Source organism: Dyella marensis (genome assembly GCF_049532885.1).
GTDB lineage: Bacteria > Pseudomonadota > Gammaproteobacteria > Xanthomonadales > Rhodanobacteraceae > Dyella_D > Dyella_D marensis.
The window spans coordinates 4,767,689-4,821,219 of record NZ_CP064029.1 but is presented as its reverse complement, the minus strand read 5'-3'; the positions used below and the strand labels follow the sequence as shown (position 1 = coordinate 4,821,219).

Genomic DNA, 53,531 nt, shown 5'->3' with positions numbered 1-53,531 from the left:
CCGGCCAGCGGCGCCTGAGCCACATTAAGCCCCGCGATCTGGCCGAACGGCACCTGCTTCTCGATACCCGGCCCCATACGCGCCGCATCCAGTTCCGACACCGGGATGACGTTCGACACGCGGTTGTAGTTCACCAGCATCAGGTATTCGCGGGTCTGGCCCTGCTCGGTCTGCGAATAGGCGACCATATCGGCCGGCGTATTGCCGTAGCCGAGTTCGCCGACGGTCTTGCCGCGGATATGCGCGCCGTCCTTCAGCTCGTCGAGGGGGATGATCACCAACGGCGTGCACGTATAGGCCGCCACGAGATACGGCTTGCCGCCAAGCTTGGCGAAACTCATGGCGCGGATGGGCGCGCGCGTTTCGATCAGATTGTGTCCGCCGTGGAAGATTTCGATAGAGGTGATCGACTGCCTGGCGTCGAACGGATAATGAATCCGCCGCAGCGTCGAGGCGAAATCCTGGTTGGAAAGCCCCGCCACGAACAGCTCGCCGTCGCGCCACTTCATGTCGGTGACGGTGAAGCTGCGCTCCGGCATGTCCTTCCAGAACTTCTCGTCGCCGGTGGGCGCATCGCGCAGCGCCACCGAGGTGCCTTGCGCGGCCTTAAGGTCGACGCGGCGCGCCTTCTTGTCGCTGGTGACGGCGAACAGCGCCGGGGTCTTGTCGGCGCCATAGCTGACGGCGACATAGACCTCCCCGGTGCCGGGGCGCGCGACCATATCCTCGACGGCAACCCTGGCACCGCCCACCTGGTCGGACAGCAGCTGCTCCAGATCGAGCACGTTGAACACTGCACCCACCGGTTGGCGCGCAGGCGGCGCAAGCTTGATCGCGTGCACTTCGGCAGCTTTCCAGTCGGTGACGAAAAGCACACCGTCCGGCCCGAAGGCGAGTCGCGAGATGGATTTGACGTCCGCAGCCGACGCGTTGATGGACAGGCCCAGCAGGCAGGCCGTGGCGAGAGTGGAAAGGCGCATGAGTTACCCCTTGATACGACAGTGAAATGAAGCTCCGGCAAGCCGGAGTCATTGCCCGTATTGGCTTGCACGTTCGGCAAGGCGGGGCCGGGTATTGCCCTGATTCGCGCCGATGCTAGGCGGGGCGGCAGGGCGCCGGGTAGGCGCGCGAACCGAATCACGGTGGTGATCGGTGGGCATCAATGACGCTTCGCGCGGGTAATGTTTTTCGATTGACGCGTAGCGGGAGCGCAACACAGAATCCCGAATTCGCCCTGACACGGGCGTCCATGAGCAGTCACGCCTTATGAAGCATGCGCCACCCGGATACGCGTGCCCGTTCTGCGGTATCGCCGCAACGCTTCCATCGCCTGCGCCGGAATCAGCCGTTGTGCTGGTGGATACCAACGTGTTCGCCCTGGTGCCCACGCATCACTACGCCGGCATCAAAGGCAACTGCCTGGTGGTGCCGCGGGGCCACTACGAGAACGTGCTGGATATACCGGACGAGCTGGGCAGCGACTTCTTCCGCGCCACACGCCGCCTGGCGCTCGCCATGCAGAACGCCTTTGGATGCGAAGGTATCTCCACGCGCCAGCACAACGGCCCGGCCGGCAATCAGGATGTGTGGCACTACCATCTGCATGTGTTTCCGCGCTACTCGAATGATGGGTTGTATGGGGGGCGGAAGGTGCCCTACGCCATTGAGGAGCGGATGGAACTGGCGGCGAGTCTTCGGGCTGTTTTGCGGTAGCACCTACTGGAGCTCACAGAACCGCCGTCATCCCAGCGAAGAGCTTCATAACAGCGCATCTGGTCAAGCTGGGATCCGGCGTCTTAAGGCACTGGACCTCAGCGTTCGATTTAACTGCACCCGTCCCGGTTTAGCCCATTTCCTTGAAGTCGAGCCCGGTACTTTTATATGCAGAAACTTTCAGGCAGTGGCCGCTTTTTTGGTCAACGTGTGTCCCAGGGGCCTGCGGTCATCGGTGGGACTTGCAGGCTTCAAGGGGCCATATCCCCCAATACCGGATTGCCCCTGACCCAGCATGCGGCAGTGAAGTTGGGGGCGTCCGGATTCGCCATTCCCAACTGGGACGTGCCTGAGGTTCATTTCCTGTACTCGTGGAAATGTTGCATCAGTCAAGGAGATCTCAGCTACCGATATGCGTCTGGTCGGCTGGAAATCATTGAGTACACAGCGGGAACCGAGGACTTCGCCGGCTTTCCCTATGATGGCTATCCGGTGGTCTTTCCCGCTGCCCAGTTCCTCCTCCGGCCGATCCCGGAGGAGGACCAGGAAATCATTGCTCGGTTGAATAACACTGAGCTCGACCAGGGTTTCAAGTTTGAGAACGCGAGGGCTGGTCAGCTTTCAATTCCGACTCACCAGTTCGGAGGCGTCCCGTTCCTTCTCAACCCCCTGATGGAAGAGAAGCGCTGCGTCGCGTGTGGAGATGAGATGGTTTTGATTGCCTCCATCGGGAACAACTCTTTTTCACATGATGGCGGGTTCTTCGGGAACGACTTTGTCCAGTTGGTGTTCTTTGGTTGCGACCGTTGCAAGGTGCTGTCGGCTGTCAATGTGGCCAGCTGATGCAGAGCGGAGAACTAACGGGGACAAGTGCAGTTAGGCCGATCTAACTACACCCGTCCCCGTTTAGCTGGGACGTAATCGCCACGCCCCACCATGCGTTATGTCGCCAATGCGGAGGGTGGCCTCCACGGGAAGCGAGCATGAATCGCGACATTCTGCGAATGATAGGCGCGCTGCTGTTCTTCGCGTATCTCGGAAGCGACCTCGCCCAGGCATGCGACGTGCCAGCGCCGCTCAAGTCGATCGACCCACCCGGTTTCTACGACGACCCGACGGGCTACGCCCAAGCCGTCAAGCCCATGCGGGACTACATCGCCAAGCTCAATCACGCCGCCGACAGCGGCCAATGGGCCTGCACCATGGATCTGCTCGACGCCTGGGCCCGCGCCGATGCATTGATGGGCCCGATCACCGGTTACCAGGGTTATTACGAGCGCTCATGGGCGGGCACCGACTTCGCCCTGGTGGAGTTGCGCCTGCCGGCGGAAGTCAGGCATGCCAACCCTGGCCGCCTCAACGCCATCAACCAATGGCTGGAGCACATCGCCGTTGCCACGCGCGACGCGGACGCCATCAATCATCTGCACAACAACCTGGTGTACTGGGCGGGCTTGAACCTGGTGGCCACGGGTACGGTGGCGCATCGGCCGGAGCTGATCGACGCCGGCCTGGCGCGCGCCAGGGAAGGCATCCGCGATATTCGCGCGGATGGTTCGCTGGAGCGCGAAGTGAAACGTGGCGATCGCGCGCTGCATTACCACACGTTCGCACTGATCCCGCTGGTGTTCACCGCCGAGCTGGCGCGGCAGCAGCATATCGATCTGTATCAGGAGAACGGCCACGCCATCGGCCGCCTGGCTGATCTCGTTACCGATGCGGTCATCGATCCGGCGAGCTTTGCGAAGATCACGCCGGTCAAGCAGAAACTGTTTCCGTGGACATTCCAGGACGAGCTGGCGTGGATGGAACCCTACTACGCGCACACCAGGAATCCGCGACTGCCGGCGTTGATCGCGCCGCGGCGGCCGATCAGCGAGTGGCGATTGGGCGGCGACGTGTCGGCTGCGTGGGGTGTGGCGTTGTAGCTAACGGGGACGGGTGCAGTTATGCCGATTTAACTGCACCCGTCCCCATTAAAAAATCACCGATCGTCACCACTCAACAGCGACCCCACGATACCGCCCACCAACCCGCCGCCCAGCGTCGCCCGCCCACCACCGCCTTCGCCACTCGGCAGGTACTCCGCGATCTGATGCGCCAACCGCGAAATGGGCAACGTCTGCAGCCACACGGACCCCGGCCCGGTCAGCACCGCCAGAAACAATCCATCGCCGCCGAACAACGCATTCTTGATGCCTGGCACCGTGGTGATCTGAAAGCTCACCGACGACTGGAATGCGCCGACATGCCCCGGGTGCACGCGCAGCGTCTCGCCGGGCGCCAGGTCTTTGCGGATCAATTCGCCGGACAGTTCCAGCCACGCCGTGCCATTACCGGCCACCTTCTGCAGCACAAAACCGCTGCCGCCGAAAATGCCCGCGCCCAGCGACTGCTGAAAACCCACGCCGATGGTCACCTGCGGCGTGGCGCAGATAAAGCCATGCCGGTGCACCATGTATTCATTACCGGGGCCCACCGTCACCGGCACGATATGGCCCGGCACCTTGGTGGCAAACGCCACTTCGCCGGTGGTGCGCACGGCGCGGTATTCGGTCATGAACAGGCTGCCGCCGCCGACCACGCGCTTGAGCGCGCCGAACAGGCCGCCGCCGCCGCCCATCTGGGTGTGGGTGCTCATCTGGATCGATGAGGTCATCCAGGAAAGCTCGCCGCTCTCGGCAAAGATGCTTTCTTCCGGCGCGAGCTGTACTTCCAGTACGGGCATGACGGTGCCCTGGATGCGTGTCTGCATGTGGTGTTCTCCCTGGCGATGGAATGGCTGGCGGTTGGCAAAAAGACCGTAGCGGCGATGGTCCGCGCTTTTTGTGTCGGTTGGAATGTGTCTTTTGGAGCGCAAGAAAATGCGCGTAGAGCCAGGTTTCCTTATATGCGGGTGGCCCAAGTTTCGGGCCGTCCCTGAGGCTCGTTCTGATCAAGAGGAAGCCTTGGGCGTACAAAGATCGATGAGGATCAGTCGCTTACGCTCTTAGGATTAGTCTTAACGACTTGGCGCATAATTCGGTCTGGCTATGGACAGGGGAAGCCAGAATGACGCCATCGGAGAATGAGCAGTTCACGAAGATGCTTCGTGATGCGGCGGAGGAATGTAGTCGTATTGGTTATCGGCCGACGAAATTCCTCCAGATGTTGAACGCAGACGGCGGTGACGCAACCGCTGCGAGATTGCTAGCAGCATCCAACATATCGGATGGCTTCGCCGAGCTTCAGATGCGCGGCAGGCTCGATCTGACAGTTGAGGCGTTGGTTCTTGAAAAGGGATGGGCGGATCACTTTGATCCAGCCTTGATCAACCAAGCAAGGCGGCGGCTTCTTGCTGCGCGCTACACGCCCAAGCTCGCGTCGATCCATGAAAATGGCGGAGAAGCTTCGTCACCAAGAAGCGATCGCTCAGATACGGCGGAGAGTGTTGCCCTTTCCGACGGCCTGGCAAGAGTCCTGCGGGGCTATATGGCGGCCGCAAAGGAGCCATTCTCCAAGCACCCGATGGCAAACTTTATACGGGGCATGCTCGCTGATCAGGTGGCAAATCTATTGCGGGGATATGCGCCGAATCTCGATGTGAAGGGGAGTGCCGGCCAAGGTGTCTGGGCCAGAGGGCCATGGATTGGCATATTCGATCCCCTAGTCACAACAAGTGCGCAGCGCGGCTACTACGTCTGCTACTTATTTAAAGAGGACATGAGTGGCGTTTATTTAAGCCTCAATCAGGGCATGACTGAGGCCAAGAAGCACTACAGGTCAGATGCTAAAACCGCGCTTCTGGCTAGAGCTCAGAATTTCCGTGCAATGTTGGGATCGCGCATATCTAGCGAGTTGATCTCTGAGATCGACCTAGCTCCGAGTGCGCCAAGCAATGACACGGCGTTCTATGAGAAAGGCAACATCTGCGCCGTGTACTACTCGGCCCGATCGATACCAAACGAAGAAGTTGCAAGGAAGCACCTTGCGGACATGATCTCGTTGTATCTGGCTTTGGTCGAAGCCGATCTAGCCGCCGATGGCTCTTTGGATGATGAGGACGATTTGCCGCCCGCATCCATGTTGGAAGATGGAACTAAGTTTCGTCTCCACAAGAGGATCGAGCGCAATGCGGCGCTGGTAAAGCTGGTGAAGCAATCCAAGCCTAGTCATTGTGAGGTTTGTGCCGTTGACCTTGGTGAGCGCTACGGCGCAATCGGAAGTGGGTACATCGAAGCCCATCATTTGCGCCCCATCTCATCACTGAAGGGAACTAAAGCCGAACTAGACCCAGTGCGAGACTTTGCTGTGTTGTGCCCCAACTGCCACCGCATGGTGCACAAGTCTGGCCTGATCGACGATCTTGAGCGATTTAAGAAGGAGCACTTCCGTGGCTAGCAATGCCCCTGGTGAGCTTCAAGAGCTGCGAGATCTAATCAGAGCGTTCGTCGTCGAGCGTGATTGGGACAAGTTTCATACGCCAAAGAATCTGGCGGTATCGCTCAACGTAGAGGCCGGGGAACTTCTGGAACCCTTTCAGTGGAGCACCACAGGCGGCCTGGACGAATTGGCTGATCCGCAGCTGCTTCATGTTCGACATGAGGCAGCCGACGTCTTGATCTATCTGATACGTCTGGCGGACAAGCTCGGCATCGATCTCGGGGAAGCGGTCCGGGAAAAGCTAGAGCTCAACAAACTGAAATATCCGGCTGACATTGTCAGAGGTAGTGCTCGTAAGTACACCGAGTATTAGCTAGCTCTCGATACCTTAACCTGCTGCGCGGGCTGCAAGGGCCCGACAGAAGACCCATTCTGAAAGGAGATCTTTATGTCGACGACGACCGGGGTCAATCCTCAAGTCACCGATGCGGTAACGCAGGCCAATACCCGCGGCACCGCCACTACCGGCAATGCGCCCGCCATGGCGCTGGGTTATCTCTACCAGGCCACGGCAAACGCGCTGTCCGTTGCCGCGCATACCGCCGTTGTCAGCCAGCAGCAACAGGACATCCTGGCGCAGGCGGCGACGACGCAGGGCATCATGCAGATCTACTCGCTCGATACGGCGACCACCGGCGTTGCGACGGAGCATCCGCTGGAGCCGCCGTCTGCCGCGGCCGCGGTTGCCCTGCACGAGATCTCCGCGCCCGTCACGCAGTTGAGCGTGTCGTCGAACGCGCATGGCATCGATAACGCCGAGCCGTGGTGCCATGCCGCGCTGGAATTGATGGGTACGGTGGCCAGCACCTTGCACGCGTTCCAGAAGGTGACGGAGGAGAGCGGCATGGCGGCGATCCGGCAGGCGGCGACGGCGTCCGTGCTGATCCATATGATCAAGTCGCCGGATCAGCTGGAGCAGTATCAGAAGATTCTGAAGGTGATCGAGGAGCTTTGACGCGGCGTTGCGCAGTGTCTACGCATTTGCCATCGGATGTGTCCGAAAAGCGCCGCGCATGCTTGCATCGCGCGGTGTTCCTACAGACACGCCGAAGTCGTTTTGATAGTTTGCTTGTGTTGCCCGCGGAGTGACTCGAAGCGCGTCGCGGGCAACCATGGCAGCAATGCTGTGAGAGCGCGGGCCAAGGGTGCAGCGAACACCCCTGACCCGCTAACCATCACCAACTAATGAGGAGTTGATCATGGCTAAGCCAGATCATACGGCACTTCTTCGCCCGCCGATTCCCACGGCGGCAGCTTCACCGCCCATCCGGGTTGTCCGAGCAACGCGCGGACACGGTTGACGAGACGGGATTTAAGAGTTTTCGCAGGAAAGATTCCTAGCCGTGAAACCCGGCGCGTTGCCTTGCGCAACGGCGGAAGCTGCTGAACCCGTCATCTACTTCCTCAATCAAGCCGCCCGGGGCTCAAGTTTTGAGTCGCCGGTGAAACCCGAGTCCGTATGGTCGCGGCACGCCGTGCTGTCCGGCGGCGTGCCGTTCTCGGAGCGGGGTGCGGTGCTTAGCAAGGAGTTGCTTATGAACAGTGTTCTCGGTGAAGCGTGGATCGTGCGGCACGCTGCTTATTACACGGATCCGGAGGCGGGACCGGATGCGTTGTTGAACGATGTGACGGAGTGGTTGCAGTACGCGTATTGCTCCATCCAGGTGCTGGCGGAGTTGGTGCGTGAGAGGGGGAGTGTGGATGCCCAGCGGGTGCCGGTGATGTTGGAGGGGATTTCTTTGGATGGCTTCGTCAGCCAGACGCCTTTCAGTTCGGGCGTATGAAGGAAGTCTTTGGAGACGGAATCCCCGATGCTCGGATCGTTCACATGGATGGAAATCTGGTTGCCGCATTGACTGCACTCCCAGGCTTTGATGGATCCGAGCTTCTCCGTGACACGCCAACTTTGCGCATCACACTTATCGCACTTCATACATCCCCCTGGCCTTCATATATGCTTCGGCGAGCCGACTTCCCGCCCGCTTGAGGTTACCGCCGATACCCCGGCATAGCTAAGCACGAGCGTCGCATGCTCCGGTGGCATCCATTGAAAGCGTTCGGAAGACCGAATACGCACCCCACGCATTAACGCCTCTGCCACTAAGGCTCCGGTGGCACACCCTGCCTCAACCCCGGCAACCCCACAAACAACGATCCCCCCGCGGCAGACCGTAACTCCCGCGGCACCAACATGTAACCCAGCTTCAAGGGCGGAAACATCGACCGCGCAAAGCTGCCCACATGAATCACCCGCCCATGGCGATCCAGCGACCACAGTGCCGGTGCGTACAACGGAGCGGAGATAGTTAAAGCAGCTCAAGGGGTATCGGCATGGGCCGTTTGAACGCCAGACCGGACTGGTCGCCTCGCAGCGGTCAGATAACCATATTCGCCAGCTCTAACCATCTCCTGACCACGGAGCAGTTAGCCATCCACAGATTCACGAGCCAGGCGGCAGCCAGACATCCCCCTTCGCCATACCCAGCAACGCCATGTAAGCCCCAATGTGCTGATAGCCAACCTGCCGGTCAAAGTCATTGCCATCGTGTTGAATCAGCCCCTTGTCGGTAGTCCCGGTGTGCTGGTCTTGCCCTTCGCTCGGCTGCTGATAGTTCAAGAACTGCAGAAACCCGTAGTTCTTGTTGATGCCATCCTGGATGCTCTGCGGCGTGTCGATATCGGGCTCGTAGATATTCAGGATGTTCTTGATGGTGCTCGCGCTCCAGGCGTCCGGCACCATGTCCTTGGTGTTGAAGACTCTGGTTGAAAGCCCCTTCATGCTCTTGTTGAAGTAATCGGCAAACTGCTCGTTTCCCGCCGTCGGCGCGGCGAAGGTAAAGCAGCCCAGGGTCGCCGATGGCAGCTCCGCCTTCAGATAAAGCGACAGAACCGAGGCCAGAGCTCCGCCGAGGCTGTGCCCCACTACGGTGACTGTGCCGCCGTTGGCTACATGATTCGTCAGGTAGCCAAGCAAGCGGCCGCCCAGGGGAATGATGCCTTTGAGGATGTTCTGCACACCATCCATCGCACCATTGGATATGGACGTACCCCACGGCGCCGAAGAGATCAGGCCGCTCAATGCCGTCTGACCGATATCTTTATCCTCGACATTGACGTCGTACGCCGACTTCGGGTTGGTGCCGCTGGTCACTACGCGATAGTCGCCCGACAGACCTTTGAAAATGGCGGTGATATTGGCGGCATATCCCTTCGACGTCGGGGATGTTCCCGGATCGAGGAAGGTGAAAGGTCCCCATGCTAGCGTAAAGGCACTCGCATACGTCGACTGCTTGACCCGTTTGACGATGTTTTGCTGGACCACCGAAGGGTCTGGATACTGCATGGGTTTGCCTTGATCGTCGACGGCAGCATTGTTGAGTACAAAGGCCAGCGTCAGATTGATTTTCGCGTCATTCGAAGACATAGCCGCACTCCTTGCCTGGGCACAACACAACGATCCCCGCTCCGAGCATGGAGGGGGCGCTCAATAGCCTGAGTCTTTGTCGCCGCACCAGCGAATAGAGAAAGCCGATACGCTCCTTATTCGACTTTGTCAGCTTTGATGTCTGCCAGTGTGCTCATCGACGCAGGTGTGATCGCTGCGTGCGGTGAGCGCCAGGATTCCCGGCTGCCGAAGCTAAATTGCATGCCGTAGATGGCCTGTGAAAAACAGGCCTGTCTTCGTCGGCGTGATCCACGCCATCTTGCGAAGGAGCGAAGGGGACGTTCTTACGCTATGCCATTGAAAGCGAGCTCCGAGAACTCCCGCGTCTCCGGGTCATATAGCGCTCCCCAGAAGGCGCTGCCGCCATCGCAGACGATGGCCGGCTTTCGCCTCCATGCTCCTCGATCCTTACTGTGGATCGATATCTCGAGAGGGATTGCATTGATGTAGACATATTTCTTGCCGCGTATCGTTACCCCAACGTACTGCCTGAGGAACGCATTAGGATCGCTCACCGATCCTCCTGTAGAGCAGCATTGATGCGATTTGAGCTCGGCAAGCTTATGCAGATCCTGCTCCAGCTGCGCCGCCACACTCGGCGGAATCTCCCATGAGCCATCCACCTGCTCTGGTGTCGATCGAGAACACTGGTGGAGTGCGTCCTTGGCCTGGTCGGGCGGCAGAATCGCCCAATGCTCTGTTGGCATGGCGCAGGCTGTGCCGCTGAGGGCAATGAGTAGAAGGATGGATGTTCTTGCTCGCATGGCTATTCGCTCCTTGATTCTGTGCTTGTCGTCAGATCTGGATCATCTGCATAAGGTCAGGGCCTGGATCACCCGTTCGCGGAATGAATCCGCTCCTTCTTTATGGTTGCCAGATACGCCTCTGCGAGCCGCACCCCAGCGCGCTTAAGGCTTACCTCGGACACCCCGGCATAGCTAAGCACTAATGTCACATGCTCAGGCAGCGTTTGATGGAAGCGCTCTCCAGAACGAATACGCACTCCACGCGTCAGCGCCTCTGTTACCAACGCCTCTGTCGCACCACGCGCCAATCGCGGCAATCGCAAAAACAACGATCCCCCCGCCACCGAGCCCACCACTTCCATATCCTCCCCAAGCTTCCCTTCCAACACCCCGGCTAACGCCCTATGCCTCGGCGCCAACCGATGCGCAATCCTCCGCAAATCCCTCAAGTACTGCCCACTCCCGATACACATCGCCAGCACATGCTGCTGCAGCGAAATACTCCCCCGGTCCGCCAGCCACTTGACCGCCAGAAACCGCTCCCGCAACCCCCGCGGCACCAGCATGTAGCCCAGCTGCAAGGCTGGAAACATCGAGCGCGCAAAGCTGCTCACATGAATCACCCGCCCATGGCGATCCAGCGACCACAGCGTGGGGCAGGTGCGCACCCCAAACCGATGCTCGCAATCGAAATCGTCCTCCACCAGGCACGCATCGTGCGCATACGCCCATTGCAGCAAGGCCCTGCGCCGCTCCTCCGACATCACCACGCCGGTGGGAAACTGGAACGACGGCGCCACGTTCACCAGCCGTACGCCATCCAGCGCCGCCGCATGCCGCCCGATATCCATGCCCTGCGGCCCCACCTGGCACGGCACGATGCGCGCGCCCATCGCTTCGTAGGTGTGGCGCACGCTCCAGTGGCAGGGTTCCTCCACGCCTACGGCGTCGCCTTCGTCGAGCAGCACGCGGGCGATCAGGTCGCGGGCCTGCTGGGCGCCGCTGACGATCAGGATGTCGTCCGGGTCGACCTCGATGCCGCGTTCCACACTCAAGTATCCGGCCACGGCTTTGCGCAGGGCGACGGCGCCTTGCAGCTCGGGGAAGTCCGGCGCGTCGCGGCTGCGCAGCAGCGCCGTCAGGTTCTGCATCCAGGCCTTGAGGCTGCGCGGGTCGGACTTCACGCGAGGCTGCGCAAGGTCGATCACGTCGCCATCGAAGGCAGGCGTTTCCGCCTCGGGCACGGCAGGCAGTGCGGCGCGCCGGGCCAGGCGGGACAGCCGCGGCGCTGGCGGCGCTTCCACCGGTGCCTCCACCGGCGCGCCGCCCGCGGACACGCCGGCGGCGCGCACGCACACATAGGTGCCGCTGCCCGAGCGCGATTCCAGATAACCATCGCTTTCCAGCTGGTCGTAGGCCATCAGCACCACGGTGCGGGAAACCCCCAGGGCCACGGCCATGGAGCGGCTGCCGGGCAGGCGGGCGCCCGGCTGGAAGCGGCCCGAGTCGATATCCCGCCGGATGGCATCGGCGAACTGGGCGTACATCGGTTCGTCGTGCTGCCGCCTGTTGGCCATCTTTAAGCGCTCCGCGGCGGCTGCAAGTGGTCATATCGAAAAAGCGCGCGACCGGTCATTTACGACCCCGCCCGCCGTGAAGAATGATCATGCCACGGCTGGCAGGACGCCCCTCGCGGGCGCGCCGCCGCCACCGCCCGCATCGGGTAGCCCAACGGGGGGAATCGCAACTTATCGCTACTTACGACACCGGGCCACGGCCCGGCGGCGCGGTGCGCTCGCGATTTGCCCGTGCCTGGTCTTTGGGGAGGCCGGCGGCTGCGGCGGAGGCCACGGCGGTGCGCATGTCCGGCATGTCACTACTTACTTGAAGGAGCATCGGTATGAAGCGTTTTACCTTGTCCGTGCGCAAGCTGGCGGTGCTGATCGGTTGCGTGCTGTGCCCGGGGCTGGCCAGCGCGCACGGCATCGACGACCACAGCGGCGACCCGGCCTACGCCAGGTACTACCAGCAGCCGGTGAGCTGGGGCGCTTGCCCGCCTTCGCTGTTTACCGACGGCAGCACCATCCAGTGCGCGCTGGTCACAGTGCCGCAGGATTGGGCCGACCCGAGCCAGGGCGACATCACCATCGGCATTTCCAAGCCGCTCAACCCGCCGGCGTATACCCGCCTGCTGCTGGTGAACGGCGGCGGGCCGGATAACTCCAGCGCGTCCATGGCGGAGATGTTCGAGCAATGGCAACCGCAACTTCAGGTTGACCACCTGGTGGTTGGCGTGGACCTGCGCGGCGTGACCGACGGCCTTGGCACCCAGGTGAGCTGCGACTACGCCCCGCGCAGCGGCGCCGAGAACTTCATGGACGGCGACAGCCGCAACCCCACGCCGGCCAGCCTGCAGGCGCAGCAGGATTGGTGGAACCGCTCGATGCGCGCGTGCCTGCAGCAGCACGGGGCTTTCCTCAAGGGCATCACCACGCCCAACCACGTGCGCGACCTGAACCTGGTGCGCGCCATTCTGGGTTTCCAGCATGCGGACCTGTTCGCCGTGTCCAGCGGCACCGGCCTGATGGCGTATGCCAGCCGCATGTTTCCCGACAAGTTCGAGCGCGTGGTGCTCGACAGCAATATGAACTGGTCGCACCTGGACTGGCAGCAGCAGGCGCTGCAGCGCATGTCGATGGACCAGCTCAACCTGCAGCAGGCCTTTATCCCTTTTATGGCGCGGCACAACGACCAGTTCCACATGGGCACCACGCCGCAGCAGGTGATGACGACCTTCCAGCGCATCTACCAGGCCACCTCGCAGCACCGCATGGGCAGCGTCACGCCGGACCAGGCGCTGGGCGCCCTGGATGGCACGGCGATGTGGATCTTCTGGGACCTGCTGGTGGCGCCTTCGCTGAGCGCGATGTCCGATGCACTGGACGGCGACCCGGCGCATATCGCCACGGCCGAACAGATCGCCTCCATGACCTACGCCGACCTGCGCGTGCTACCCAGCTTCAACCCGATGAGCGCCGCCCTGCAGTGCAACGACTCCGGTTCCACCGACCGCCGCAGCATGGCCCGCAAGATCGCTGATACGCATAAATACTGGGGGGTAGGCGCATCGACCATGGAGGATCAGTGCCAAGGATGGCCCTGGGCACCGGCCATCGACCCGCTGCTGGAACTGCGGACGAAGGTGCATGGGTTGATGGTGCAGGGGGAGTTCGATCCGTCGACGCCGTATGGGGAGGCGCTGGTGGATCGGCTGTGGAATGGGAATGCGGCGCCGATGGTGTTTATCGATAACGCGGCCACGCATGGGGCGATTTTCGATGACAACGCGTGTGTGGTGGCGGCGGAGTTCGGGTATTTGAATACTGGGGTATTGCCGAAGCGCGATGTGATTTGCCAGGCTGGGCCGATGCACTCGTTTGGGATGCGGGATAGTGCGGCGTATGAGTACGGGTATCCGGCAAGGGGGCCGTGGTTGCCGTTGCCGCCGGATGTGGGGCAGGTGAGTTGGGTGTTGGTGCCGTAGAGCTTTTAGCCCGTCTCCCAATGGGAGAGGGGTTGGGGTGAGGGTACGGGCGGAGCGCAGGAGTGATGTGCACCGCTCCGCCCGTACCCTCATCCGGCTGCCGCCACCTGACCACATTGCTAGAAAAGCGCGATCCGAGAATTTCTGCCGCGCCGTGCAAAAAAACGGCAGTGCTCAATCCAGAAATTCCCAGGTGTCCGCCCCATCGAAGCGCCTGACAACCACCGACTCCAGCAACCCGGGTTCAAAATTCCGCAGATTCACGCCGTGGCGAGCGCCTGGCCTGAGCTCCATCGGCTCCCAGTGAGTGGCGATACCGCAGATCTTGCATCGCACATTCCGCAAAGATCGATCGCCCCAGACATAGCTTTCCGTGTTCTCGGGGTGGCCTTGGATGGAGACTGAGCCGAGTTCGTAGTAAGCCCATATGCCTCCCGTGCGGCGACATAGCGAGCAGTTACAACTCGTGGCTGTTGCGGGCGCTGCCGGAAGCGTGAGGCGTACTGCGCCGCAGTGGCAGGAGCCGTGGAGGGATGGTGTGGGCTGTTCGTGGTTCATGGGGTGTATCGCGGCGCGCCCTCGAATGTGACTTGCTTGGGCAGCATGAAGGCCAGGACGTCAGCCGCGACCGCCGGCATCGAATACCGAATGGAAGCCGCATCCGTGGATTTGCGCTCGAACTTCGCGTCCTTGAAGCCAGGTTTCGACGTCAGTTGACGAATCTGGCTCATTCCATGTCCTCCCTCTGGGAGAAATCTGGGTGTGGCGCAATGTCCGCTTCGGATCGAAAGCGAACATCAGATCTCCTCCTGATGCATATCCCTACTGGGTGCGGCATCCATGTGGGCTCGCTCCGAAAGCACCGCCTTGGCGCTCTTGAAGAAAAGGACACCCAGCAATAAAACTAGCGTCTGGAAGACCATATATCCGCCGGAGTGTGAAAATTCACCACCTCGTAGAAGCACGGCCAGCCAGAGCGCCGCACTCGAGAAAATGCAGATCGCCGACCAGACCCTGACGACAAGATACGCCCACGTCTTGCGCGTATAGACCGAAAAGATGATTGATACCTGGATGGCGATTGGCAAAAGCGTTATCCATACGCCACTCATCAGGCCCAAGAGGTTTAAGGCCAGAAGTATCCCGACGGTCGAGTAGAGCGCCGGCACGTAGTAAGTCTCAAATTTACTTTGCATGACCATCACTCCCCTTGATGGTGGCTCCAAGACTTCCATCGGCTGCGCTCCCGCGCAGAGCCCCTAAGGTCCGCTTTGGGTCGAAAGCGGACCAATGCTAGCTCGTTATCCCACGTCGGCGGGTTGATCGGAACAGCGGGCAGAATTGGCGTCACAGACCACGGCGTGAGCCCGACTCTGCATTCGATGGACGACTACGGCCAACCTCCTGGCATGGCCGCAAGACGGGCGACCGAAGCATGGCCCCCGGTGTCTTTCCGCCCCCGGGGGCAAAGCCGCGTAAAATGGTCGCTTTACGCCCACTCAAGTACCCCATGGCCCTCACCGCCACCATCCACAAGGCCGAACTGTCGATCAGCGACATGGACCGGCACTACTACGCCACCCACGCATTGACCCTCGCCCGGCATCCGTCGGAAACCGAGGAGCGATTGATGGCGCGCCTGCTCGCATTCACGCTGTATGCCGACGAACGGCTGGAGTTCGGCAAGGGGCTCAGCGACACCGACGAACCGGCCCTGTGGCGCAAGGCCTATACCGACGAAATCGAGCTGTGGATCGACGTCGGCCTGCCTGATGAAACACGCTTGCGCAAAGCCTGCAACCAGTCGCGGCACGTCGTGGTGCTGGCCTATGGCGGCCATGCCGTCGACGTCTGGTGGAGCAAGATCGCCAGCACGCTCACCCGCCACGACAACCTCAGCGTGCTCGCCATCGACCACGCCGACATGCAGCAACTGGCTGCCCTGTGCGGGCGCAGCATGCGCCTGCAATGCCTGATCCAGGACGGCGAACTGCAGCTCATCGCCGGCGACCTCACGCTGCCGATCCGTCCGGCTATCCGCAAGGGTGAGTACGCTGTCGCTTGAGAAAGTGGCCCTGCCCCGTTTTGAAACGTCCGCCGTGGGTCGAAAGCAGACTTTCAACTACCTTGCCGAAGTCGTCGAGTTCCTCGGCGAATCAAGCAACCAAGCCAGGAGCAGCAGCCCAGCGACCACGGGAATGGTCCATGCCAATGTGCTCATCACGGCCGGCGGTTCCCCGGAGTAATCCATGGCGGCAAACGGGTTGAAAACCCCGATTGGAATAATGATCGCCCCAAGCAGGGAGAATGCGGCCGCCACGCGGCGTGCATATCGGTTCATACGCACCAACCCTGTGGCGAGAGTCAGCAGTCCGATCGATAGCGCCGCCGCGCCGTCGGGCGCTATCTGCCCCCGAGTTGCTCCGTAACCCGCATCGCCGGCCCACCAAACGCACCAGCCGGCTATGGGGCTTGCCGTAGCAACCGTGCAAGCGAGCTAGTCCAAAGCCCCGCTGCGGGAATTTCGAATGCGAAGACTGATCGCCATTCCGTTTGAGCGGGTAGGTTTTCATCTGGACAGCCCGAACCTCATCTTCGCTAAAAATGGAGTTTCTGCTTCGGGTCGAAAGCGGACATTTGACGATTCAATGATGGAATGCCAAAAGTTCAATACGTAGCTGCTTGAGTGTCGAACCAATGCGCCCGAGGCTTGCTCCCTCCACCTGGGCCAATATCTCACTCCGATTGGGCATCTCCATCGTCGCCCAGCACGTAAGATCCTTTCGCTGATCGATTCCCGGCTCTACTGTGGGCGCCACGTATTTATCCATCGTCGACCAACATGTCACGTAGCCCACATCGCGCGGCTCCATGATGAAGTAATGCATCTTTGATTCGGAGCCTATGTATCGAAGTTCCGAGAACGTCTTCTGGCTGAGAGACGTCTGCATGAGTTTAAGATGAAGATCCGATCCATCGTGCGGGCTACTAGAAATCCCGCCTCGTGGATAGCTTTCTTCAGATAAAACCCTTACAAGCACTTGACATTCGTCGGGTTGAATGCACCTACCGAATGCATTGTTCCGCCAGAACGCTCTCAGCTCCCAATGCTGCACTTTACCGTTGATGTCTTTTCTGATGCTCGTTTCAAAATTATCAGGAATGGTCCAGAGCAACCCGTCGGCCATGAATCTGACGAAGTATCTGCCACCCGTGTCGTTGATCAGAGCATCGTTATAAGTGCCTGCGTAAACCATCGCCTTTGCGACGAGTTCTTCGTGTGTGGCGTCGTTCGGCTGCGGACGTGCATCGCGTAAGCACCGCGCGCCGACGCCTAATTCAATTCTCTGTATCTGAGCCTGTTGCTGACCTGGAAGGGTGCAAGACCATGATTGCTCTCCATGCCCCAGACCAATGGGACGAAAATCACCTTCAGCTAGATGAGCCCTGACGTCGCCAACCGGATCGGACACGTTAAGCGAACTCAGGTCTCCCTGGAGCGCGTGAGTAGCGGCGTCCGAACTAATCCTGTCCGAAGGCGTACATCCTGCTAGAGCCAGGTTGATGACGACTAGCCACGCGATCCTTGGCATCCTTCCTCCCATGTGTTGATCTTCACAATGTCCGCTTCGGGTCGATAGCGGACAGTTCACATGTCGTATCCAGCCTGGTCGAGTTGCTCACGCATCCGCAATGAGAAATCGATGATCTGGGCTTTGCTGAAGTGCGTGTAGGTGGGCAGCGAACCTTCTGGGATATTCAGAAGCAGCGCAGAGCCACATGAGATTACAAATCGAAGCTCGTCCGATGTGAGCCGAACATCAATTGTGCCACTCATAGATTCCCCTTTCCTAGATGGCGTCCGCTTCGGGTCGATAGCGGACCTTACTGCAAGCGTGAAGGACTCCAGGCCATCAGGCTTCAGAATCCGCAAAGAATTGGTGAGCTGCCCCAGCAAGGACCGCCAATTGCCCGAGCTCGCTGCTGATACCGGCTGTGACGTGCCACCCCTCATCGCTCCCGGGAAGTCCACTAAGAGTTACCTTGAAGGTTACGACCCCTCCAGCGGTGCAAGTGGCGGAAATTTCGAATTCGCCCTCAAGGGTTGACCAAAAATTCGCGCCCTTCCAAGGAAGCCGGTTGGTAGCCAACTCTTCCATCCACCGAGCGAGCCCTTTGGAGTCGGTAAAAGCGGAAACCCACTGCGTTGCCCTCACACCGCGCCCCTGGATCTCGACGATGAACTCATCACCGCGGCGATCTAGGAATCGAACTTCCCTATCTGATGAATTCGAGTGAATTACGAACATCCATGCATTCTCAAAAGTTGGTGGTGGCGCCGTACAGCTAAGTTCCTATATGTCCGTTTTGATTTGAAAGCGGACCTTGCGTTTTTCCAAGTGCCCCGCCCAAGAACTGGATCGGATTGTCATCGACGGTCAGGGTTGTTCATGAGCGTCATCCAATTCCTGGGCTGTATTAAGAAGAGCCATGAGCTCCTTCGGGCTCGTCAACCCAGCCAGCGTTATGTCGGCCAGGCCGAACTTTGGCGTCTTCTTGTCTAACTTGACCAGCTCATCATCGAGCTTCACGGACTCGCTGAGCGAAGCTCGCGCAGACTCGATATCGCTATCCTCAATCTTCTGAAGAAGCCATGCGTTCTGTTTAAGACGAGCACGATCCGCGCCATGTGCGGCAACCGTGGCCACGGAAAGATGGCAGCTGAATCCAGACCAGAAAGCCATCCAAAGGCTACCAGCCCAGACCAGCGTTACCGCCCCGAAAAGCACCAGGACCTTCTTTCGCATCTCTACATCCTCGCCGTTGTCCAGCTTGAGGCGCCGATTAAAGTCATCGCGGACATCGGACAGGCTCTTCGTGTGGCGCCACTCATCCCATCGTCGTCATGCCCGCCTTGGATCGAAGGCTGATCAGCGACGAACGCGATAACGGATATGTGTGGCATCCGGCGTATCGATCACCCGAACAATCTCCAATTCGACGCGCGACGGCAATACATCGAACAGTCGGAGGCCACCGCCAAACAGCACCGGGATCTGGTGGATCTGCAACTCGTCCAGCACGCCAGCCTCGAGCGCCCGTTGCGCCGTGTACGCGCCGAGCATCAGTACGTTGCGGTCCCCGGCGGCGGCCTTGGCCTGCGCCATGGCGCTCTCAATCCCGTCGAGCACGTACTTCACCAACGGATAGTTCGCCACCGAAGGACCGGGCGGACGATGGCTTGGCACGATGATGGGGACACCGTGATTGTCACCGCCCCAATGATCGATCTGCTCCACGGTACGCCGCCCTGCGAGAATCGCGCCCGGTGAGTTCCATTCGTCCCACAACTGCCCGACCGCTCCCGATGGCCGGGAGAAGTCTCCATACCATTCGTGCAGCCGGTCGAAGCCGTCGCCGCCGGGGTTGCCTGGTTCGTCGTTGGGGCCAGCGATATATCCGTCGAGCGACATGGACATGAAGAGCACCGATATCGGCATTTGAGTCTCCTACGGCCTCAATGAAGTTCCACAGAGTGCCGCATTGTCATCCAGATCTTTGATGGTCATGACCTTTCCGCCCTGAGGGTCAAACGCAACACCGCCGAAGTTCTTCACCAGCACCTCGGCGGATCGCATGGCTGCGATGCATTCATGCGCATCACCACCGAACGAAAGCTGGTAGGCAACGCCGCCGCTGACACCAGCCGCCGCCACCATCGGGTAATCCGGGACGAACTCCTTCGCGTCATTCCTGAAGAAGAAAAAGCCCGTGGTCTTGCCATCCACAACAAGGGGCAGAAAGCCACTGTGTTTGGCGAGGTCTACCGGGGCGACAAAGTGCATTTCGGGGCGACTCGCCCGCATGGCCTTTTGCCAGGCGTCGAAGTCTGGTGCCCGATTGAGTGCCAGGAATACGAAGATGTCGACTGACATTTAGCCTCCCAAGAGTCTGGCCATGTCGAACTATCTCAGATGTCCGCTTCGAGCCGGAAGCGGACTTTACCCTGCTCGCCAAGGGATGGCCTTGGCAACCAGCACGAATGCTAGGTATGCGGCCGGCGTCGTCAGCACGCCCAGCCCAAAACGGGCCCAATAATTCGCGGGCCTTCGAAGAAAAGAGAGTGCCAGCCCTCCCAGTGCGACCGCCAGGTAGGGGGCGAAAGTCATCACCCACATGGCGTAGAACGCAAAGATGTCTGACTTTCCCCTTGAGATGAGATAGCTGACCGCTATCGCGCCGTACAAACATAGCGCCGGAAAGAGCACTCCAAGTATGACGATGGCCCTTGGTCGAACTCGGGGCCTTAGCGCCATGAATATAAGCAACCCGACTGGAATGCCGAGTTCCAAGGCGATCGCACCAATGCTCAAGATTGTCTCAGCCATGCTCCGTCCGCTTGTGGGCCGGCTATGTGCATTTCATCCGCTTCGGATCGAGAGCAGACGTTAGGCCTTCGAGAATACTTGGCGCCTGAAGTCGCGCAGCCAACCCTTCAATGCGCCGGGTCCACCAACGAAGTACCAGACAAACAATCCTCCGATACCCAGCAGTGTCCATTCCACACGGGACCAGAAATAGGGCCACGGCTTTTGCGCACCGTTGATCTCGTACGAGAACCCCCATCGATTCTTGGCAAATGTCCAACCCTCTACCAGGTAGCTCGGGTCAAACTGATAGATAAACGGCACAAAATCGTCCAGCTCCCCATCGGGACGACGCACTTCATAGTGAGCTACACAACGGTTGTTGAGTGGCTGCTCGCAAACATCGTGATGCGACTCGATCGTAAATCGACCGGTATAGAAGTATGTAGCTCCGATGCTCCACAAGCCCGTAGAGAAGGCCACGGAGGACCACACAAGCAGCAGTGTCGTGAAGACGAATCGTAGAACGTTCTCCATCGTTGCTTTCAATCCTCCGTTGCAGCGTGGCCAATGTCCGCTCTGGGGCGAGAGCGGACCTTTAGTACTTGCTACCGACCGATCTTCTCTCCGATGTAGCGCAATAGTGGCGCCGCATGGATAAGCATGAGCGAAGGCCCATCCCCCTTGATGTCACCTTCTTGCTTTCGCAAGTTCAGAAGGAATTCCCAGCTGTCACCAAGGCTCCCCACTCGATCGGCCTTTGGCATCTCTTTGGCCATGTCATACAAGAGGTCGCTGTCGACATCCCAGTAGTAATCCTGGTCAAGTCGAAGGTCAGGGCCGTTTATGGCTTCCACGTGGTCAAGGAGATCGTTCAAGATCCCGCGCAGCTCGCCTATGTTCACGACGGGATACTTGGTCATCGGATGATGCTTTCCTGGCAAGATCATGATCAGGTCCACTTCGGATGGAAACGGACGCGGGTTGCTACATAGAGTCTGAAGCGGACTTTATTCAACCTGCAAATACCGTCTTGCCCCGAATCCGCATGTGCCAATCGCGGCGGGACCAACCCGGCGTGCAATCACCTGGTCCACTGTTTTGTCCGCCGGTGCGGCGACACCGGCTCCCCAGGATTGGCCTGTTCCCGAAAGCGCTTCTGTGTCTCCTCGGAGGACCACCTCGTAACCGGCATCCGTCGATCGAAAGAGCGCTAGATGCAACCCGTCATTCCTTTGCGACCATACGGTCAGCGCCGGTCCTCGCGTATTGGCATAGCCGGCATAGTCGCGGTTCGCCAAGCGCCGAAGGAGGTAGCAGCCGTTCGCCTTTCCCCCCGACAGGACCGGTTGGAATCCCACGTCGAGTTTTTGTCCCTCGGAGCGCTCTATTCTGTCGGCAAGCAGAACAAAGACCCCCTCGACAACGGCATTCTTCACGCTGGCAAAGGAGCAGGGGCCACGGCAGATGATCACCTGATATGTGCCAACCAGCTGCGTTTCCGTTGGCTCTGCTGCCGAAGCGGTCGTCAGGCAGATGCACCCGGTGACTGCAGCAAGTGCCGAAGCCGTTCTCAGCAGAAGTCTATGAGCAGCCATCAAGCGATCCTCATCCGTCAGGTTCTGCCATCGCTAAATAGGGTTAGGCATTCGACGCGCCCCCAAAGTGGCCACTGTTCAGAACGAAGGCGCCCCAGGCGATTTCCGGTCCATATCAAAACAGTGCTTTCCGGCTGGATGATGCCAACGCTGCCCGCCAGGAGGAATGTAGCCATCGCGCCCCATTTCTTCCGACTCGGATGCGGCATCGAAATCCGCGCACAGCCGATAGGTGTCGGGACCAGTCACCACATAGCCATACGCCACACCGCTGACCGGGTCGGTGGTATGGATCTGCTCCGCGTCGATTGCCGCCAGGTCAGGCGGCAAGGACTTGTGCTGAGACCAGTAGCCCATGACCTGCAGCGAGATTCGGCTCAGGTCCGACACCCTGCGTCCATCCATCCGTAGCGCACGCTGATGCGCTGGAGAGCCGACCACGGCCAGGCCGGCGATCACGGCTGCGGCCATGCCAATAGATACGGCGATCGCCAGCCATCGCACTCCCTTGCGCGGCATCATGCGACACGCTCGTCGCTGCGCAGATCCCAGAGGTAGTAGCCGAATACGGTGCAGGCTATTGCCGCGGCAACCAGCACCTTGAGCACGAAGCGCACGGTGATCTCGCCGCCGAGCACGCCGTCCACCAGGGTGATCAGGTCGCAGATGAGCACGACCGCGGCGACGAAGAGCGTCAAATAGGTAAGCCAGCGGCGTGCCGCGGATTGCCGCTTGACGGGCTGCCGCGCGACCTCGCCGCGGATCCTGCTGGAAATCCACAGGAAAACCGGGAAGGCGATGATGATCGAGGCAACGGACCAGCGCATGCTTTGCGATATCCCGTTGTTGTACGGCATGGCCATATCGGGGAAGGCGCGGTTGATCAGCTGGAACAGCAGGCTGCCGAAGTGATAGGCGCTCAGGTAGAGCGTGGTGAACAGCACCAGATAGATAAAGGTATCGCGTGCCGAAAGGTAAGGCCGCGGCTTGGGAACCGGTACGGCGAAGTCCACGTCCGCGAATGCCGAGAGCGCGCCGCGCACCTGTTCCGGCGTCCAGCCTGCATCTGTGAGTGCGGTTTCGATGCTTTGCCGGCTGCAACCACGTATCAGCGAACTGCGTACGAACCGCTCCAGGTCCTGCGTGCTGTTGGGCATAGGTGTTCCTCTTCCTTGATGAGTGATATCGAGCCGAATCTGAACTGTAATTCGAGCGCCACAGGGCGACGGTTGTGGCGAATGTCTGGCTTCTGCACTCCGGGGCTCAGCTGCCGACCTGGGCCAATAGCCCAGGTCCCGGATTTCCGGAAGCTTGCTGGGGCTGCGCCCCTTTTGGCAAGGTTGGGCGCCTGGCGTGGCCTGGAAGGGCCGCCCCGTGTCGATCCCGCGCCCGCCCATTCGTCGCATCCATGAAGGCGACCATATCGGCCGCCCCTTCCGCTGAGGAAACTGCCATGTCCTACATCGATGGTTTCGTGATCGCCGTACCCAACGCCAACCGTGAAAAGTTCATTGCGCACGCCCGTACTTTCGATGCCATTTTCGTGGAATTCGGCGCTATTCGAGTGGTGGAGTGCTGGGGCGACGACGTGCCCGACGGCAAGGTCACCGACTTCCGCCGCGCCGTGCAGGCCACGCAGGATGAGTCCGTGGTGTTCTCCTGGGTGGAATGGCCCGACAAGGCCACCCGCGACGCCGGCATGGCGAAATTCATGCAGGACCCGCGCATGGAAGCCGCCGCTGACTGTCCTTTCGACGGCAAGCGGATGATCTTTGGGGGCTTCGTGTCGGTGGTCAGTCTGCCGGGCTGATTTTGGCCGCGAGGGCAAAGCATCCGTTGGCCGAGCTTTGCTGCCGTAATCCCATAGTTTGGCCGTACTGGCCAAACTATGGTTCTGCGCACGGCGCGATCTCATAGGATTTGGGCATTACCAAGAACTCCCTTGGTGCATGCCTCTGGGCTGAAGACCTCAGCTACTTCTCCGCGCATCGTGGATGACGCACTTCCACGCGGCGTAGCCAAGCACGACCGCCACGCCCGCGCCGACCGCAACCATCGAGCCGGTGCGTGCAAGTTCCTGCGGCGCGAATGCCCACAATGCGGTCCACACCAGGAAGGCCAGTGTCATGGCCCAGCCGCCGACGCGACCTATGGCCTGTGCCAGCGTGGCGTGCTGAACGGAGCGGGGCGAGCCTTGCATCCTCTTCGGCAAGGCGTTGCAGAAGACCGCGAGGGCGAGGCCGATGATGATGTTGTTTCCGCGCGTAACCAGCTCTGCGCCCACCCATCCTTGTTTGTGGGCTACGGCGAGCAGCAGGGCGCCGGCGATCATGGCGGCCGCGAGCTTGAGGCCGAAAAGGATTTCTTTTCTCGCGCTCATCTGGAGGCTCCTTTACGGGATGCTTTGAGCTTGGCCTTGCCGGCGGATTCCGCGGTCGCGCGTGTGCCGGCGCCGATGCCGAACAGCTGGGTGAAGCTCAGCAGTGCGTCTTCCAGCACCGACAGCTTCAGCTGGTAAATGATGCTGGTGCCGATCTTGTGCGCCTCGATCAGATCGGCTTCGCGCAGTACCGCGAAGTGCGCCGACATGGTGGGCCGCGATACGGGAAAACAGTCCGAAAGCTCGCCTGCGCTCATGGAGCGCTGGCGCAGCAGCTCCAGCACTTTGCGGCGGGTGGGGTCGGCCAGGGCTTTGAAGACGGCGTTCATGGCCGCTATTTAGCTAATCATCTAAATTATAGTCAAGTAAAATTTCGATGATTGCCTAAATTGCCGTCGGCACGCGGGGAAACTAACACTTGGCCCGCCGCGGACGCGTATGCTTGCAAAATTAAGCCTTGTGCCAAGCGCACCCTCACTACGCACGCGGCGGAGCTGCCGTCGTCCTCGTGAGTCCACTCGTATCCCACGCGTGCCGGATGGCCGCGGCCCCCGGCGAACCGTCGTACGACGGCCATCTCCTGCCTTATCCCCCATCCCTGGAAACCCCTAGCGCATGACCTCTGCCGAACGTCCCGCCGCCGCACGCTGTTCTTCCTGCGAGGCTGTCTGCTGCCGCCTCATGGTGGTTCTGCAACCGGAAGAATCGATTCCCGATCACCTCACCACGTATTCGCCGGAAGGGTATCGCGTGATGAAGCGCGGCGAGGACGGCTGGTGCGTGGCCATGAACAGCGTGCAGATGAATTGCGGCATCTACGAAACGCGCCCCGCCGTGTGCCGCCGCTTTGTGATGAATGGGCCTTATTGCAGGGCCATTCGCGAGGACTACAGCCGCGACGCGGCCAAGGCACTGCAAGAGTCGGCCAGGTAACGGCTGTGCCGAGCTGCTGCGTTCCTACGAACGCAGCTTGTAGCCGGTACGGAAGATCCAGGCGATGGCCACGATGCAGACCAGCAGAAAGGCCAGCGTCATGCTCGCGCTCAATACGACATTGACGTCGGACTGCCCGTAGAAGCTCCAGCGAAAACCGCTGATCAGGTACACCACGGGATTGAACAGCGCCACCTTCTGCCAGAACGGCGGCAGCATGCCGATCGAATAGAACGCGCCGCCGAGGAAGGTGAGCGGGGTGACCACCATCAGCGGGATCACCTGCAGTTTCTGGAAGTCATCGGCCCACAGGCCGATGATGAAACCGAAGGAGCTGAAGGTGATGGCGGTGAGCAGCAGGAAGGCCATCATCCACAGCGGGTGCATGATGCTGTAGGGCACGAAGAAACGCGCGGTAATCAGGATCAACAAGCCCAGCATCACCGATTTGGTGGATGCCGCCCCGACATAGCCCAGCACTGCCTCCAGCGGAGAAACGGGCGCGGAAAGCAGTTCGTAAATCGTGCCCGACCACTTGGGCAGATAAATGCCGAAAGAGGCATTGGAAATGCTCTCGTTGAGCAGCGAAAGCATGATCAGCCCGGGAATGATGAAGGCACCATAGCTGGTGCCGCCGATCTCGCCCATGCGCGAACCGATGGCGGTGCCGAACACGATGAAATACAGCGACGTCGACAGCACCGGCGACACGATGCTCTGGGTCAGCGTGCGGAAGGTGCGGGCCATCTCGAAGCGGTAGATGGCGCGAATGGCTGGAATGTTCATCGCGTCCCCCGCACCAGGCTGACGAAAATATCTTCGAGCGAGCTTTCCATCGTATGCAGGTCCTTGAAGTCCACCCCGCGATCGCCCAGCTTGCGCAGCAGTACCGCAATGCCGGTGTCGTCGCTCTGGGCGTCGAAGGTGTAGGTAAGCGTGGCGCCGTCGTCGGCGAGCTCAAGCGCGTAGTCGTCCAGCCCTTCGGGCAGCGCCTGGATGGGCGCCTTGAGGCTGATGGACAGCTGCTTCTTGCCCAGCTTGCGCATCAGCGCATGCTTGTCTTCGACCAGGATCAGTTCGCCGCGGGTGATCACGCCCACCCGGTCGGCCATTTCCTCGGCCTCCTCGATGTAATGCGTGGTCAGGATGACCGTGACGCCGGTGGCGCGCAGCGCGCGCACCATCTGCCACATGTCGTGGCGTAGCTCCACGTCCACGCCGGCGGTGGGCTCGTCCAGGAACAGGATGCTCGGCTCGTGCGCCAGCGCCTTGGCGATCAGGACGCGGCGCTTCATGCCGCCGGAGAGCGTCATGATCTTCGCGTCTTTCTTTTCCCACAGCGAAAGGTCGCGCAATACCTTTTCGATGTGCTGGTCGTTGCGGGCGTGGCCGAACAAGCCACGGCTGAATCTGACCGCAGCCCACACCGTTTCGAAGGCGTCCGTCGACAGCTCCTGCGGCACCAGGCCGATCTTCGACCGCGTAACGCGGTAATCGCGCAGCACGTCGGCACCATCGGCATGCACGGTGCCGGAACTGGGCTTGACGATGCCGCAGATAATGCTGATCAGCGTGGTCTTGCCGGCGCCATTGGGGCCGAGCAACGCAAAGATCTCGCCCCGCTTGATGTCCAGGTCCACCGACTTCAGCGCCTGGAAACCGTTCTTGTACGTCTTGCTGATGCCCCGGATAGAAATAGCGTGCGGCGGCAATGCGGCCTGTTCGCTCATGGTGTTCCCTGGTGTGGCGTGTCGCGGCGTCCGGGGAGTCTACGCCCGCCTTGGCCAGATACGAAGCGGGGGTGAATTCATCAGGCTGGGTTGAACTCGCGGATCACTTCGATGAGGCCGACGATGTTGTCGTTCAGCGCTTCGAGATCTTCTGCCGGGACCCACCATTCGGTGTGGTGAGATCCGCCTACGCGCTGCACTGGGTATTTGCTCATGAAGGACGTGCGGACCTGGAAGCGGGTGACGGCGCCGGAGCCGCTGTCGCGTATGTTCCAAGTGCTGGCGATTTCGGTGGCGTATTGTTCGTTGGTGACCGGGTAGAAGATGGGCTGGTCGGGGAGGCGCGCAGGCCAGCGTTTGAAGTCGGCTTCGCGCAGGAGTTCCCATTCCTTGGGGCCGATGGGGCGGTAGAGCACGGTCAGTTCTTCGGAAATCGCCATATAAGGTTTCGTCCTTCCTTGGTCAGCTTTCTTGTACCGGTTTTTGGCCGGTCGTTGATAAAAAACCACCATTTGAAGCCTCAATCGCCCGCTTGCTTGGCTCGTACAAGCCCGCATTCAGCACAGTAACTCGCCCTGGGCGTACGTAGCGGCTTTCCACACGCTCCACATGGCGGACCGAACAGGCTGGCTCTGTGGTGCCAAAGGACATCGGGATTCGATTCCATGGCGCCAGTCAACTGCTGGTAGCGAGACAGCGCCTCGTCACCGAATCCCTGGCTGAGTGCCTCGGCCAGCGATGCCCCGGCATTTCGCCGGAATTCCTGGATCCTCGACATCATGATCGAAAGGAGGGAGGCGACCTCCGGCCATTCGTGCTCGTCGAGCATGGGTACGTTCCGCTTGCATCTCCAGCAATAGAGCGTCTCTGCCATGAGTATCTTTTCCTTGCGCGCTGAGGCTGGAGCCCGCGCCTTTTTGGCTAGCTTGTAGTGGGCTCAGAGCGGGAAGCCAGTAACCATCTGCGATCGAGCGCTATGTTGGACAGCAAGTGGCAGTGATCGCATTTGAAGTCGAATAGATCGTGGAGTCGAGGCGTCAGTCGCCACTCGTTTCCGCAGCCTGGGCAGCGTCGTTCAAGTTCAGTGCGAAGGCTTCGGCCGTAGTAACGGTACAGGTAGTAGTAGAAAGGTCGTCCGCTTGAATTCGCGAGAGTTTTGCAGCATTCCAGGCCGCTTTTACTCAGATTGCTCTCGATGTTTGATAGCTCTCGCGTTGCAGCACGCTCGAGCACGGCGCAGTTCATCTGAAGGGTGTCGCAGCTTTGATAATTGGATTGCCACGATATGACGTCAGAATATTCATCGCTCGATGTGGCTTCCATGCGATATAGCGCGATCGGGCCGAAGCAGTCGATGCATCGTATCGGTGATACCAAAGTGACGTATGTAGTGAAGAGCACATAAGCGCTGGGGCTGGAGCACGAACACGGCGATAGGGATTCGATGTGCTTGCCAAGCACCTCGGTTGCCAAGAGCAACCCCTTCATCTCGCAGCGTGCTATGGCTTTATTTACATACTTGTTGTTGAGGCGATCATCCAGCGATTGTTCTTCGGGGCAGAGTACCGTCGTTGAAAAGGCCTCCCCATGGGCGTGGATTGGCCATTCGCTTCCATAGATTTGCCCATTCATGCGCCAGGCCGCCAGCAAATCCCCGATGAGATCGCTGACCGATTCCTCCACAGCGTCGTCGGCTATCGCGGTTGCAAAGGAGACTCGATTTACGTACATGAGGATCCTTTCCTCCGTTCCTTGATCGCCATTATTGGTGACGCATGGCGTCTATGAGAACCCCATGCCTGTCGAGCAGAAACGGAACCAGATATAGGGACGAGCGCAGTTAATTGCCTTTAACTACTCCCGTCCCCGATCACCCCATCTCAAGGATGAAGGGCCAGCCCCTTGATCGCTTTGTCGACAGCTTTCTTCGGGCCACGCAGCCCCAGGCCCACCAGGTCCATATTGCCGGGATCTTCGGCGAGGAAAGCGTTCCGGTTCGCCTCGTCATGTCCGGTGGAGAACATGGAGAAGACATAGGGGACGATCGTCAGTTGTCCCTGCAGCGCCATTCTCTGAGCGGCCTGGAGGCCGGCCAGGCCGGCCTGGAAAATCAGGATGGGCTGGCCGAGCATGTTCCCGTAGCGATGGCCGGCGGCATCGACATAGGGAAGGCCCAAGGCATCGGGCGCGGCGGCGGCGATGCCTGTCGCCAGGAAGGCCGTCACGTTGAGACGCTGCCAGCCGAGCAGATCGTCGCGGACGATAAGGGCGACCTTCGTATCGAACATGCTGCTCTCCTTTCAAAGATTGAAAGCAGACATTCTCTTCAGGGTGCGGCGGGGCGGTCTAGAACGTTTGTGCATTGGCCCTGGTAGGCGGCGGGCGAAAGGCGATAGGCCCGCTGGAACCAACGCCCCATATGGCTCTGGTCGGAAAAGCCCACGTCCAGTGCGACCTGGCCCGGCGCCGCGCCGCCGGCGAGCAAGGCCCTGGCCGCCCGCAATCGCAGGCGCACCAGATAAGCGTGCGGCGAAAGGCCGAAGCTGCGCTTGAATTGCCGGGTCAGGCGGAAGCGGTCGATCCCGGATTGATGAGCCAGCTCGTCCAGGCCGATGTCACGGGACATGTGCTCGTGGAGAAAATCGCGGGCGCGGAGCATCTGTTCCGGTGAGCCCTGGGCCGGTGCGGCGATTGCGCCGGTGTGCGCGCTGAGGCCTCGTACCAGCGCGTCCAGGCATTGGTCGCGCGCCAGCCTGGCTTCCTTGAAATGAAGCGCGAGGAAGGCGTTGTGGATGGTGTCGCGCAGACGATCGTCGGTGGCCACCGTGCTTCGAAAGGCGGAGCCGATGCCGGATGCGTCCGGTGCATCGAGCCGGCCGGCCATCGACGACAGCCATCGCTGCGGCAGATAAAGCATGGCGTAGGTAAAGCCGATGTCCTGCGGAGCGTAGCCATCGTGAACCGCGCCGGGCTCGATCAGCATCACTCGCCCCTCGGTACTGCGATGGGTGGTTCGATGACACCGGAACTGCTGAACACCTTGCTGCGTCACCCCGACGAGCACTTCGTCATGATCGTGAGGATCGTAAGCGTGGCCCCGGAAATGCGCGTGCACGGTCTCGATCCCCGTGTCGGGATCGCGGGAGATCCGGATCCAGTCGTTGCTGAGGTTTTCGGTGCCCTGTTTCATATAAGACGGCAGGTGAGAGCCTTCGCAACCCATAGTGACTGAATTCGCCACCACTGTCCGCTACAGGTAATGGAAATGCATCAAGGTGAACGCGCTCATATCGGCCCAGGCATGAAAGCTGATCGCGTACCAAAGATTGGCCGGCCAGCGGCAACGCATGGCGCCCGCGAACAGGGCGAACACCAGGGCATTGGCGACGCCGAAGCGGCCGAGCTGCCAGTGGTAAGCGGCGAATACGAGTGCGGTCAGGGCGAAAGCCAGCAAGGTGCGCCAGCGTGAGCCCGGCAGGTGACGCAACAGCGCGTCGTACAGGAAGCCGCGGAATACCAGTTCCTCGTAGAAGCCGCCGATCAGCCACGCCAGGACGAGGGCGATCACGTAGCCGGAAAGATGGTCGCGCACGAACGCGAAGTCGGACAGGTCCGGCAGCTCGCCCAGCGCAAGGGCAAGCGCCGGGCCGATCACGCTATAGTTGACGGCGGCGTAAGCTACCCCGAGCGCTCCGCCGACGATCAGCGGAATGACGTCGAAACCCCGCCAACCGAAGCCGACGTCGGCCCAGCGGAGCTGCCGGTAGCGCAGCATGGCCGTGCAAAGTCCCAAGCCAAGCGCCGGATAAAGCAACATCGGCACGCCCAGATGAGGGGCGGCCAGCACGCAGGCCGTACCGAGGGCGATCAAGGGCACCCGGGGAAGCCGCCTTCGATTTGCGCGAACGCTATTCACTCGCAAGGCTCCGAATGATCAGGCAATGGGAGATAGGGAGAGGGATGTGCCGGGCCGTCTTTGACCACCCCCGTCCCCGATATCGCAACATTGCCGCAGCCCATGTCGATTTTGGAAGCTCCCGTTCGTCGCCTGGATAAGCGGCCCGGGGGAACGAGCGCCGCGACCATGAACCCGACCGCATAAAAGGCCCAACCGAGAGGACACGACCATGCGTACGACGATGCGGGAAATGATGGCAATGAAGTGCGCCGGCCGGCTCGCCGCCCAGCGGATGGCGTGCGCTGTGCTGGCCATGCTGGGCGTGACCGGCGCCGTGGCGCAAGCGGCTGAAACCTATCCTCGCATGGCCTCCGTCGATGCCTATCTGATGGACCGCGCCCAGGAAATCGCCCTGGCCAGAAGCGCCGCGCCCGCTTCCATCTCCAAGGATGCGACCGTTCTGGTGCTCACTCGCACCGGCTATGAAACCGCCGTAAAGGGCAGCAACGGCTTCGTCTGCTGGGTGGCGCGGGGATTCAGCGGCGCGCCGGACTGGCCTGAGCGATGGAATCCGAAAATCCGCGCCGCCGGCTGCGACAACCCGCAGGCCGCGCGCACCGTCACCCCGATCGCCAAGCTTCGTACGGCGATGACTCTTGCCGGCCGTAGCGACGCCGATATCGCCAAGCGCATCAAGGCCGCCGTGCGCAGCAAGGAAATTGCGCCGCTGGAGCCGGGCGCCATGTGCTACATGATGTCCAAATCCTCCTATTTGTCGGAGGACGGCGAACACGATATGGCGCACGTCATGTTCTACGTGCCATTCAAGGACGGCGCCAACTGGGGAGCCAATGCCGATGGCTCGCCCATCTTCGGCGGCAACTATTGGTTCTTCGCGCCGGACCATCAGGCCCAGGCCGCCGAACTGCCGCCGCTGTCGGTATTGCTGGTCGGGGTCGCCACCTGGTCCGACGGCACGCCTGCCGGCACGCACCCGATGTAATTGCTAAAACACCCCGGCCTCGAGCAGGCCGGGGTGTTCTGGTCTGATCCTGGCTTTGAAAAGCATGCGTGCCAGAGCCTCTTAGCCAGGCACGCCGACCACGCTATGACATGGGCTGCTTTTGACAGAGAGGCCACGACGGCAGCGCTAACGTGTTCCGCCGCAGAACGGAGCAGCTCGTATGCATATCATTCTCGGTGGTACGGGGCACATCGGGTCGGCGGCGGCGAAGCGGCTGCTCGAGATGGGCGAGCCGGTTACGGTCGTCTCGCACACGGGTAGCCAACGATACGAATGGGAACGGCGCGGCGCCAGGTTTGAGGTGGCGGACGTCTTCGATACCAAGGCACTGCGCGACGTATTTCGAACAGGCAAGCGTGCATTCCTGCTTAATCCACCGGCCGATCCGTCGACCGATACGGATGCGCAGGAGAAACGCAGCGCCGCCGCCATTCTGGATGCATTGGACGGTTCCGGATTGGAGCAGGTGGTGGCCGAGTCGACCATGGGCGCACAGCCCGGTGAGCGCCTCGGGGACTTGAGCGTGCTCTACGATTTCGAGCAGGCCCTGCGCCGCCAGCCTGTGCCGGTCGCCGTGATCCGCGCCGCGTATTACATGAGCAACTGGGATGCGTCTTTGGAAATGGCCATCAACGAAGGCCATCTCGCATCGATGTATCCCGCCGACCTGGCCATGCCGATGGTCGCGCCGGAAGACTTGGGCAGGGCCGCGGCCCGGCTGCTTACTGCACCGCGTGGCGAATCCGGCATCCACTATGTCGAAGGACCGGAGCGCTACTCGCCCAACGACGTCGCGGCTGCCTTTGCCGCGGCAATCGGCAAGCCGGTGGCGGTGAAAGTCATTCCGCGCGACCAGTGGGAGGCCACGTATCGCCAGCTTGGATTCTCGAAGGCCGCCGCCGCGTCGTATGCGCGGATGACCGCGCTCAGCCTGGATGGGGATTTCGAACGTCCAGCGTCGCCTGAGCGTGGCACGGTGACGTTGCAGGACTACATCGATGAGCTGGTTGGCCGGGCGGCCCGGCAATCCGCAAGGACCGCCGGCTCGCACCGCTCCTGAGGATCGCCTGGTTGAATGCCGTACGGGCACGCGCGGCAGCGCTTCGCTTCGGCGCCCTCGCATAAATCGACCGTCGAATGGCGGGTGCCGTTCGATGCCATTCGACGGTCATGCGAAACGGCTCCCGCAAGCATGTAAGCCTGATGACGGTCCGCATTTGCTATGCGGCAGCGCCATAGTCCCTGGCCTCGCCCCGCCAGCCGCTTTGCTGCAGGAACTGCTGCCAGGTCAGTGCGCGCGGGTCGATGCGTCGGCTCCAGGCAAGATCGCGTCCAGGAGCGTAGTAGCCATACTCGACGGCGTACTCCACCATGCCTACCGCTTCGTCCACGAGCCAAGGGTTGCTGCCGAACGCAGGGAAGTGCCGCAGCAGCTCATCCCGGGTATAGGCGGAGGCGTAATGCGCCGCCTGCCCGGAGACGCGAACGAAGGCGTCGACGATCTGTCGTGCCGTCAGGATCTCGCCGATCACCGGCAGGACTTCGCCCGCGTACTTCTCCGGATGATCGAATATCTCCAGTACGGCGGGCCCGGTCGCGGTAAGCGGATCGACGAACGGCATGGGCACGTCGGGTGGCAGATAGATGGCGAAGCTCAGGCTGCCATCGGCCTGGCGCGCGGGGACGTAGTACTCCAGGAAATTGCTGTAGAAGAACGCCAGGTAGATGAAAGAGCTGCGCAGCGGCAGCGAGCGGATGTGCTCTTCCACCTGTGCCTTCTCGGTGAAGTGCGGCGCCCATTTGGCGCCCCCGGTTCGCGCGTGGACGTTTTCCAGGCCGCTCCACACGACGTGCCCGACGCCTGCGGCGTTGGCGGCATCGGCCAACTCCCGCCCCAGCGCCAGCTCGGGCTGGCCCGGCGGCGGTACTGGCATGGTCGGCGGAGTCATCAGAAAGGCGCCGTGGGAGCCGCGCATGGCGGCGGTCAGCTCCGCCTGCCGGCCAGGCTCCAATGGCGCCACGACGACTTCCGCGCCGCGCTCGGCCAGTTGGCGCATCGGCGGGCTGTCGGTGCGCCGGGCCAGTGCGCGTACGCGGTAGCGGCCGCTCGCCAGCAAGGCCGCGGCAACGCTGCGCCCCTGTTTGCTGGCCGCACCGGCGACGGTGATAAGAGGTTTCTGCGAGGCGAGGGACATGGCGTTCTCCTGGAGTAAGCGGAGCACTCATGGTGCGAATGAGCGCCTACTCTCGGATCCGGGTGGCCATTTGTGAAATTGCATCTTTGTTGGCCTAGTATCCATGCCATGAATACCAAGCGCCTGGATCTCAATCTGCTGGTCACGCTGGAAGCCCTGCTGGTGGAGCAGAACGTGACCAGGGCGGCGAGCCGCCTGCATCTGAGCCAGCCGGCGGTGAGCGCGCAGCTCGGCCGCCTGCGCGACATGTTCGACGATCCACTGCTGGTTCCGGCCCAAAGAGGCATGACGCCTACGGCCAAGGCGCTGGACCTGCTGGAGCCACTGCGCCAGGCTCTGGATCAGGTACGCGCTGCCGTTGCGCAGCACGGCAACTTCGATCCCGCGCGGGCACGGCTGACGGTGAACATCGCCTGCACCGATTATCTTCAGGTTGCGCTGGCGCAGCCGCTGATCCTGGCGCTGCGCGACCGCGCGCCCGGTGTGCGCGTGGCGTTGCGGAGTCTGGACATACTGCAGCTGGAAACGCAGCTGGCGCGAGGCGAGGTCGACCTGGCGCTGACGACGCCGGGCGCCGCGGCGCCCGGCCTGCGAGCGCGGCATCTGTTCGACGAGCGCTACGTATTGATCGGAAGGCGAGGGCATCCACGGCTGCGCAGAAACCTCACCGTCGAGAAATTCGCGCAGCTGGAGCACGTCGTCGTATCGCTGCGCGGCGGCGGCTTCGTCACGCCGGTGGACCATGCGCTGGCAGCGCTTGGCTACGAGCGCCGCGTGGTGCTGTCGGCGGCGTCGTTTCTGTTTCTTCCGCAGATCGTGGCGCAGTCCGATTTCGTGGCGCTGGTGCCGCAGCAACTGGTGCGCGATCGCGCCGGCGAGCTCAAGATCGTCGAATGCCCCTTTCCCGTGCCGGGCTTCGACGTGGGCATGGTATGGCACGAGCGCAACCAGGGTCATCAGGGCCAGCGCTGGGTGCGCGAGGCGCTGGTCGAGCTCGTGGCCGGCCGGCTTGGAACCCGCGGCCGAAGGCCGTTGGGAGTTCAACGCTGATCGGGTTCACTGGTGGCCCGCTACCGATCGGCCGCGAGTTTCCCGCCAGCCTGCTGGCGCGGCACCGCCCGCAATCGAAAAGACAAGGCGAACAGCCACGCCAGCAGCACTACGACAAAAAACCGGTTCGCCAGGCCATACGGCATCCCCTTGTGCAGGGTGAGGAACTGGATGACGAATCCGGCCAATATCAGGGAAGTCAGGATCCAGGCGGTTCGCCGATAGGAGCGCCACGCCGGATGCATGCCGAAACTCACGGAGAGCAGGATGGTTGCGATGAGTAGGCTTCCGACATTCACCAGGAAGCTCATGTCGTGGATGGCGCCCGTTGGCGTGGATGGCGCGCCGGGTGCATCCGTGGGATATATGGCCGAGACGACCAGCCCGATCGCCGCGACGACCAGCAGAAATATCGCCAGCAAGGCGATAACGGAGCGCAGGCCATCGGTATAGAGCGCCGCTGCAAGCATCAGCAAGCCGCAGCTCATCGCCAGGAACCAGCTGGTCATGACCCAGCCATACCGGCCCACGGCGTAGTTGCTGATGAAGTTGCTGGCCGGGGCGTAATCGGGCCGCAGGAAGTGCAATGCCAAAAGAGCCGCGGCGGCGTAGACGAAACAGGCCATGGCGAGGCTTGCAAAGACGGCGGGCGCCGAGCGCGGCGCCTTCCCGGCGTTCTCTATGGCCATCGTCCAATCTCCTGGTTTTTGCGTTTGATGGGTAGAACTTCCCTTCGATCTGCAGCCACCCTTGACGGGGCCGCCCGTTGCCGAGGCGCAGCCTATTTCTCCCGGCAATTGGGCCCATACCAGGCGTTGTTCGTCGTATCCAGGTTCGCGTCCATCATGGATGCGCTGCACACCGGGAACCGCGTATCGCCGTTGCGCCGGATGCTGCGCGCCTTCATGTCCGCATCGTTCTGCGCCTGCGCGTCGGCCTGGTCCTGGCGCCGCATGTCGACCTTCATCATGCAGTTGGCAAATTGATCCGTTCCGGGCTGATAGCCGTAGCCGGCGCATCTGGCCTGGTCGGAGGCGCGTTGCTGCTCGGGGTTGACGGCGGCGCAACCGGTGGTGGCGCCGAAGACGAATACCAGAAGCATCAAGACGTATCTGCGCATATCCCCTCCCTTGGTGGCATGGAAACAAAACGCTTCTTGCTGCTGCGAACGCGAGGCTTCGCGTTGCCGCCATGAGCTTAGCCGCTCGCTGGCACGCATGGCACGTGCCAGGGCGCAGGCGCCGCGGCCCCGCGCGCGTCTCTCAGGTTATGGCGCGGTGCTCGCCGTCAAAGAGGCGTCATCCATGGGAGGAAGCGGGCGGCCGGCGATCTCCTCCGCTTCCTGCCTCGAAAGCCCAAGTGCAAGCAGCAGCTCGGCCGCTGCCCTTTCCGGCAAATGATCCGTGTTGAAGGGAGGGAGCGGGAGGGGCGTGGCGGGCCATTCGTTCGATGGCGCCAGGTGCAGCCAGACCGATATGGACGCGAGCACGATGCCGCCGGCGACCACGAAGCTCATCAGTGGATCGTCGCCGCGAAACCGCTTCGCCTCGATACCTCTCTGGATGTCGCGCAGCAGCCGCTGACCCAGTCCGCGGGTAAGGACGCGGGTCTTAATGAGGAATTGCCCCGCAGCGGCTCTCTTTGCGCCCGGAGCATGGCGTATCGCATCATGCCCTCTGATACACGAAAATATTTGCCGCGTCCGGCCGACCTAAAGAACTCGTGAACGCCAGATCCTTACGTATACGCCAAGCCATCGCCACGGCCTTTCTCTTTCTTGGGATCGCTTGCGTAGCGAGCTGGCCACATGCCGCGCGAGCAAGAACTCATCATCACGAAGCGGGCGATGCCAAAAGCCGGCCCGAAGAAAATTGCTACGATCCGCATGACTCCAACGATATAAGGCTGTGGGATGGAGCCGCCCCCGGCGCCGCGGGCGATGACCCGTGCCGGGATATTCCCTTCCTCAGAATCTTTCCAGGGCGAACCACGGGGAACTCCGCGCACGCCGCCATCATCGTTATTCCAGGCGGGGGCTACGATCGTCTAAGTGATCGCAAGGAACAGGAGCCCGTCGCGGAGTATTTTTCCCGTGAGTTGGGAGTGACCGCCTTCGTTCTCTACTATCGATTGGTTCAGCGAGATGGCACTTACCGCTACCCGGTGCCCATGTGGGATGCGCAGAGAGCGTTGAGGCTCGTGCGATACCGCTCATCTCAATTCGGCATTGACCCGTCGAAGATCGGCCTGTTCGGTTTCTCCGCGGGCGGGCATCTCGCCGCTACGATCGCTGTGCACGCTGCATCAAACTTCGGCTTACCCGTTCGAGACGGCATCGACTCTGTCGATGCCCGCCCCAGCTTTCTGGGGTTGGGTTATCCGGTCATTTCGATGTTGCCGGATCAGTTTGCGTCGCCCAACTCGCTTCATCATCTGCTGGAAGGATACCAAGGGCGTGAGAAGGCTCGGCTGGAGCAATATCTCTCCGCCCAGCTAAACATCCCGCCCGGGCTATCGCCGGTGTTCCTCTTCGAGAGCTTGGATGACAAGCAGATCAGCGCCGAGAACAGCGTGATGTTTGCGCAGGCTTTGCGCGATGCAGGGACGCCTGCCGAGGTCCACCTGTTTCCCCAAGGCGTCCATGGCGCTGGCCTGGCAAACGGCATTCCGGATGAGGAAAAGTGGCCCGGCATGTTCCGGAGCTGGATGATGGAGCACGGGTTTGTTCGTTGAGTGACCATTTGTGGGCGGGGTTTGACTGCGCGGCATGGCCATTCGGCGTGCCGCATCAGCCATCCGTCGAGCGGGTAACGGTTTCCCACTGATTGATTTCTTCGGCAAGCGATGCCCATTTTTGTCGTACCAGATCGATCGCATCGCTTCCAAGCAGCAGGTGAGCCGGAGGCGAATCGCTGGCGATGATCTGCAGCATGGCCCGCGCTGCTTTCGAGGGATCCCCAAGCTGTTTTCCGCTCTTTTGGTGACGGGCCTCGCGGATGGGGTCAAACATCCCGTCATAGTCGGCAATGGAGCGCGGCGTACGGATCATCGAGCGTCCCGCCCAGTCCGTGCGGAACGATCCGGGGGCCACGGCCGTTACCGTAATGCCGAACGGCTTCACTTCTTTGCCGACGGATTCGGAGATCCCTTCCAGGGCGAACTTGCTGCCGCAGTAGTAGGAGATGCCCGGCAGCGTGATATGTCCGCCCATCGAAGTGATATTGAGGATGTGTCCGTTACGGCGGTCGCGCATGTAAGGCAATACGGCCTTCATCATGGCCACGGCGCCAAAGACGTTCACATCGAACTGCCGCCGCATGTCCGCCAATGGCGATTCCTCAAAAATGCCCTCGTGGCCGTATCCCGCGTTATTGACCAGCACGTCCACCGGCCCCACGGTTCGCTCGATGTCGGCAACGACCGCATCGATGGCATCGAAGTCGGTGACATCGAGAATGCGTGCCGTGGCATTTTCGGCCGCGAGCGCCTCGAACTCGCGGCGTGCCTGCTCGCTTCGAACGGTTCCAATGACGCGATGCCCGGTGCCCAGGGCCTCAACGGCAAGAGCTCTGCCGAAGCCACTGCTGACCCCGGTAATCAGCAAAGTCTTGCTTGACGACATGGCGGCTGCTCCTATGGATGGCGAATGTGGCTTGCACAATAGCTGCCGATAGGGGCATCTTTTACGCCGAAAAATCTCAATCTATTGCCTATTCCTATGATCCGTCGTGTCGCGCTGAAAGATCTCGCTCCGGCAGATGAAGGCCGGCGTATCGCCGACCTTGCCCGGCGATTGGCGCCGCAGGAGGGGTATAACCTCACGGCATTGCCTGGCGTGCGCGTTCTGCGCTCGGATCGGCCCCTGAGTCGTACGCCAGTCCTGTACGACCCCGGCATCGTGATCGTGTGCCAAGGATGCAAGCGCGGGTACTTTGGCAACCAGGTCTTTGTTTACGACGAGCAGCATTACCTGGCGGTTGCCGTGCCTGTCCCGTTCACCATGGAATCCGACGGCACCCCCGGGCGCCCGCTGCTGGCGATCTATATGCATCTGGACTTCCAGATGGCCGCCGATCTGATGATCGAGATTGCGCAGCATCCATCGCTTACGGCCAGGAATGCGCCGCAAAGCATGATGTCCAGCCCCATGGATCCTGCGCTGAGTGCATCCGTCCTGCGATTCCTTGAGGCCATGGGCCAGCCTTTGGATGCAGTGGTTCTCGGGCCGGGTCTCTTGCGTGAAATCTATTTCCGCGTGCTCACCGGCGCGCAGGGTGCCGCGTTGCGCTCAGCATTGCGGCGCGACAGAGCCGGAGATCCTGGGAAAAAACGTTCATCCATTGAGATCTCCGGAGCGTGTCCGTTACATAGCTCGACTGTGTGAGCTTAAACGTCGAGTCCAGATCCGTCGGAGTCATTCTTGAAATCGAGCCATTCAAATGGACGCAGATCCTGGGTCCAAGATACTGCTCAACGGGATCATCTAGAACGACGCCGTTAAGCACCTTCCCTGCCTCATGCGCGCTTTTCTCCAGCAGATCATCGTAATTCGTTGTGTATATTCGTTGCCAAGGCAGACCCGCGATGGTCACATGATGCATCGCAGGTGTCCTGATGGTGAAGGCCTCGCGGCACAATTCCGCCAGTGCCATCCTATTTTTGTATCGAAGGAAAACTTCTGAGGCAATTGACAGCGATTCGGGGTCACCGGAAATGCCTGATAGGGACCAAAGCTCTTTGGCGAATTCGCGGCCCGTAACGGGCTTAACGTCCTTTAGGTTCTTTGCTCCGTATCCAAAGCCAGATCCCGTAAAGAGGATTGCTTCGCCATCAAGAGCGCAAGCGATTGCTTCATTGAAATTCATGGCTTCTTCCTTGTGATCATTAGCGAATGGCACAAGATCTCATCGGCTAGAGATTACGAGATCCGGGATCTTAGACGGATGACCGAAAAATCGTGGAGTCAGCTGACTGATCGTCAATTTATTCAGACGCTAGGGTATGCGGCCTTCGGTCGAAGGTTGCGTGTCTTTTGCCGAGACAGGCTTGCCTTGATCCTCTGCCAGATAGATCAATGGATGCACGCTCAGTGCTTACGTAACTTCAGCTGACACCACTCTAGGATCGCGAGCGCGCGCTCGCGAAAATTCCGGGGTACGGAGGGAAGTAGTGTTTCTGATTGCAATGTGCCCAGCACATCGCATAGTTCCAGGCGCCACTTGAGATACTCGCTCCCTTTCAAAGCTTTTTTATCGCTTAGAAGTGCTGGAGCAAACGAAATTTCAGCGTGTGCTTTACTTAGCGGTGTAGGCTTTGGATGGACATGGAATATGCGGGCTCCTTGTCCATCCACGATGCTATGGATTGCCAGAACGCGTGCTGATAGAAGTCCATGCAACTTGTATCCCACAGGCGGTTTATTTTTAGCGCGCCGATCTTCTTCCTTGCGTTGTGGCTCGCTTCGCGCCTCTTCGCGTGAATAGAGTGCTTTGCGCTGAACTGAAAAGCCACGCTGGGTGAGGCGATTGCGCCGATGTGCAAAGCGGCTGGCGAGCCGCTTACGAAGTAGTTGCCGCTGATCGAGGCAGAACGTTGTTGCACCGAAGTAGATAAGAAGGTGTGGCTTCGGTTTGGGCAGTGGCTAAGGCGATTGTCATCCTGATCGACGCGGTAGATCATGCAACAGATGGTGGGCCCACCAGGATTCGAACCTGGAACCAAGGGATTATGAGTCCCCTGCTCTAACCGTTGAGCTATAGGCCCTGACGCTGCCAGCCGCATTGCACGGCCAGATCACGCAACAGCCCGTCATGTTAGCTACACACCCAGGGACCGTCGAGAGCGCCGCCCCCACCCACCGGCACATCCAGACTTATCCCATCCGGCGTAGGCTCATAAGCCCTTTGACCCGGAGGTGCACGATGAGCACGGAATCGGTAGCGAAGCGGTTGGTGGCTTTGTGTCGCGAGGGCAAGTACGAGGAGGCGCAGAAGGAGTTGTATTCCAAGGATGCCGAAAGCATCGAGCCGGAGGGCGCGCCGGGTGGTGCGCTGGGCAATGTGAAGGGGCTGGATGCCATCTTCGAGAAGGGACGCAAGTTCCAGGAATCGATCGTGGAAGTGCATGGCGGCAACGTCAGCGACGCGGTGGTGGCCGGCAACTGGTTCAGCCTGGAAATGACGCTGGACGTGACCATGAAGGAATACGGCCGCGTGAACATGACGGAGATCTGCGTCTATCACGTCAACAAGGACGGCAAGATCGACCGCGAGCAGTTCTTCTACGACATGGGTTGAGCCGCTACGCCCGGCGCAAAAGAAAAGCCCCGCATGCGCGGGGCTTTTCGCTTTCTGCCGTTCGCTTAAGGTAGCGATCAATCGATATCGAGGAACGAACGCAGCTGCTCCGAGCGGCTCGGGTGGCGCAGCTTGCGCAGGGCCTTGGCTTCGATCTGGCGGATGCGCTCGCGGGTCACGTCGAACTGCTTGCCGACCTCTTCCAGGGTGTGGTCGGTATTCATGTCGATGCCGAAGCGCATGCGCAGCACCTTGGCCTCCCGCGGGGTGAGGCCGGCGAGCACTTCGCGCACGGTTTCCATCAGGCCGGTTTCCGTGGCCGACTCGATCGGCGAGCTGGCGTTGGTGTCCTCGATGAAATCGCCCAGATGCGAGTCTTCGTCGTCGCCGATGGGGGTTTCCATCGAGATCGGTTCCTTCGCGATCTTCAGCACCTTGCGGATCTTGTCTTCCGGCATCTCCATTTCCTTGGCCAGTTCTTCCGGCGTCGGCTCGCGGCCGAACTGCTGGAGCATCTGGCGGGAGATGCGGTTGAGCTTGTTGATCGTCTCGATCATGTGCACCGGAATGCGGATGGTGCGCGCCTGGTCGGCGATCGAGCGGGTGATGGCCTGGCGGATCCACCAGGTGGCGTACGTGGAGAACTTGTAGCCGCGGCGGTATTCGAACTTGTCCACCGCCTTCATCAGGCCGATGTTGCCTTCCTGGATGAGGTCCAGGAACTGCAGGCCGCGGTTGGTGTACTTCTTGGCGATCGAGATCACCAGGCGCAGGTTCGCCTCCACCATTTCCTTCTTGGCGCGGCGGGCCTTGGCCTCGCCGACCGACATGGTGCGGTTGATTTCCTTGATGTCGGTGAGCGGCAGGAACAGCTTGTGCTCGATGGAAGCGAGCTTTTCCTGCTCGGCGTCGATCGCTTCCTTGTAGTTCTTGATGTTCGGCGACCACTTCTGGCGCTTGCGGCCCAGCTCGTTCGCCCACTCGAGGTTGCCCTCGTTGCTGGGGAAGGTCTTGATGAACTCGGCCTTGGGCATCTTCACCTGCTTGACGAAGATGTCCATCAGCACGCGCTCGTGGTGGCGGATGTCGTTCACCACCTCGCGCAGCTTGCGCACGAAGCTGTCGATCAGCGCGGACGGCAGCTTGAGCTTGAGGAATTCCTCGGCCATCTGCTCGCGCAGCTTGATGATCTTCTTGTCGCCGATGTCGGTGGTCTTGGCGGAGGCCTTCTGGAACTTGCCGTAGTAGTCGCGCAGCAGTTCCATGCGGCGCTTGACCTCTTCCGGATCGGGGCCGGTCGGGCCGGTTTCCTCGTCCTCGCTGGCGCCTTCGGTTTCCTCGTCCTCGTCGGCTTCGGCGTCGCTGTCGCTGGCTTCCACCTCGGCGGCGGCCAGGGCGGCGTCGGCGGCCTCCTCCAGGTCGGCGAAGCCGGCCAGGATCTCGCTCAGGCGGCGCTTGCCGTCCAGGTGCTGGTCGTATTCCTCCAGCAGCATCTCGATGGTGAGCGGGAAGCTGGCCAGCGCGGTCTGCACCTGGCCCAGGCCTTCCTCGATGCGCTTGGCGATGGCGATTTCGCCCTCGCGGGTGAGCAGCTCGACCGTGCCCATCTCGCGCATGTACATGCGCACCGGGTCGGTGGTGCGGCCCACTTCGGAGTCGACGGCCGACAGCAGGGCGACGGCTTCTTCGGCCGCGGCCTCGTCGTCGGTGGCGGTGCCACTGGCGTTGTCGGAAAGCGGGTCGGCGTCCGGGGCGGCATCGTGCACTTCGATGCCCACGCCCTTGAGGACGGCCATGATGTCTTCGATCTGCTCCGGATCGACGATGTCGTCGGGCAGGTGGTCATTGATTTCGGCGTAGGTCAGGTAGCCCTGCTCGAGACCTTTGGAGATAAGCGCCTTGATTTCAGACTGTTGCTCGGGAGCTTTGTTGTTCATACCTACCGCCGCGGATGCAGGAACCGATCAGTATAGCGATGTGATGCTTTTTTGACCAGTTTTCAAGTGAAAGATATGGGCATCCGGCGCACGCAAAAAGCGCGCCAAACACCCGTTGTCTGAGAAGTTTTTTTCGGAATCGTCGCGGTGGCCCGGTGGGTCCGCGGTCATGGCGTTTCGAGCCAGAAGGTGACCGGTCCGTCGTTGACCAGCTGGACTTTCATATGGGCACCGAAGCGCCCGATTTCCACCCCCGGGTGCGCGGCCCGGGCCAGTTCCACCAGGCGGTCGAACCAGCGCCGGCCCTGCTCGGGCGAGGCGGCGCTGGTGAAGCTGGGGCGCATGCCGGAGCGGGTGTCGGCGGCCAGGGTGAACTGGCTGACCAGCAGCAGCTGGCCGCCGGTGTCCTTGAGCGAGCGGTTCATGCGGCCCTGTTCATCGGCGAACACGCGGTAGCCGAGCAGGCGCTCGAGCATGCGGCGGGTGCTGGCTTCGTCGTCGGCCGGCTGCACCGCCACCAGGGCGAGCAGGCCGGGGCCGATGGCGCCGACGGTTTCTTCGGCCACGTCGACTTGGGCGGAAAGGACGCGCTGGATCAGGGCGATCATCGATAAGCGGCTGCGGCGGACGGCGGGGCGCAAAGATTAACCACAAAACGAGGCAGCGGCCGGAGGGTGCACGGCTTGAGCCGCTACACTGTGCGGCTCATGCGCTTCGATATCTTCCTGCTCTACCTCCTGCTGCGCCTGGTCGGCCTGCTGCCCCTGCGGGCCCTGCACGGCGTGGGCGCGCTGCTGGGCCGGCTGTCGCTGCGGCTGGACGGCAAGACCGTGCAGAACACCGCGGTGAACATCCGCATCTCCCGGCCGCGGCTGGACGCGCCGGCCCGCGCGGCGCTGCTGCGCGAGGTGATGATCGAGAGCGGCAAGTCGATCACCGAGATCGCCAAGATCTGGGGCAGCGATGCCGAGCGCGCGCTGGACCTGGTGCGCGAGGTGCGCGGCGAGGCGCTGTTCGACGCGGCGCTGGCATCCGGCCGCGGCGTGATCATCGCCGCGCCGCACCTGGGTTGCTGGGAACTGCTCAATTACTGGCTGTGCCGCAAGACGCCGATGGCGATCCTGTACCGGCCGCCGCGCATCGCCGCAGTCGAGGGCCTGCTGCGCAAGGCGCGCGGCGCGCTGGCGCCGGAACAGGTGCGCGCCGAGGGCGCCGGGGTGCGCACGCTGTTCAAGCGGCTGGGCGCGGGCGGCACGGTGGGCATCCTGCCGGACCAGAAACCGCGCGAAGGCGAGGGCGAGTTCGCTCCGTTCTTCGGCCGCGAAGCGCTGACCATGGTGCTGCTGCCGCGGCTGGCGGCGCGCACGGGGGCGACGGTGCTGTTCGCGTTCGCCGAGCGGCTGCCGCGTGGCGAGGGCTTCCGCATCCATCTGCTGCCGGCGCCGGAAGGGCTGGCGGATGCGGATCAGCGCGTGGCGTGCACGGCGCTCAACCGCGGTGTGCAGAACTGCGTGGAATTGGCCTATGCGCAGTATCAGTGGCACTACAAGCGGTATTCGGCGAACGATCGGCCCAGTCCGTACGACCACCCGGAAGTGCTGGACGACGCGCGCTGAGTCAGCCCGCGTCCTTCGGCTCCAGCCGGCGCAGGAACACGGCCATTTCCTTTTCCGCCTGCTTGTCGCCACGCTCGCGCGCGGCGTCGATGCCTTGCCGCCACGCTTCCGCGGCGCCGGCGCGGTCTTCCACCGCCAGCAGCGCCTTGCCCAGCAGTTTCCACGCAGCGGAATAGCGCGGATCGAACCGCACGGCGTGGCGCAATTCCTCGGCCGCCGCCGGTGCATCGCCCTCGGCCAGCAAGGCATGGCCCAGCGAGAAACGCAGCAGCGCACCGTCGCGGGGGCCGCCGCACTGCGCGCGCAGGTTGGCGATCAGCGGCGAGCTCATTGCATCGCGCGGTACCGCCACGCGTCGACCTGGTACAGCCGGGTCGGGTGCGGCGGCTCGGCCGGGGTGTGGCCGGCGCGCTGGGCGGCCAGCGACGAGGCCGGCCAGATCACCACCCAGCTGGAGCGGAACGGCTGCACCAGCAGCGGGTAGCGCAGGTCGGCGTCGGCCAGTTTCTCGGGGCGGGTGATGATCAGGCCGTCCGGATGCAGGCGGGCGAAGGCCTGGATCGACTCGCCCTCGCTCAGCCGCTCGATCGGCCGGCTCAGGCGGCCTTCGAAATGGAACTGGCCTTCGTAGTTGCCCACGTAGCCGATGGCGCGGCCTTCGCCATCCGCCGCGCCCAGCAGGCGGGCGGCCGGGCGCAGGTCGAAGTTCGGCCACATGGTCAGGGTGAACAGCGTGTTGAGCGCCAGCACGCCGATCAGCCCGGCCACCGCCAGCCGGCGCAGCTCACCGCGGCCGCGCAGCAGCAGCAGCGCGCCGAGCACCACGAACACCACGCTGAAGAAGCGGCTGTACTGCGAGGTCGAATCGATGAACTCGCCGTGCATCAGGTTGTGCGCCACCAGGTTCGGCAGCACGAACAGGAACACCGCGAACAGGATGCCGCCCACGCCCAGCGGCCAGGTGCCCAGCCACGCCGTATTGGCCAGCTTGGGCCGCTGCTCGCGCAGCACCGCGATGGCGCCGGCCAGCAGCAGGCAGGCGCCGGCGAATTCGGGCAGCGGGTAGTACAGCTGCTTGCCGCTGATCAGCGAGAACGCCAGCAGCACCGGCAGCAGCCAGCACAGGCCGAAGCGGATGCCCGGCTCCAGCGGACGGCGCAGCGCGCCCAGCGCCACCCAGGCGCGCGGCCAGCCGCTGAACGGGAACAGCAGGGCCGGGATCATGGTGAGGTACCACCAGAACGGGCGGGCGTGGTCGAACGCATCCACCACGCGGCCGGCGGTCTGGGTGAAGAACAGGCGGTGGCGATAGTCGTCGCCGCCGCTGAAGCCGGCCGGCAGCGCCCAGGCCAGCAGGATGATGCCGCCCAGCAGCACCGCCAGCAGGCCGCGGCCGTACCAGCGCCCGCGGTGGCGGTTGGCCCAGTCGTTCCACAGCGGGCCCAGCAGCCAGGGGAAGGCCACGTGCAGCAGCATCACCGGGCCCTTGGTCATCAGGCCGGCGCCGATGCACAGGCCGAACAGCAGCCAGCGCGGCTCCTCGCGGCCGGCCTTCGGGGTGAGGGTGAGCAGCGCCGCCAGCACCCATACCGCCAGCAGCACCTCGTACATCACCTGCAGGCCGAACAGGAAGGCGTAGCCCAGCGCCAGCAGCATCCACGGCGCGCCCTTGGCCACCCACGGGCGGTTGGGGAACAGGCGCCGCGCCAGCGTGGCCAGCAGCACAAGCTGGGTGCCGCCGAAGATCACTTCCAGCACGCGCGGCCACACGTCGTTCACGCCGAACACGAACCAGCCGGCGTGGATCATCCAGAACAGCAGCGGCACCTTGTCGCTATAGGGCTGGCCATTGATGTGCGGCACCAGCCAGTGGCCGTGGCTCCACATCTCCCACGCCACCGCCAGGGTGCGGGTCGAATACAGCGGCATCGGGCCATGCGAGAAGATCGCCAGCAGGGCGACCACGGTCCACAGCGGCAGCCAGGGCCACAGGGAGCGCAGGTGTTCGGAACGGCTGTAGGCGCTGGAAGGCAAGGGGGCAGCTCTTTCTCAGGAGGGTTGCGATTCTAGTGCGGCTTTTCTGTCCGGAGGCTTTAGGAGCGCGCCGGACCCCAATAGCCGATGCGGCGCCGCAGCTTGAGCTTGCGCCACCAGTTGCCCGGCTTCGGCTTGCGGTTGCGCCCGCCCTTGGCGATGAAGGCGTCGATGGCATCCAGCACGCGCTCGCTGGAATGGCCGTCGCGGTACGGGTGGATGGCGTCGGCGAAGTCGCAGATGGCCTGCATCAGCTCCGGCGGCCGGCTCAGCGCGCGGCGGATGGCCGGCTCGAACTGCGCGGCATCATCGATATCGATCAGCTGCGGCCCCGGGCGGCGGTTCTTGAAGGTGACCACCGGCTTGCCGGTGAGCAGGAACTCGCTCAGCGCCGAGGACGTGTCCGAACACATCATGTCGGCCCGCGGGAACAGCTCCAGGATGTTGTCGTTCTCCGCGAACGTGAGGTGCTCGCCCTGCAGCGCCTTGAACTTGGCCACCGTCTCCGGATTCATCTTCGGATGGAAGGTGACGATCCACTGCCACTCGCCGCTGCTGGAGAGGCGCTTCACCTCGTCGTACAGGGTCTCGGCCGCGCTCCACGAGGGCGAAAAAGTGGAGTGGTAGAGGATCACCGGCTTCTCGCGCACCGGCGGCAGCGGGCCGGCGATCTCCTTCATGAAGGGGTCGAGCTTGGGCCAGCCGGTCTCGGCCACCGCGAAGTGGCCCAGCTCGTCGGCCAGCGCCTGGAATTGCGCGGTGTCGCGCGGACCGGTGGTGCAGTACAGGTCGAAGAAGCCGCGGATATAGATGTGGCGAGGCTTGCCGGCGTCGAAGCCGTGGAAGGTCTCCACCTTCACGCCGGGGAAGAAATGCGGCAGATGGTTGGACGAGGTGATGCAGGCGATCGGCTTCCACGCGCGCACTTCGCTCACCGTGAGCAGCCGCTCGCCTTCGGCCAGGTCTTCCGCGCCGGGGCCGTCGAAGAACCATGCCGCCTCGTCGCCGCGCGCGCGGATGGCCTCCTGTACCGGCCGCAGGATGGCCAGCGCATAGCGCTCGGAGCCGTACAGAAGGTAGTGCTTGGGCATGGTCAGCGGTCGATTCCGTGGCGGTGGAGCGCGGCGGCCGCGCTCTCGATGGAGGCCGGGTTATGGCGCATCTCGTAGTAACGCATGCGCTTGTACACCGCATACGAGGCGGCGGTCTGGGCGATGGCGTAGCCGCGCCAGCCGTCGAGGAAGGCCAGGCGGAACAGGTAGTCCTTGAGGAAGGCCAGCGCGAACACGAACGGCGTCTGCCACATGCGCACGGGCTTGTCCTTCTCCAGCCAGTCGCGGCACTTCAGCTCCGCGTAGCGCAGCACCTTGATCTGCTTCTCCGGCAGGCTGGGGTTGTTCTCGTGGTTGAAGCGGGCCTGGAAGATGGCCGAAGGGCCGTCGAAGCGCAGCGACTCGTGCACGCGCACGTCGGCCCAGCGGGCGCGGCCTCGGTGGTAGAGGCGGGCCATCTTCTCGCCCATCGAGGGCAGGTAGAAGCGCATCGGCGCACCCATGTAGATGGTGGCGCGGCGCAGCCACACGGCGCAGGTGTCGCCGGCCATCAGGGCCGGCAGCTTCGCGGCGATCTCCTCGGCCAGGGCCGGGGTGAGGTATTCGTCGGCGTCCAGCGCCAGGATCCAGTCGTGGCCGGCCTGGGTGCTGGCGAAGTTGCGCTGCGGGCCGAAGCCCAGCCAGTCCTGGTGCACCACGCGTGCGCCGTGGGCCTGGGCGAGCGCCACCGTGTCGTCGGTGCTGCCGCTGTCGATCACCACTTTTTCGGCGGCGAACGGCACGCTGTCCAGGCAACGGGCGATGTTCTTCGCCTCGTTGTAGGTCATCACGACGAGGGTGAGGGGGAGCGTCTGCATCCGGCGATTCTAGCCGATGGCTTCTGCCGCCCGCCCCAAACCCTCCGGCGCAGGTTGGGGTGAGCCAACGGCGAACCCCAACCTGCGCTGGCTTGCTCCGGCGTTGCGCAAATGCGCCGGCCGAACGTTCTGCTTTGGGTTATGTCCCCGTTCGCGCTCCGTTTCCCCCGGTATGGGTATCCTTGCGCACGGTTGTGCGTTGACTGGTGGGGTCTGGCTCCAGCGGCACCCCCCGGTTGACAGGAATCGCCTCGAGAATGTGGAAGGACAGCTTGAAAGACACCGTGCATGCCGGGGCAAGGGAAGAAGGCCTGGCCGCCCAGTTCAAGCGGCGCTGGCTGGCTTTGCCGGCGTGGCTGCGCCTGTGGATGCTGCTGGGCCTGGGCTGGCTGCTGGTCGGCATGGCGGCCAGTCCGCCGGGACCGAAGGTCTGGAATCCGGGCAAGTACTACCACGACAGCCTGATCGCGCTGTTCCTGCTGCCGGCCGCCTGGCTGACCTGGTCCTGGCGCCGCGCGCTGGCGCGCGGCCTGCTGGAGGCGCGCGAAGGCAAGCTGCTGCTGGCCTTCCTCGGCTGGACCCTGCTGTCGGTGATCTGGGCGCGCAACGGCACGCTCGGCGACGACGCGGTGGTGGTCCTCTACGTGCTGGCCTTCGTGCTGCTGCTGGGCAGCCTGGTCGCGGGCCAGCCGCGGCGCGCGCAGGCGCTGCTCTATTGGGCGGGCGCCGGCCTGGGGCTGGCGGCCCTGGTGTCGATGGCGGTGTTCCCGCTGCGCGTGGGTTCGACCTGGCAGGAGCAGGACCGCCTGGTCGGCTTCGGCACCCTGGACAACCCCAACCTCGCCGCCTTCGCCTTCGGCGCCGCCAGCGTGTGGCTGCTGCAGCTGTCGGTGCGCGGGCGCTGGCAGCGGGTGCTGCAGATCGGCTCGATCGTGGCGCTGATGACCTTCGTGCTGCTGACCTTCACCCGCTCGATCTGGCTGGCCCTGATCGCTACCCAGGCGGTGATGCTGCTGGCCGCGCCGCACCGGCACATCCGCCGCCGCGCCGCGGCGATGCTGGGCGTGGCCGCGGTGATCATTGCCTTGGGAGGCTGGCAGTACATGAAGGACCGCGGCCTGTCCTACCGGCCGGAGATCCTGCAGCAGTCGCTGGTGCTGATCGGCCAGCACCCGTGGCTGGGCCTGGGCATGGGCAGCCACTACGACATCGTCGGCCAGGGCCAGACCTGGGAACACAGCCACAACATCCTCAGCCACCTGGCGATCCTGCTCGGCGTGCCGGGCATGCTGCTGTGGGCGCTGCTGTGGCTGGTGATGGGCTGGCGCGCCTGGCGCTACCGCCACGTGATGCTGGGGCGGGTGATGCTGGCGCTGTGGATCTACGCCAGCGTGGCCTGGCAGTTCGACGCCCCGCAGCTGCTGCGCCGCCCCGACGTGGAATGGCTGCTCGGCTGGCTGCCGCTGGCGCTGAGCCTGGGCCTGTCGTGGAGCATCCGCACGCGCGGCGCGCGCACCGCGCCGCGTTCGGTCAGCCTGCTGGTGCTGACCTACAACTGGCCCGAGGCGCTGGAGCGCGTGCTGGCCAGCGCGGCGGCGCAGAGCCGCCTGCCGGACGAAGTGATCGTCGCCGACGACGGCTCCGGCCCCGCCACGCGCGCGGTGATCGAGCGCATGGCTAAAAGTTTCCCGGTGCCGCTGCGCCACGTATGGCAGGAAGACCTGGGCTTCCGCGCCTCGCGCAGCCGCAATCTCGGCATCGCCGCCAGCCGCGGCGAATACGTGGTGATGATCGACGGCGACATGGTGCTGCACCCGGACTTCATCGCCGACCACCTCGCCCTGGCCGGGCGCGGCTATTTCCTGCAGGGCGGCCGCTTCAAGAACAGCGAGCGGGAATCCAGGCGCCTGCTGGCCGGCGGCCGGCCGGTGTTCGCGCCCTGGGCCGATGCGGATTTCCAGGTGTTCGACGGCATCAAGCGCCTGTATGCGTTCCGTTCGCTGCCGCTGGCGCGCTGGAAATCCCGCGCGCGCAGCGGCGGCCGCGTGATGAGCTGCAATATGAGCTGCTGGCGCGACGACCTGCTGCGCGTGAACGGCTTCGACGAACAGATGGAAGGCTACGGCGCGGAAGACCGCGAACTGGCCGCGCGCTTAGGCAACGCCGGCGTGCGCCGCCGCGCGCTCAAGTGGGCGGCGCTGGCCGCGCACCTGGAACACCACAGCCGCGCGCAGGAAGAAGTGGACGATCCCAGCCTGCCGAACAACCAGATCTATCTGCGCACCGTGCGCGAGCACATCGTGCGCTGCGAGCGGGGCATCGACGGCCACCTGGCGGCGATGGCCGCCGGAGAGAACTACGAAATCTCAGCCGCGGCCGGCTGAGTCGGCCAGCGCCTGGCGGATGCGCGGGACGAAACCCGCGCTGTTGCCGAGGAACCATTGCCGCGCCCTGGCGCCCATCTGTGCGACGTCCGCTTCCGGCATCGCCAGCGCGCGTGCCACGGCGGTTTCCAGCGCGGCTTCGTCGAACTGGTAAGTCGTCGCCTGTCCCATCCGGCCGGTCTGCGCATAAGGCACCAGCAGGCCGCGTTCGGCGGTGACGATCTCGTTCATCGGCGGCGCGTCGACCACGAAGGTGACCGCGCCCACGCCCAGCGCCTCGACGATGTAGTGGCCCCAGCCCTCGATCTCCGAGGTGCAGATCTGGAACAGATGGCTGTTCTGCAGGCGGCTCAATTCCGCGTACTGCGCCGGCACGTTGCCGTCGAGGAACTGGCGCAGGTGACGGATATTCGGGGCGCTCAGATCCTGCGGCGCACAGGCCGGATGCTGCAGCACGGTGAGCGTCGGCCATTCCGGATGGCGCCGCCATACCGCGAGCAGACGGTCGGTGCCGCGCGTGACGCTGCCGCCGGCCAGGTGGAAGAAGGCGCGTTCGCGCGGCACCGCGGCGTCGTAGCGGTCCTCGCTGTCGAAACCCACCATGGAGGTCGGTTTGCCCAGGCCGCGGAATACCTCCACCGCGTCGTTGGTCTTGCACCACACGCGCGCCACGCGCGGCAGGTGCAGCACGTCCTTGGCATCGAACCATGCGGTATTGGGCAGCGCGATGGTCTGCTGCGCCAGGCCGAAATGCGCCGGCCACAGATGCTCGAACATGATGTTGAGATCGAAGCGCGGCGGCTCGCGGTGGCGCATGGCGAAACGCCAGCGGCGCAGGTCGCCGCGCAGTCCCTTGCGGCCCAGCGACCAGCGCACTTTCTCGTCCGCATCGGTCAGCCGCGTGAAGTGCACCGTGCAGCCGCAGGCCTTCAGCGCCTCGGCGGTGAACTGCAGGTCGCGGCTCAGGCCCAGGCCGTTGTCGGGTGCGATGAGATTGACGCTGGTGCTCATGGAGGATGTGGTCTGCGAGTGGAAGGTCAGGGCAGCGTATCGAGCGCGCGCAGCAGGCGGCCGGGGAAATCCCGCCGATTGTCTTCGAACCAGCGGCGCGCGGCCTGGCCCAGGCGCTGCTGCTCGGCTTCCGGCATATGGATGCAGCGCTCGATCGCGGCACGCATCGCGTCCATGTCGAAATCGTAGAGCGTGGCCAGCGCCTGCGTGCCGGCGGCGTGCGCGGCGACCAGGATGCCGTGCTCGGGCGTGACCAGCTCGTTCATCGGTTCGGCGTCGGTGGAGATCACCACGGCGCCGATGCCTAAGCTCTCGACGATCGAATGGCCATAGCCCTCGGTCTGCGAGGGGCACAGATGGAACACGCTGGTGTTCTGCAGTTCGCGCAGTGCCTCGTCGCCGACGTATTCGCGGATCAGCCGCACGTTGGCCGGCGTCTGCGGCCAGGTGCGCGCTTCGTCGCTGCGCCAGACCACGGTGAGCTGCGGCCAGTCCGGATGGTCCGCCCACAGTTTCAGGATCTGCGCGGTGCCCTTGTTGTTGCTGCGGCCCGGGCCGTGGAAAAAGGTGGGCTGGCGTGCGATGTCCGGCGCGCGCTGGTCTTCGCTGACGAAACCGGTGTGTATCACCGGCCGGCCCAGCTCGCTGAAGATGCGCTGCGCATGGTTGGTCTTGGCCAGCACCAGGTCGATGCCGCCCAGGTCCGCCAGCCATGCTTTGTCGAACCATTCCGGATGCGGCAGCAGCGCGCTGGCGCCGGCCTGGCGGAAATAGCGCGCGCTGACGCTTTCGCACATCAGGTTGAGGTCGTAGCGCGCATGCAAGCGGCCCCGCGCGAGGTTGCGCAGCAGCTGGCGCGCGCGCCCGGAAAAACGCTGCCAGCGGTGGCTGAGCCGCGCGCGGTTATTGAGCCGGGTCACCGTAACCTGATGGCCGCCCTCGCGCAGGATGCGCGCGACCAGGCGCATGTCGCGGGTGAGGCCGGCGCCGTTGTCGTTGCCGATCAGTTGGATGGCGCGCTTGCGCATGCGGGGTCCGGTGAGCATCAGGGCAGGGCGGCGATGGCGGCGCGCAGGCGCGCGGGCCAGTCGGCGCGGTTGGTGTCGTACCAGCCGCGGGCGGCGCGGCCGAGCTGTTCGGCGGTGCTTGCGTCCATGGCGATGCAGCGTTCGATCGCGGCGGACATGGCTTCATCGGCGTAGCCGTAGAGCGTGGCGAGATCCTGCCTGCCCTCGCTGCGCGCCGGCACCAGCACGCCGCGTTCCGCGGTCACCAGCTCGTTCATCGGTTCCGCGTCC

At 62.5% G+C, this 53,531-nt stretch carries 61 protein-coding genes, 1 tRNA gene and 1 pseudogene (2 of these 63 running past the window's edge); 19 read left to right on the top strand and 44 right to left on the bottom strand.

The features are described from left to right. Positions 1-980, bottom strand: partial view of a hypothetical protein gene (locus ISN75_RS21255; RefSeq protein WP_343818101.1) — the 5' portion only. It extends 250 nt beyond the left edge of the window; 980 of the gene's 1,230 nt are visible here — the first part of the coding sequence; its start codon is at positions 978-980; its stop codon lies off the left edge, out of view. A gap of 286 nt (positions 981-1,266) precedes the next feature. Here ISN75_RS21255 and ISN75_RS21250 point away from each other — a divergent pair, with 286 nt between their 5' ends. From ISN75_RS21250 to ISN75_RS21240, 3 genes are all read left to right on the top strand, one after another. After that, complete coding sequence (locus ISN75_RS21250; protein WP_343818099.1) at positions 1,267-1,713, top strand: HIT family protein; 447 nt, start codon at positions 1,267-1,269, stop codon at positions 1,711-1,713. 168 nt (positions 1,714-1,881) lie between these two features. Then, positions 1,882-2,556: a hypothetical protein gene (locus tag ISN75_RS21245; RefSeq protein ID WP_343818097.1), complete on the top strand. Its 675-nt coding sequence runs from the start codon at positions 1,882-1,884 to the stop codon at positions 2,554-2,556. Positions 2,557-2,696: 140 nt separating this feature from the next. Next, positions 2,697-3,641 (top strand): alginate lyase family protein, encoded by a 945-nt coding sequence (locus ISN75_RS21240; protein WP_343818095.1) that lies wholly within the window; start codon positions 2,697-2,699, stop codon positions 3,639-3,641. Positions 3,642-3,697: 56 nt separating this feature from the next. Here the strand turns inward: ISN75_RS21240 and ISN75_RS21235 are convergent, their stop codons facing one another. Beyond that, positions 3,698-4,468, bottom strand: coding sequence for a TIGR00266 family protein (locus ISN75_RS21235; protein ID WP_343818093.1), 771 nt, complete (start codon positions 4,466-4,468; stop codon positions 3,698-3,700). A 296-nt stretch (positions 4,469-4,764) separates the two neighbouring features. Here ISN75_RS21235 and ISN75_RS21230 point away from each other — a divergent pair, with 296 nt between their 5' ends. The 4 genes from ISN75_RS21230 (at position 4,765) to ISN75_RS21215 (ending at position 7,919) form a co-directional block, all read left to right on the top strand. Continuing rightward, positions 4,765-6,093 carry an MrcB family domain-containing protein gene (locus tag ISN75_RS21230; RefSeq protein WP_343818091.1) on the top strand — a complete coding sequence of 443 codons (1,329 nt, stop codon included), beginning with the start codon at positions 4,765-4,767 and terminating at the stop codon, positions 6,091-6,093. Beyond that, on the top strand, positions 6,086-6,448 hold the full coding sequence (locus ISN75_RS21225; protein WP_343818088.1) for a nucleotide pyrophosphohydrolase: 363 nt from the start codon (positions 6,086-6,088) through the stop codon (positions 6,446-6,448). The genes ISN75_RS21230 and ISN75_RS21225 overlap by 8 nt, the downstream gene beginning before the upstream one ends. A 75-nt stretch (positions 6,449-6,523) precedes the next feature. After that, entirely contained in the window at positions 6,524-7,090 is a 567-nt protein-coding gene (locus tag ISN75_RS21220) for a RebB family R body protein (protein WP_423385102.1), read from the top strand. Positions 7,091-7,478: 388 nt separating this feature from the next. Beyond that, entirely contained in the window at positions 7,479-7,919 is a 441-nt protein-coding gene (locus ISN75_RS21215; protein WP_343818086.1) for a hypothetical protein, read from the top strand. 656 nt (positions 7,920-8,575) lie between these two features. Here ISN75_RS21215 and ISN75_RS21210 read toward each other — a convergent pair. The 3 genes from ISN75_RS21210 to ISN75_RS21200 all read right to left on the bottom strand — a co-directional run bounded on the left by ISN75_RS21210 (position 8,576) and on the right by ISN75_RS21200 (position 11,903). Continuing rightward, positions 8,576-9,559, bottom strand: coding sequence for a lipase family protein (locus ISN75_RS21210; RefSeq protein ID WP_343818084.1), 984 nt, complete (start codon positions 9,557-9,559; stop codon positions 8,576-8,578). Between the two features lie 305 nt (positions 9,560-9,864). Beyond that, complete coding sequence (locus tag ISN75_RS21205) at positions 9,865-10,344, bottom strand: hypothetical protein (protein WP_343818082.1); 480 nt, start codon at positions 10,342-10,344, stop codon at positions 9,865-9,867. Positions 10,345-10,412: 68 nt separating this feature from the next. Next, complete coding sequence (locus ISN75_RS21200; protein WP_343818081.1) at positions 10,413-11,903, bottom strand: PLP-dependent aminotransferase family protein; 1,491 nt, start codon at positions 11,901-11,903, stop codon at positions 10,413-10,415. 323 nt (positions 11,904-12,226) lie between these two features. On the opposite strand from ISN75_RS21200, the gene ISN75_RS21195 reads away from it, so the two are divergent. Beyond that, on the top strand, positions 12,227-13,870 hold the full coding sequence (locus tag ISN75_RS21195) for an alpha/beta fold hydrolase (protein WP_343818079.1): 1,644 nt from the start codon (positions 12,227-12,229) through the stop codon (positions 13,868-13,870). A gap of 554 nt (positions 13,871-14,424) precedes the next feature. Here the strand turns inward: ISN75_RS21195 and ISN75_RS21190 are convergent. Continuing rightward, a complete protein-coding gene (locus tag ISN75_RS21190) occupies positions 14,425-14,601 on the bottom strand; it encodes a hypothetical protein (RefSeq protein ID WP_343818077.1) in 177 nt (58 codons plus the stop codon). A gap of 66 nt (positions 14,602-14,667) precedes the next feature. Further along, positions 14,668-15,105: a hypothetical protein gene (locus ISN75_RS21185; protein WP_343818075.1), complete on the bottom strand. Its 438-nt coding sequence runs from the start codon at positions 15,103-15,105 to the stop codon at positions 14,668-14,670. Positions 15,106-15,380: 275 nt separating this feature from the next. Here ISN75_RS21185 and ISN75_RS21180 point away from each other — a divergent pair, with 275 nt between their 5' ends. After that, on the top strand, positions 15,381-15,935 hold the full coding sequence (locus ISN75_RS21180) for a YaeQ family protein (RefSeq protein ID WP_343818073.1): 555 nt from the start codon (positions 15,381-15,383) through the stop codon (positions 15,933-15,935). A gap of 580 nt (positions 15,936-16,515) precedes the next feature. Here the strand turns inward: ISN75_RS21180 and ISN75_RS21175 are convergent. From ISN75_RS21175 to ISN75_RS21130, 10 genes are all read right to left on the bottom strand, one after another. Further along, the gene (locus ISN75_RS21175) at positions 16,516-17,343 is read right to left on the bottom strand and encodes a hypothetical protein (RefSeq protein WP_168649663.1); all 828 of its coding nucleotides are present in this window, start codon (positions 17,341-17,343) and stop codon (positions 16,516-16,518) included. 441 nt (positions 17,344-17,784) lie between these two features. Next, entirely contained in the window at positions 17,785-18,180 is a 396-nt protein-coding gene (locus ISN75_RS21170) for a DUF6228 family protein (RefSeq protein WP_423385101.1), read from the bottom strand. A gap of 129 nt (positions 18,181-18,309) precedes the next feature. Beyond that, entirely contained in the window at positions 18,310-18,678 is a 369-nt protein-coding gene (locus ISN75_RS21165) for a hypothetical protein (protein ID WP_343818071.1), read from the bottom strand. Between the two features lie 123 nt (positions 18,679-18,801). Further along, positions 18,802-19,371 (bottom strand): dihydrofolate reductase family protein, encoded by a 570-nt coding sequence (locus ISN75_RS21160; protein WP_167253118.1) that lies wholly within the window; start codon positions 19,369-19,371, stop codon positions 18,802-18,804. A 9-nt stretch (positions 19,372-19,380) separates the two neighbouring features. Then, positions 19,381-19,806, bottom strand: coding sequence for a hypothetical protein (locus tag ISN75_RS21155; protein WP_343818069.1), 426 nt, complete (start codon positions 19,804-19,806; stop codon positions 19,381-19,383). A gap of 66 nt (positions 19,807-19,872) precedes the next feature. Continuing rightward, entirely contained in the window at positions 19,873-20,259 is a 387-nt protein-coding gene (locus ISN75_RS21150) for a hypothetical protein (protein ID WP_343818067.1), read from the bottom strand. A 60-nt stretch (positions 20,260-20,319) separates the two neighbouring features. Then, on the bottom strand, positions 20,320-20,775 hold the full coding sequence (locus tag ISN75_RS21145) for a hypothetical protein (protein ID WP_343818065.1): 456 nt from the start codon (positions 20,773-20,775) through the stop codon (positions 20,320-20,322). Positions 20,776-20,846: 71 nt separating this feature from the next. Then, positions 20,847-21,161, bottom strand: coding sequence for a hypothetical protein (locus ISN75_RS21140; protein ID WP_343818063.1), 315 nt, complete (start codon positions 21,159-21,161; stop codon positions 20,847-20,849). Positions 21,162-21,914: 753 nt separating this feature from the next. After that, positions 21,915-22,358: a hypothetical protein gene (locus tag ISN75_RS21135; RefSeq protein ID WP_343818061.1), complete on the bottom strand. Its 444-nt coding sequence runs from the start codon at positions 22,356-22,358 to the stop codon at positions 21,915-21,917. Continuing rightward, positions 22,355-22,993 carry a DUF5671 domain-containing protein gene (locus ISN75_RS21130; RefSeq protein ID WP_343818060.1) on the bottom strand — a complete coding sequence of 213 codons (639 nt, stop codon included), beginning with the start codon at positions 22,991-22,993 and terminating at the stop codon, positions 22,355-22,357. The genes ISN75_RS21135 and ISN75_RS21130 overlap by 4 nt, the downstream gene beginning before the upstream one ends. A 296-nt stretch (positions 22,994-23,289) precedes the next feature. On the opposite strand from ISN75_RS21130, the gene ISN75_RS21125 reads away from it, so the two are divergent. Further along, positions 23,290-23,646 (top strand): DUF1428 domain-containing protein, encoded by a 357-nt coding sequence (locus tag ISN75_RS21125; protein WP_167253136.1) that lies wholly within the window; start codon positions 23,290-23,292, stop codon positions 23,644-23,646. Between the two features lie 159 nt (positions 23,647-23,805). On the opposite strand, the gene ISN75_RS21120 is transcribed toward ISN75_RS21125, so the two are convergent. After that, complete coding sequence (locus tag ISN75_RS21120) at positions 23,806-24,216, bottom strand: hypothetical protein (protein ID WP_343818058.1); 411 nt, start codon at positions 24,214-24,216, stop codon at positions 23,806-23,808. Continuing rightward, positions 24,213-24,545, bottom strand: coding sequence for an autorepressor SdpR family transcription factor (locus ISN75_RS21115; RefSeq protein ID WP_167253140.1), 333 nt, complete (start codon positions 24,543-24,545; stop codon positions 24,213-24,215). The genes ISN75_RS21120 and ISN75_RS21115 overlap by 4 nt, the downstream gene beginning before the upstream one ends. A 286-nt stretch (positions 24,546-24,831) precedes the next feature. Between ISN75_RS21115 and ISN75_RS21110 the strand changes: the two genes are divergently transcribed. Next, positions 24,832-25,149, top strand: a complete 318-nt coding sequence (locus ISN75_RS21110) for a YkgJ family cysteine cluster protein (protein WP_167253142.1) — start codon at positions 24,832-24,834, stop codon at positions 25,147-25,149. A 24-nt stretch (positions 25,150-25,173) separates the two neighbouring features. On the opposite strand, the gene ISN75_RS21105 is transcribed toward ISN75_RS21110, so the two are convergent. The 8 genes from ISN75_RS21105 to ISN75_RS21070 form a co-directional block, all read right to left on the bottom strand. Then, positions 25,174-25,935 carry an ABC transporter permease gene (locus tag ISN75_RS21105; protein WP_343818056.1) on the bottom strand — a complete coding sequence of 254 codons (762 nt, stop codon included), beginning with the start codon at positions 25,933-25,935 and terminating at the stop codon, positions 25,174-25,176. Next, positions 25,932-26,879: an ABC transporter ATP-binding protein gene (locus tag ISN75_RS21100; RefSeq protein WP_343818054.1), complete on the bottom strand. Its 948-nt coding sequence runs from the start codon at positions 26,877-26,879 to the stop codon at positions 25,932-25,934. Before ISN75_RS21100 ends, ISN75_RS21105 begins: the two co-directional genes overlap by 4 nt. Positions 26,880-26,959: 80 nt before the next feature. Further along, positions 26,960-27,319 (bottom strand): ADP-ribosylation/crystallin J1, encoded by a 360-nt coding sequence (locus ISN75_RS21095; RefSeq protein WP_343818052.1) that lies wholly within the window; start codon positions 27,317-27,319, stop codon positions 26,960-26,962. Between the two features lie 80 nt (positions 27,320-27,399). Next, the gene (locus ISN75_RS21090) at positions 27,400-27,708 is read right to left on the bottom strand and encodes a hypothetical protein (protein WP_168649651.1); all 309 of its coding nucleotides are present in this window, start codon (positions 27,706-27,708) and stop codon (positions 27,400-27,402) included. A gap of 92 nt (positions 27,709-27,800) precedes the next feature. Then, complete coding sequence (locus ISN75_RS21085; RefSeq protein WP_343818049.1) at positions 27,801-28,610, bottom strand: DUF2310 family Zn-ribbon-containing protein; 810 nt, start codon at positions 28,608-28,610, stop codon at positions 27,801-27,803. A 149-nt stretch (positions 28,611-28,759) separates the two neighbouring features. Next, on the bottom strand, positions 28,760-29,167 hold the full coding sequence (locus ISN75_RS21080) for a DUF2000 domain-containing protein (RefSeq protein ID WP_167253150.1): 408 nt from the start codon (positions 29,165-29,167) through the stop codon (positions 28,760-28,762). Positions 29,168-29,205: 38 nt separating this feature from the next. After that, positions 29,206-30,069, bottom strand: coding sequence for an AraC family transcriptional regulator (locus ISN75_RS21075; protein WP_343818046.1), 864 nt, complete (start codon positions 30,067-30,069; stop codon positions 29,206-29,208). 60 nt (positions 30,070-30,129) lie between these two features. Next, positions 30,130-30,756 carry a CPBP family intramembrane glutamic endopeptidase gene (locus tag ISN75_RS21070; RefSeq protein ID WP_343818044.1) on the bottom strand — a complete coding sequence of 209 codons (627 nt, stop codon included), beginning with the start codon at positions 30,754-30,756 and terminating at the stop codon, positions 30,130-30,132. A 250-nt stretch (positions 30,757-31,006) separates the two neighbouring features. Between ISN75_RS21070 and ISN75_RS21065 the strand changes: the two genes are divergently transcribed. Together ISN75_RS21065 and ISN75_RS21060 are read left to right on the top strand one after the other, a co-directional pair. Continuing rightward, positions 31,007-31,780, top strand: coding sequence for a hypothetical protein (locus tag ISN75_RS21065; protein ID WP_343818042.1), 774 nt, complete (start codon positions 31,007-31,009; stop codon positions 31,778-31,780). A 181-nt stretch (positions 31,781-31,961) separates the two neighbouring features. Continuing rightward, positions 31,962-32,861 (top strand): NmrA family NAD(P)-binding protein, encoded by a 900-nt coding sequence (locus ISN75_RS21060; protein ID WP_343818040.1) that lies wholly within the window; start codon positions 31,962-31,964, stop codon positions 32,859-32,861. Between the two features lie 160 nt (positions 32,862-33,021). Here ISN75_RS21060 and ISN75_RS21055 read toward each other — a convergent pair whose 3' ends face one another. Next, positions 33,022-33,996, bottom strand: a complete 975-nt coding sequence (locus ISN75_RS21055; RefSeq protein WP_343818038.1) for an NmrA/HSCARG family protein — start codon at positions 33,994-33,996, stop codon at positions 33,022-33,024. A gap of 108 nt (positions 33,997-34,104) precedes the next feature. Here ISN75_RS21055 and ISN75_RS21050 point away from each other — a divergent pair, with 108 nt between their 5' ends. Next, complete coding sequence (locus tag ISN75_RS21050) at positions 34,105-35,046, top strand: LysR family transcriptional regulator (RefSeq protein ID WP_168649643.1); 942 nt, start codon at positions 34,105-34,107, stop codon at positions 35,044-35,046. A 20-nt stretch (positions 35,047-35,066) separates the two neighbouring features. Here the strand turns inward: ISN75_RS21050 and ISN75_RS21045 are convergent, their stop codons facing one another. The 3 genes from ISN75_RS21045 to ISN75_RS21035 all read right to left on the bottom strand — a co-directional run bounded on the left by ISN75_RS21045 (position 35,067) and on the right by ISN75_RS21035 (position 36,709). Beyond that, positions 35,067-35,735 carry a DUF998 domain-containing protein gene (locus ISN75_RS21045; protein WP_343818035.1) on the bottom strand — a complete coding sequence of 223 codons (669 nt, stop codon included), beginning with the start codon at positions 35,733-35,735 and terminating at the stop codon, positions 35,067-35,069. 92 nt (positions 35,736-35,827) lie between these two features. Next, entirely contained in the window at positions 35,828-36,265 is a 438-nt protein-coding gene (locus ISN75_RS21040) for a hypothetical protein (protein ID WP_210427888.1), read from the bottom strand. Positions 36,266-36,313: 48 nt separating this feature from the next. Continuing rightward, complete coding sequence (locus ISN75_RS21035; protein ID WP_343203726.1) at positions 36,314-36,709, bottom strand: hypothetical protein; 396 nt, start codon at positions 36,707-36,709, stop codon at positions 36,314-36,316. Positions 36,710-36,768: 59 nt separating this feature from the next. Here ISN75_RS21035 and ISN75_RS21030 point away from each other — a divergent pair, with 59 nt between their 5' ends. Further along, entirely contained in the window at positions 36,769-37,779 is a 1,011-nt protein-coding gene (locus tag ISN75_RS21030; protein WP_210427887.1) for an alpha/beta hydrolase fold domain-containing protein, read from the top strand. Between the two features lie 55 nt (positions 37,780-37,834). On the opposite strand, the gene ISN75_RS21025 is transcribed toward ISN75_RS21030, so the two are convergent. Then, a complete protein-coding gene (locus ISN75_RS21025) occupies positions 37,835-38,668 on the bottom strand; it encodes an oxidoreductase (RefSeq protein ID WP_343818031.1) in 834 nt (277 codons plus the stop codon). Between the two features lie 96 nt (positions 38,669-38,764). Here ISN75_RS21025 and ISN75_RS21020 point away from each other — a divergent pair, with 96 nt between their 5' ends. Next, positions 38,765-39,430 (top strand): AraC family transcriptional regulator, encoded by a 666-nt coding sequence (locus ISN75_RS21020; protein WP_343818030.1) that lies wholly within the window; start codon positions 38,765-38,767, stop codon positions 39,428-39,430. Position 39,431: 1 nt separating this feature from the next. On the opposite strand, the pseudogene ISN75_RS21015 reads toward ISN75_RS21020, so the two are convergent. From ISN75_RS21015 to ISN75_RS21005, 3 genes and pseudogenes are all read right to left on the bottom strand, one after another. Further along, positions 39,432-39,647 (bottom strand): annotated as a pseudogene (locus ISN75_RS21015) (SIR2 family protein); the annotation flags it as partial. 697 nt (positions 39,648-40,344) lie between these two features. Further along, a complete protein-coding gene (locus tag ISN75_RS21010) occupies positions 40,345-40,725 on the bottom strand; it encodes a hypothetical protein (RefSeq protein ID WP_343818028.1) in 381 nt (126 codons plus the stop codon). A gap of 8 nt (positions 40,726-40,733) precedes the next feature. Beyond that, positions 40,734-40,809 (bottom strand) — tRNA-Ile (locus tag ISN75_RS21005). 158 nt (positions 40,810-40,967) lie between these two features. Here ISN75_RS21005 and ISN75_RS21000 point away from each other — a divergent pair. Continuing rightward, on the top strand, positions 40,968-41,342 hold the full coding sequence (locus tag ISN75_RS21000; protein ID WP_168648402.1) for a SnoaL-like domain-containing protein: 375 nt from the start codon (positions 40,968-40,970) through the stop codon (positions 41,340-41,342). A gap of 77 nt (positions 41,343-41,419) precedes the next feature. Here ISN75_RS21000 and rpoD read toward each other — a convergent pair whose 3' ends face one another. Next, positions 41,420-43,279 (bottom strand): RNA polymerase sigma factor RpoD, encoded by a 1,860-nt coding sequence (gene rpoD, locus ISN75_RS20995; protein WP_167253174.1) that lies wholly within the window; start codon positions 43,277-43,279, stop codon positions 41,420-41,422. A 167-nt stretch (positions 43,280-43,446) separates the two neighbouring features. Continuing rightward, a complete protein-coding gene (gene dtd, locus ISN75_RS20990) occupies positions 43,447-43,887 on the bottom strand; it encodes a D-aminoacyl-tRNA deacylase (protein ID WP_167253176.1) in 441 nt (146 codons plus the stop codon). Between the two features lie 99 nt (positions 43,888-43,986). Between dtd and ISN75_RS20985 the strand changes: the two genes are divergently transcribed. Then, entirely contained in the window at positions 43,987-44,895 is a 909-nt protein-coding gene (locus tag ISN75_RS20985) for a lipid A biosynthesis acyltransferase (RefSeq protein WP_168648489.1), read from the top strand. A 1-nt stretch (position 44,896) separates the two neighbouring features. Here ISN75_RS20985 and ISN75_RS20980 read toward each other — a convergent pair whose 3' ends face one another. The 4 genes from ISN75_RS20980 to ISN75_RS20965 are packed head-to-tail and all read right to left on the bottom strand — an operon-like array spanning position 44,897 to position 48,838. Beyond that, positions 44,897-45,226 (bottom strand): hypothetical protein, encoded by a 330-nt coding sequence (locus ISN75_RS20980; protein WP_168648401.1) that lies wholly within the window; start codon positions 45,224-45,226, stop codon positions 44,897-44,899. Beyond that, complete coding sequence (locus ISN75_RS20975; protein ID WP_168648400.1) at positions 45,223-46,929, bottom strand: ArnT family glycosyltransferase; 1,707 nt, start codon at positions 46,927-46,929, stop codon at positions 45,223-45,225. The genes ISN75_RS20980 and ISN75_RS20975 overlap by 4 nt, the downstream gene beginning before the upstream one ends. A 59-nt stretch (positions 46,930-46,988) precedes the next feature. Next, a complete protein-coding gene (locus tag ISN75_RS20970) occupies positions 46,989-48,020 on the bottom strand; it encodes a CDP-glycerol glycerophosphotransferase family protein (protein WP_168648399.1) in 1,032 nt (343 codons plus the stop codon). 2 nt (positions 48,021-48,022) lie between these two features. Beyond that, entirely contained in the window at positions 48,023-48,838 is an 816-nt protein-coding gene (locus ISN75_RS20965; RefSeq protein ID WP_167253184.1) for a glycosyltransferase family 2 protein, read from the bottom strand. 272 nt (positions 48,839-49,110) lie between these two features. Between ISN75_RS20965 and ISN75_RS20960 the strand changes: the two genes are divergently transcribed. Then, positions 49,111-51,222 (top strand): glycosyltransferase, encoded by a 2,112-nt coding sequence (locus tag ISN75_RS20960; protein WP_343818023.1) that lies wholly within the window; start codon positions 49,111-49,113, stop codon positions 51,220-51,222. Here ISN75_RS20960 and ISN75_RS20955 read toward each other — a convergent pair. The 3 genes in view from ISN75_RS20955 to ISN75_RS20945 are tightly spaced (at most 26 nt apart) and all read right to left on the bottom strand, a layout consistent with a single transcriptional unit that may run on beyond the window. Beyond that, positions 51,205-52,233 carry a glycosyl transferase family 1 gene (locus ISN75_RS20955; RefSeq protein ID WP_343818021.1) on the bottom strand — a complete coding sequence of 343 codons (1,029 nt, stop codon included), beginning with the start codon at positions 52,231-52,233 and terminating at the stop codon, positions 51,205-51,207. The two genes, ISN75_RS20960 and ISN75_RS20955, sit on opposite strands and share 18 nt — an antisense overlap. A gap of 26 nt (positions 52,234-52,259) precedes the next feature. Beyond that, the gene (locus tag ISN75_RS20950) at positions 52,260-53,261 is read right to left on the bottom strand and encodes a glycosyltransferase (RefSeq protein ID WP_343818019.1); all 1,002 of its coding nucleotides are present in this window, start codon (positions 53,259-53,261) and stop codon (positions 52,260-52,262) included. Positions 53,262-53,278: 17 nt separating this feature from the next. Continuing rightward, on the bottom strand, positions 53,279-53,531 hold the 3' portion of the coding sequence (locus ISN75_RS20945; protein ID WP_343818017.1) for a glycosyltransferase. 707 nt of this gene lie beyond the right edge of the window; the window shows 253 of its 960 coding nt (coding positions 708-960); its start codon lies beyond the right edge, outside the window — the gene reads right to left on this strand; the stop codon is at positions 53,279-53,281.

Coding starts and splice junctions, on each gene's coding strand:
- ISN75_RS21250 (WP_343818099.1), top strand. CDS start 1,267: ATGAAGCATGCGCCACCCGGATACGCGTGCCCGTTCTGCGGTATCGCC.
- ISN75_RS21245 (WP_343818097.1), top strand. CDS start 1,882: ATGCAGAAACTTTCAGGCAGTGGCCGCTTTTTTGGTCAACGTGTGTCC.
- ISN75_RS21240 (WP_343818095.1), top strand. CDS start 2,697: ATGAATCGCGACATTCTGCGAATGATAGGCGCGCTGCTGTTCTTCGCG.
- ISN75_RS21235 (WP_343818093.1), bottom strand. CDS start 4,468: ATGCAGACACGCATCCAGGGCACCGTCATGCCCGTACTGGAAGTACAG.
- ISN75_RS21230 (WP_343818091.1), top strand. CDS start 4,765: ATGACGCCATCGGAGAATGAGCAGTTCACGAAGATGCTTCGTGATGCG.
- ISN75_RS21220 (WP_423385102.1), top strand. CDS start 6,524: ATGTCGACGACGACCGGGGTCAATCCTCAAGTCACCGATGCGGTAACG.
- ISN75_RS21210 (WP_343818084.1), bottom strand. CDS start 9,559: ATGTCTTCGAATGACGCGAAAATCAATCTGACGCTGGCCTTTGTACTC.
- ISN75_RS21205 (WP_343818082.1), bottom strand. CDS start 10,344: ATGCGAGCAAGAACATCCATCCTTCTACTCATTGCCCTCAGCGGCACA.
- ISN75_RS21200 (WP_343818081.1), bottom strand. CDS start 11,903: ATGGCCAACAGGCGGCAGCACGACGAACCGATGTACGCCCAGTTCGCC.
- ISN75_RS21195 (WP_343818079.1), top strand. CDS start 12,227: ATGAAGCGTTTTACCTTGTCCGTGCGCAAGCTGGCGGTGCTGATCGGT.
- ISN75_RS21190 (WP_343818077.1), bottom strand. CDS start 14,601: ATGAGCCAGATTCGTCAACTGACGTCGAAACCTGGCTTCAAGGACGCG.
- ISN75_RS21185 (WP_343818075.1), bottom strand. CDS start 15,105: ATGGAAGTCTTGGAGCCACCATCAAGGGGAGTGATGGTCATGCAAAGT.
- ISN75_RS21180 (WP_343818073.1), top strand. CDS start 15,381: ATGGCCCTCACCGCCACCATCCACAAGGCCGAACTGTCGATCAGCGAC.
- ISN75_RS21170 (WP_423385101.1), bottom strand. CDS start 18,180: ATGTTCGTAATTCACTCGAATTCATCAGATAGGGAAGTTCGATTCCTA.
- ISN75_RS21165 (WP_343818071.1), bottom strand. CDS start 18,678: ATGCGAAAGAAGGTCCTGGTGCTTTTCGGGGCGGTAACGCTGGTCTGG.
- ISN75_RS21160 (WP_167253118.1), bottom strand. CDS start 19,371: ATGCCGATATCGGTGCTCTTCATGTCCATGTCGCTCGACGGATATATC.
- ISN75_RS21155 (WP_343818069.1), bottom strand. CDS start 19,806: ATGTCAGTCGACATCTTCGTATTCCTGGCACTCAATCGGGCACCAGAC.
- ISN75_RS21150 (WP_343818067.1), bottom strand. CDS start 20,259: ATGGCTGAGACAATCTTGAGCATTGGTGCGATCGCCTTGGAACTCGGC.
- ISN75_RS21145 (WP_343818065.1), bottom strand. CDS start 20,775: ATGGAGAACGTTCTACGATTCGTCTTCACGACACTGCTGCTTGTGTGG.
- ISN75_RS21140 (WP_343818063.1), bottom strand. CDS start 21,161: ATGACCAAGTATCCCGTCGTGAACATAGGCGAGCTGCGCGGGATCTTG.
- ISN75_RS21135 (WP_343818061.1), bottom strand. CDS start 22,358: ATGATGCCGCGCAAGGGAGTGCGATGGCTGGCGATCGCCGTATCTATT.
- ISN75_RS21130 (WP_343818060.1), bottom strand. CDS start 22,993: ATGCCCAACAGCACGCAGGACCTGGAGCGGTTCGTACGCAGTTCGCTG.
- ISN75_RS21125 (WP_167253136.1), top strand. CDS start 23,290: ATGTCCTACATCGATGGTTTCGTGATCGCCGTACCCAACGCCAACCGT.
- ISN75_RS21120 (WP_343818058.1), bottom strand. CDS start 24,216: ATGAGCGCGAGAAAAGAAATCCTTTTCGGCCTCAAGCTCGCGGCCGCC.
- ISN75_RS21115 (WP_167253140.1), bottom strand. CDS start 24,545: ATGAACGCCGTCTTCAAAGCCCTGGCCGACCCCACCCGCCGCAAAGTG.
- ISN75_RS21110 (WP_167253142.1), top strand. CDS start 24,832: ATGACCTCTGCCGAACGTCCCGCCGCCGCACGCTGTTCTTCCTGCGAG.
- ISN75_RS21105 (WP_343818056.1), bottom strand. CDS start 25,935: ATGAACATTCCAGCCATTCGCGCCATCTACCGCTTCGAGATGGCCCGC.
- ISN75_RS21100 (WP_343818054.1), bottom strand. CDS start 26,879: ATGAGCGAACAGGCCGCATTGCCGCCGCACGCTATTTCTATCCGGGGC.
- ISN75_RS21095 (WP_343818052.1), bottom strand. CDS start 27,319: ATGGCGATTTCCGAAGAACTGACCGTGCTCTACCGCCCCATCGGCCCC.
- ISN75_RS21090 (WP_168649651.1), bottom strand. CDS start 27,708: ATGCTCGACGAGCACGAATGGCCGGAGGTCGCCTCCCTCCTTTCGATC.
- ISN75_RS21085 (WP_343818049.1), bottom strand. CDS start 28,610: ATGTACGTAAATCGAGTCTCCTTTGCAACCGCGATAGCCGACGACGCT.
- ISN75_RS21080 (WP_167253150.1), bottom strand. CDS start 29,167: ATGTTCGATACGAAGGTCGCCCTTATCGTCCGCGACGATCTGCTCGGC.
- ISN75_RS21075 (WP_343818046.1), bottom strand. CDS start 30,069: ATGAAACAGGGCACCGAAAACCTCAGCAACGACTGGATCCGGATCTCC.
- ISN75_RS21065 (WP_343818042.1), top strand. CDS start 31,007: ATGCGTACGACGATGCGGGAAATGATGGCAATGAAGTGCGCCGGCCGG.
- ISN75_RS21060 (WP_343818040.1), top strand. CDS start 31,962: ATGCATATCATTCTCGGTGGTACGGGGCACATCGGGTCGGCGGCGGCG.
- ISN75_RS21055 (WP_343818038.1), bottom strand. CDS start 33,996: ATGTCCCTCGCCTCGCAGAAACCTCTTATCACCGTCGCCGGTGCGGCC.
- ISN75_RS21050 (WP_168649643.1), top strand. CDS start 34,105: ATGAATACCAAGCGCCTGGATCTCAATCTGCTGGTCACGCTGGAAGCC.
- ISN75_RS21045 (WP_343818035.1), bottom strand. CDS start 35,735: ATGGCCATAGAGAACGCCGGGAAGGCGCCGCGCTCGGCGCCCGCCGTC.
- ISN75_RS21040 (WP_210427888.1), bottom strand. CDS start 36,265: ATGCGTGCCAGCGAGCGGCTAAGCTCATGGCGGCAACGCGAAGCCTCG.
- ISN75_RS21025 (WP_343818031.1), bottom strand. CDS start 38,668: ATGTCGTCAAGCAAGACTTTGCTGATTACCGGGGTCAGCAGTGGCTTC.
- ISN75_RS21020 (WP_343818030.1), top strand. CDS start 38,765: ATGATCCGTCGTGTCGCGCTGAAAGATCTCGCTCCGGCAGATGAAGGC.
- ISN75_RS21010 (WP_343818028.1), bottom strand. CDS start 40,725: ATGATCTACCGCGTCGATCAGGATGACAATCGCCTTAGCCACTGCCCA.
- ISN75_RS21000 (WP_168648402.1), top strand. CDS start 40,968: ATGAGCACGGAATCGGTAGCGAAGCGGTTGGTGGCTTTGTGTCGCGAG.
- rpoD (WP_167253174.1), bottom strand. CDS start 43,279: ATGAACAACAAAGCTCCCGAGCAACAGTCTGAAATCAAGGCGCTTATC.
- dtd (WP_167253176.1), bottom strand. CDS start 43,887: ATGATCGCCCTGATCCAGCGCGTCCTTTCCGCCCAAGTCGACGTGGCC.
- ISN75_RS20985 (WP_168648489.1), top strand. CDS start 43,987: ATGCGCTTCGATATCTTCCTGCTCTACCTCCTGCTGCGCCTGGTCGGC.
- ISN75_RS20980 (WP_168648401.1), bottom strand. CDS start 45,226: ATGAGCTCGCCGCTGATCGCCAACCTGCGCGCGCAGTGCGGCGGCCCC.
- ISN75_RS20970 (WP_168648399.1), bottom strand. CDS start 48,020: ATGCCCAAGCACTACCTTCTGTACGGCTCCGAGCGCTATGCGCTGGCC.
- ISN75_RS20965 (WP_167253184.1), bottom strand. CDS start 48,838: ATGCAGACGCTCCCCCTCACCCTCGTCGTGATGACCTACAACGAGGCG.
- ISN75_RS20955 (WP_343818021.1), bottom strand. CDS start 52,233: ATGAGCACCAGCGTCAATCTCATCGCACCCGACAACGGCCTGGGCCTG.
- ISN75_RS20950 (WP_343818019.1), bottom strand. CDS start 53,261: ATGCGCAAGCGCGCCATCCAACTGATCGGCAACGACAACGGCGCCGGC.